At 42.2% G+C, this 54,829-nt stretch carries 47 protein-coding genes and 1 tRNA gene (1 of these 48 only partly in view); 34 read left to right on the plus strand and 14 right to left on the minus strand.

Features of this window, described 5'->3' with window-relative positions:
* From ACOQOA_RS15665 to ACOQOA_RS15675, 3 genes are all read right to left on the minus strand, one after another.
* Positions 1–381 carry the 5' portion of a CaiB/BaiF CoA transferase family protein gene (locus tag ACOQOA_RS15665; protein WP_420549545.1) on the minus strand. Its footprint begins 846 nt before the window's first position, so the window shows 381 of its 1,227 coding nt (coding positions 1–381); the start codon lies at positions 379–381; its stop codon lies off the left edge, out of view.
* Between the two features lie 56 nt (positions 382–437).
* Positions 438–1,616: an acyl-CoA dehydrogenase gene (locus ACOQOA_RS15670; protein ID WP_420549546.1), complete on the minus strand. Its 1,179-nt coding sequence runs from the start codon at positions 1,614–1,616 to the stop codon at positions 438–440.
* Positions 1,617–1,808: 192 nt separating this feature from the next.
* Positions 1,809–2,690, minus strand: a complete 882-nt coding sequence (locus ACOQOA_RS15675) for a LysR substrate-binding domain-containing protein (RefSeq protein WP_420549547.1) — start codon at positions 2,688–2,690, stop codon at positions 1,809–1,811.
* Positions 2,691–2,952: 262 nt separating this feature from the next.
* Between ACOQOA_RS15675 and ACOQOA_RS15680 the strand changes: the two genes are divergently transcribed.
* Entirely contained in the window at positions 2,953–4,092 is a 1,140-nt protein-coding gene (locus ACOQOA_RS15680) for a GGDEF domain-containing protein (RefSeq protein ID WP_420549548.1), read from the plus strand.
* 34 nt (positions 4,093–4,126) lie between these two features.
* On the opposite strand, the gene ACOQOA_RS15685 is transcribed toward ACOQOA_RS15680, so the two are convergent.
* The 3 genes from ACOQOA_RS15685 to rraA form a co-directional block, all read right to left on the minus strand.
* Positions 4,127–5,458 carry a flavin monoamine oxidase family protein gene (locus tag ACOQOA_RS15685; protein WP_420549549.1) on the minus strand — a complete coding sequence of 444 codons (1,332 nt, stop codon included), beginning with the start codon at positions 5,456–5,458 and terminating at the stop codon, positions 4,127–4,129.
* Between the two features lie 110 nt (positions 5,459–5,568).
* A complete protein-coding gene (locus tag ACOQOA_RS15690; RefSeq protein ID WP_420549550.1) occupies positions 5,569–6,324 on the minus strand; it encodes a helix-turn-helix domain-containing protein in 756 nt (251 codons plus the stop codon).
* Between the two features lie 62 nt (positions 6,325–6,386).
* Complete coding sequence (gene rraA, locus ACOQOA_RS15695) at positions 6,387–6,893, minus strand: ribonuclease E activity regulator RraA (protein ID WP_420549551.1); 507 nt, start codon at positions 6,891–6,893, stop codon at positions 6,387–6,389.
* Between the two features lie 183 nt (positions 6,894–7,076).
* Here rraA and ACOQOA_RS15700 point away from each other — a divergent pair, with 183 nt between their 5' ends.
* The 3 genes from ACOQOA_RS15700 to ACOQOA_RS15710 all read left to right on the plus strand — a co-directional run bounded on the left by ACOQOA_RS15700 (position 7,077) and on the right by ACOQOA_RS15710 (position 9,171).
* Positions 7,077–7,778, plus strand: coding sequence for a hypothetical protein (locus ACOQOA_RS15700; RefSeq protein ID WP_420549552.1), 702 nt, complete (start codon positions 7,077–7,079; stop codon positions 7,776–7,778).
* 64 nt (positions 7,779–7,842) lie between these two features.
* Positions 7,843–8,496 carry a hypothetical protein gene (locus ACOQOA_RS15705; protein ID WP_420549553.1) on the plus strand — a complete coding sequence of 218 codons (654 nt, stop codon included), beginning with the start codon at positions 7,843–7,845 and terminating at the stop codon, positions 8,494–8,496.
* 21 nt (positions 8,497–8,517) lie between these two features.
* Positions 8,518–9,171, plus strand: coding sequence for a hypothetical protein (locus tag ACOQOA_RS15710; RefSeq protein ID WP_420549554.1), 654 nt, complete (start codon positions 8,518–8,520; stop codon positions 9,169–9,171).
* A gap of 80 nt (positions 9,172–9,251) precedes the next feature.
* Here ACOQOA_RS15710 and acnB read toward each other — a convergent pair whose 3' ends face one another.
* Entirely contained in the window at positions 9,252–11,834 is a 2,583-nt protein-coding gene (acnB, locus tag ACOQOA_RS15715) for a bifunctional aconitate hydratase 2/2-methylisocitrate dehydratase (protein ID WP_420549555.1), read from the minus strand.
* 440 nt (positions 11,835–12,274) lie between these two features.
* On the opposite strand from acnB, the gene ACOQOA_RS15720 reads away from it, so the two are divergent.
* The 3 genes from ACOQOA_RS15720 (at position 12,275) to fghA (ending at position 14,747) form a co-directional block, all read left to right on the plus strand.
* Complete coding sequence (locus tag ACOQOA_RS15720) at positions 12,275–13,390, plus strand: S-(hydroxymethyl)glutathione dehydrogenase/class III alcohol dehydrogenase (RefSeq protein WP_155154586.1); 1,116 nt, start codon at positions 12,275–12,277, stop codon at positions 13,388–13,390.
* A 98-nt stretch (positions 13,391–13,488) separates the two neighbouring features.
* Positions 13,489–13,857, plus strand: a complete 369-nt coding sequence (locus ACOQOA_RS15725; RefSeq protein ID WP_420549556.1) for a hypothetical protein — start codon at positions 13,489–13,491, stop codon at positions 13,855–13,857.
* 59 nt (positions 13,858–13,916) lie between these two features.
* Entirely contained in the window at positions 13,917–14,747 is an 831-nt protein-coding gene (gene fghA / locus ACOQOA_RS15730; protein ID WP_420550115.1) for an S-formylglutathione hydrolase, read from the plus strand.
* A 57-nt stretch (positions 14,748–14,804) separates the two neighbouring features.
* Here fghA and ACOQOA_RS15735 read toward each other — a convergent pair whose 3' ends face one another.
* Positions 14,805–15,353 carry an NADPH-dependent FMN reductase gene (locus ACOQOA_RS15735; RefSeq protein WP_420549557.1) on the minus strand — a complete coding sequence of 183 codons (549 nt, stop codon included), beginning with the start codon at positions 15,351–15,353 and terminating at the stop codon, positions 14,805–14,807.
* A 166-nt stretch (positions 15,354–15,519) separates the two neighbouring features.
* Positions 15,520–16,437 carry a LysR substrate-binding domain-containing protein gene (locus tag ACOQOA_RS15740; RefSeq protein ID WP_420549558.1) on the minus strand — a complete coding sequence of 306 codons (918 nt, stop codon included), beginning with the start codon at positions 16,435–16,437 and terminating at the stop codon, positions 15,520–15,522.
* A gap of 125 nt (positions 16,438–16,562) precedes the next feature.
* Here ACOQOA_RS15740 and ACOQOA_RS15745 point away from each other — a divergent pair, with 125 nt between their 5' ends.
* The 10 genes from ACOQOA_RS15745 to ureG all read left to right on the plus strand — a co-directional run bounded on the left by ACOQOA_RS15745 (position 16,563) and on the right by ureG (position 26,643).
* Complete coding sequence (locus ACOQOA_RS15745; protein WP_420549559.1) at positions 16,563–18,131, plus strand: trimethylamine methyltransferase family protein; 1,569 nt, start codon at positions 16,563–16,565, stop codon at positions 18,129–18,131.
* A 17-nt stretch (positions 18,132–18,148) separates the two neighbouring features.
* Entirely contained in the window at positions 18,149–19,333 is a 1,185-nt protein-coding gene (locus tag ACOQOA_RS15750; RefSeq protein WP_420549560.1) for a mandelate racemase/muconate lactonizing enzyme family protein, read from the plus strand.
* Between the two features lie 44 nt (positions 19,334–19,377).
* Complete coding sequence (locus ACOQOA_RS15755) at positions 19,378–21,417, plus strand: FAD-dependent oxidoreductase (protein ID WP_420549561.1); 2,040 nt, start codon at positions 19,378–19,380, stop codon at positions 21,415–21,417.
* A gap of 221 nt (positions 21,418–21,638) precedes the next feature.
* Complete coding sequence (locus tag ACOQOA_RS15760) at positions 21,639–22,523, plus strand: urease accessory protein UreD (protein WP_420549562.1); 885 nt, start codon at positions 21,639–21,641, stop codon at positions 22,521–22,523.
* A 15-nt stretch (positions 22,524–22,538) separates the two neighbouring features.
* The gene (locus ACOQOA_RS15765) at positions 22,539–22,841 is read left to right on the plus strand and encodes an urease subunit gamma (protein ID WP_420549563.1); all 303 of its coding nucleotides are present in this window, start codon (positions 22,539–22,541) and stop codon (positions 22,839–22,841) included.
* Between the two features lie 11 nt (positions 22,842–22,852).
* Positions 22,853–23,164 carry an urease subunit beta gene (locus ACOQOA_RS15770; RefSeq protein WP_420549564.1) on the plus strand — a complete coding sequence of 104 codons (312 nt, stop codon included), beginning with the start codon at positions 22,853–22,855 and terminating at the stop codon, positions 23,162–23,164.
* Positions 23,165–23,166: 2 nt separating this feature from the next.
* A complete protein-coding gene (gene ureC, locus ACOQOA_RS15775) occupies positions 23,167–24,876 on the plus strand; it encodes an urease subunit alpha (RefSeq protein ID WP_420549565.1) in 1,710 nt (569 codons plus the stop codon).
* A 9-nt stretch (positions 24,877–24,885) separates the two neighbouring features.
* Positions 24,886–25,350, plus strand: coding sequence for an urease accessory protein UreE (locus ACOQOA_RS15780; protein WP_420549566.1), 465 nt, complete (start codon positions 24,886–24,888; stop codon positions 25,348–25,350).
* Positions 25,340–26,032 carry an urease accessory protein UreF gene (locus ACOQOA_RS15785; RefSeq protein ID WP_420549567.1) on the plus strand — a complete coding sequence of 231 codons (693 nt, stop codon included), beginning with the start codon at positions 25,340–25,342 and terminating at the stop codon, positions 26,030–26,032. The genes ACOQOA_RS15780 and ACOQOA_RS15785 overlap by 11 nt, the downstream gene beginning before the upstream one ends.
* Complete coding sequence (ureG, locus tag ACOQOA_RS15790; RefSeq protein WP_420549568.1) at positions 26,029–26,643, plus strand: urease accessory protein UreG; 615 nt, start codon at positions 26,029–26,031, stop codon at positions 26,641–26,643. The genes ACOQOA_RS15785 and ureG overlap by 4 nt, the downstream gene beginning before the upstream one ends.
* On the opposite strand, the gene ACOQOA_RS15795 is transcribed toward ureG, so the two are convergent.
* Positions 26,640–27,566 (minus strand): PaaX family transcriptional regulator C-terminal domain-containing protein, encoded by a 927-nt coding sequence (locus tag ACOQOA_RS15795; RefSeq protein ID WP_420549569.1) that lies wholly within the window; start codon positions 27,564–27,566, stop codon positions 26,640–26,642. The two genes, ureG and ACOQOA_RS15795, sit on opposite strands and share 4 nt — an antisense overlap.
* A gap of 174 nt (positions 27,567–27,740) precedes the next feature.
* On the minus strand, positions 27,741–28,277 hold the full coding sequence (locus ACOQOA_RS15800) for a peroxiredoxin-like family protein (protein WP_420549570.1): 537 nt from the start codon (positions 28,275–28,277) through the stop codon (positions 27,741–27,743).
* Between the two features lie 102 nt (positions 28,278–28,379).
* On the opposite strand from ACOQOA_RS15800, the gene ACOQOA_RS15805 reads away from it, so the two are divergent.
* From ACOQOA_RS15805 to ACOQOA_RS15835, 7 genes are all read left to right on the plus strand, one after another.
* Positions 28,380–29,165, plus strand: coding sequence for an AraC family transcriptional regulator (locus ACOQOA_RS15805; RefSeq protein WP_420549571.1), 786 nt, complete (start codon positions 28,380–28,382; stop codon positions 29,163–29,165).
* Between the two features lie 106 nt (positions 29,166–29,271).
* Positions 29,272–30,876, plus strand: coding sequence for a GMC family oxidoreductase (locus tag ACOQOA_RS15810; protein ID WP_420549572.1), 1,605 nt, complete (start codon positions 29,272–29,274; stop codon positions 30,874–30,876).
* Between the two features lie 533 nt (positions 30,877–31,409).
* Positions 31,410–31,874, plus strand: a complete 465-nt coding sequence (bfr, locus tag ACOQOA_RS15815; protein WP_420550116.1) for a bacterioferritin — start codon at positions 31,410–31,412, stop codon at positions 31,872–31,874.
* Positions 31,875–31,886: 12 nt separating this feature from the next.
* Positions 31,887–32,357 (plus strand): bacterioferritin, encoded by a 471-nt coding sequence (gene bfr / locus ACOQOA_RS15820; protein WP_420549573.1) that lies wholly within the window; start codon positions 31,887–31,889, stop codon positions 32,355–32,357.
* Between the two features lie 213 nt (positions 32,358–32,570).
* Positions 32,571–36,686, plus strand: coding sequence for a tandem-95 repeat protein (locus tag ACOQOA_RS15825; RefSeq protein ID WP_420549574.1), 4,116 nt, complete (start codon positions 32,571–32,573; stop codon positions 36,684–36,686).
* A gap of 67 nt (positions 36,687–36,753) precedes the next feature.
* Complete coding sequence (locus tag ACOQOA_RS15830) at positions 36,754–38,922, plus strand: type I secretion system permease/ATPase (protein WP_420549575.1); 2,169 nt, start codon at positions 36,754–36,756, stop codon at positions 38,920–38,922.
* Positions 38,919–40,406, plus strand: coding sequence for an HlyD family type I secretion periplasmic adaptor subunit (locus ACOQOA_RS15835; protein ID WP_420549576.1), 1,488 nt, complete (start codon positions 38,919–38,921; stop codon positions 40,404–40,406). The genes ACOQOA_RS15830 and ACOQOA_RS15835 overlap by 4 nt, the downstream gene beginning before the upstream one ends.
* 20 nt (positions 40,407–40,426) lie before the next feature.
* Here the strand turns inward: ACOQOA_RS15835 and ACOQOA_RS15840 are convergent, their stop codons facing one another.
* Positions 40,427–41,026 carry a hypothetical protein gene (locus ACOQOA_RS15840; RefSeq protein WP_420549577.1) on the minus strand — a complete coding sequence of 200 codons (600 nt, stop codon included), beginning with the start codon at positions 41,024–41,026 and terminating at the stop codon, positions 40,427–40,429.
* A 257-nt stretch (positions 41,027–41,283) separates the two neighbouring features.
* Here ACOQOA_RS15840 and ACOQOA_RS15845 point away from each other — a divergent pair, with 257 nt between their 5' ends.
* From ACOQOA_RS15845 to ACOQOA_RS15885, 9 genes are all read left to right on the plus strand, one after another.
* Entirely contained in the window at positions 41,284–41,895 is a 612-nt protein-coding gene (locus ACOQOA_RS15845) for an ImuA family protein (RefSeq protein ID WP_420549578.1), read from the plus strand.
* Complete coding sequence (locus ACOQOA_RS15850) at positions 41,892–43,394, plus strand: Y-family DNA polymerase (RefSeq protein ID WP_420549579.1); 1,503 nt, start codon at positions 41,892–41,894, stop codon at positions 43,392–43,394. The genes ACOQOA_RS15845 and ACOQOA_RS15850 overlap by 4 nt, the downstream gene beginning before the upstream one ends.
* A gap of 9 nt (positions 43,395–43,403) precedes the next feature.
* The gene (locus ACOQOA_RS15855) at positions 43,404–46,619 is read left to right on the plus strand and encodes an error-prone DNA polymerase (RefSeq protein WP_420549580.1); all 3,216 of its coding nucleotides are present in this window, start codon (positions 43,404–43,406) and stop codon (positions 46,617–46,619) included.
* Between the two features lie 260 nt (positions 46,620–46,879).
* On the plus strand, positions 46,880–47,839 hold the full coding sequence (locus ACOQOA_RS15860; RefSeq protein WP_420549581.1) for an HAD-IIA family hydrolase: 960 nt from the start codon (positions 46,880–46,882) through the stop codon (positions 47,837–47,839).
* Between the two features lie 36 nt (positions 47,840–47,875).
* Positions 47,876–48,856: a phosphate/phosphite/phosphonate ABC transporter substrate-binding protein gene (gene phnD / locus ACOQOA_RS15865; protein ID WP_420549582.1), complete on the plus strand. Its 981-nt coding sequence runs from the start codon at positions 47,876–47,878 to the stop codon at positions 48,854–48,856.
* A gap of 79 nt (positions 48,857–48,935) precedes the next feature.
* Entirely contained in the window at positions 48,936–49,742 is an 807-nt protein-coding gene (phnC, locus tag ACOQOA_RS15870) for a phosphonate ABC transporter ATP-binding protein (protein ID WP_420549583.1), read from the plus strand.
* Complete coding sequence (phnE, locus tag ACOQOA_RS15875; protein ID WP_420549584.1) at positions 49,739–50,545, plus strand: phosphonate ABC transporter, permease protein PhnE; 807 nt, start codon at positions 49,739–49,741, stop codon at positions 50,543–50,545. Before phnC ends, phnE (ACOQOA_RS15875) begins: the two co-directional genes overlap by 4 nt.
* Positions 50,545–51,369, plus strand: coding sequence for a phosphonate ABC transporter, permease protein PhnE (phnE, locus tag ACOQOA_RS15880; RefSeq protein ID WP_420549585.1), 825 nt, complete (start codon positions 50,545–50,547; stop codon positions 51,367–51,369). Before phnE (ACOQOA_RS15875) ends, phnE (ACOQOA_RS15880) begins: the two co-directional genes overlap by 1 nt.
* Before the next feature lie 80 nt (positions 51,370–51,449).
* Positions 51,450–52,145, plus strand: coding sequence for an SDR family NAD(P)-dependent oxidoreductase (locus tag ACOQOA_RS15885; RefSeq protein ID WP_420549586.1), 696 nt, complete (start codon positions 51,450–51,452; stop codon positions 52,143–52,145).
* Positions 52,146–52,241: 96 nt separating this feature from the next.
* Here the strand turns inward: ACOQOA_RS15885 and ACOQOA_RS15890 are convergent.
* Positions 52,242–52,318, minus strand: a tRNA-Ile gene (locus ACOQOA_RS15890).
* Between the two features lie 191 nt (positions 52,319–52,509).
* On the opposite strand from ACOQOA_RS15890, the gene ACOQOA_RS15895 reads away from it, so the two are divergent.
* On the plus strand, positions 52,510–52,956 hold the full coding sequence (locus ACOQOA_RS15895) for a YaiI/YqxD family protein (RefSeq protein WP_420549587.1): 447 nt from the start codon (positions 52,510–52,512) through the stop codon (positions 52,954–52,956).
* 68 nt (positions 52,957–53,024) lie between these two features.
* Here ACOQOA_RS15895 and ACOQOA_RS15900 read toward each other — a convergent pair whose 3' ends face one another.
* A complete protein-coding gene (locus ACOQOA_RS15900; protein ID WP_420549588.1) occupies positions 53,025–54,827 on the minus strand; it encodes a methyl-accepting chemotaxis protein in 1,803 nt (600 codons plus the stop codon).
* Between the last annotated feature and the right edge of the window lie 2 nt (positions 54,828–54,829).

The following is a 54,829-nucleotide window of genomic DNA, read 5'->3' on the forward strand; positions in this document are numbered from 1 at the left end:
CACGAGATCAGGTTTGATGGCCTTCAAACTATCGTAATCCAGATTGTATTTTTTCAAGCCACCGACTTTGAAATTTTCGATAACTACATCACATTGTTTTACCAATTCATGTAGTAGCTCTTGACCTTCTGGTTTGGCCATATCAATTGCAACGGATTTTTTGTTACGATTAGCAGACATAAAATAAGCCGCGTCATTCGTATCATTTCCATCGACATCTTTCACATAAGGAGGGCCCCATTGACGTGTGTCGTCGCCGCTGTTCGGGCGTTCGATTTTAATGATCTCAGCGCCCAAATCCCCCAGTGTCTGGCTGGCCCAGGGGCCTGCTAGAATTCGGGATAAATCAAGCACGCGGATATGGGAAAGTGCACCGCTCATGACAGGCTCCTTCTATGAATAACCGGAAGTTCTGATGTTAGGAAGATAGAGCAGGCTTAAAAGAAAGCCTGCAAACCTGTCTGTGCACGTCCCAAAATCAATGTATGAATATCATGTGTACCTTCATAGGTATTCACAGTTTCCAAATTCACCATGTGACGGATAACGTGGAACTCATCAGAAATACCGTTACCACCGTGCATGTCACGCGCCATGCGAGCAATGTCCAAGGATTTGCCAACATTGTTACGCTTGATGATGGAGATATTCTCTACAGCACAGTTGTCATCATCCATCAAACGACCAACACGAAGGGCCGCTTGAAGACCTAATGTGATTTCGGTCATCATTTCGGTCAATTTACGCTGGAATAATTGAGTTTGTGCCAATGGTTTATCAAATTGTTTGCGGTCTAAGCCATATTGACGTGCCGCATGCCAGCAATATTCTGCTGCACCTAGCGCACCCCATGCGATACCATAGCGCGCTTTATTTAAGCAGCTGAATGGTCCACCTAAACCTTTGGCATTTGGAAGCATATTTTCTTCTGGAACGAAAACGTTATCCAAAACGATTTCGCCGGTGATAGAAGCACGAAGGCTCATTTTGCCTTCGATTTTTGGTGTTGAGAAACCTTCAAAACCACGTTCAACGATAAAACCACGAATAACGCCGTCTAGCTTCGCCCAAACAACAGCAATATCTGCGATAGGGGAATTTGTAATCCACATTTTCGCACCGTTAAGCTTGTAACCACCATCCACTTTTTCTGCGCGTGTTTTCATGCCACCGGGATCAGAACCATGATCAGGCTCTGTTAAGCCAAAACAACCAACCCATTCACCAGTTGCCAACTTTGGCAAATATTTCATGCGTTGCTCTTCGGAACCGAATGTATAGATCGGATGCATCACCAAAGAAGATTGTACAGACATTGCAGAACGGTAACCAGAATCAACACGTTCAACTTCGCGTGCCACCAAGCCATAACAAACATGGTTTACATCAGCACAGCCATATTTTTCAGGGATTGTACTACCCAATAGGCCAAGCTCACCAAATTCATTCATGATTTCACGATCGAATTTTTCATGGCGGTTTGCTTCTAAAATCCGTGGCATCAATTTTTCTTGGCAGAAATCACGGGCACTATCACGTACCAAACGTTCTTCATCTGTTAATTGATCATCCAATAGAAACGGATCTTCCCAGTTAAACGCAACTTTTGCGGCCATAATCTTTATCCTCTGACAGGTGTGTTTTTTAATCTAACTTGCATCATATGCATGAAAATCAAAAAATAAAGTGGCGTTTTTTCATGACTTCATGATTTTTATGAATGAATTTCGTGTGAAAAATATGAGCGGGATGTTGTGAAGGTTAAGGTTTTGTTGGGATATAATGTAGGGTGAAGGATGGTGACGGTTTCATATCAGGCTTTTAATCCATGAGGAAAATCTATGAACTTTTTCCAAATCTTTCTTTTTCTGAGATGTCACAAGATAGTAGCCCCGCTGACTTTGGATGGGATTTCCAAAAGGTGCGATTAGTCGATTATCTCGTAATTCTTCTTCTACAAACATCGGTGGAATTATAGCGACGCCAAGGCCTGCTAATGCCGCGCGGATCATATATCCGAATGTCTCAAATTGTGGGCCTATGCTTTTGTGAGGTTGCGGGATGTTATGGGCTTCCAACCATTCCGTCCATGCATATGGGCGAGTTTTTAATCGCAACATGCTATGATCTAGAACGCTTTGTGAGGTGATTTCATCTTTGCCTTCGATCAAAGATGGTGCACATACAGCAACAATGTCTTCTCTAATGAGTTCTTCTGCATGCACATTGGGCCAATTACCATCTCCATGTTGGATCGCGATATCAATATTTTGATGGGCGAAATCAAAAGCTGTAACACTTGTTGTAAAATTAAGCTGTAAATCCGGGTTTTGCTGATTGAAATCTGGCAGACGTGGGATCAGCCAACGTGAGCCAAATGTAGGAAAAGTACCTAAATTCAAGACTTGCTCATCTAATTCACGGGATATGAGCTTGAGGCTTTCTGCTTCCAGTTTATCTAAAATATCAGAAGCAGATTCTGCAAAAGCAATACCTTCCTCGGTAAGGTGTAAACGTTTTTTTATGCGTTTAAATAATGGTGTTTTGAGGAATTCTTCAAGGGATTGCACTTGTCGACTGACGGCACTTTGGGTCAGATTCAATTCTTCAGCTGCGCGGGTGAAGCTAAGATGTCTAGCGGATGCCTCGAAACATAAAACAGATGAAAATGTAGGTATATGCCGACGCATTTCTTGGGGTTCCTAAAGCGCATTTCTAACTTCATTTAAGCATGAAGATTTAAGGGCTTATGTCAAGGATACGAATCATAAGTTGATGAGTGTTATCTATAAAAAGTAGCTACTATTTTATATTTAATATTTGAGATTGTATTTAGAATTAATCTAGATCAATAATATTATAAAAATAAGGGTTATTCTTTTAAAAAGGTTAACTAAATCTTATATATAGCTAGGGGAAAGAAGATAAAATTGCTGTAAGAGGCGACCCAGTATGGATGATGCAATTAGTTTAAAAATGCCAAATAACCATATCAATGTATTCCCATGGAATGACCAATATAATACGGGTATTAACCAGATTGATGAGCAGCATAAAAAGCTGGTTGAATTACTTAATGATTTGGCAGGAACATTAACTCAGGATGATAATGATCAAATTCTTTATGCATTAGATCAACTGGTTGATTATGCTAAATATCATTTTGATTGTGAAGAGAAAATCTGGTCAGAGGTTTTTCAAAATGACAGCTGGTTTAAAGGGCATAAAACTGATCATGTGTCTTTCCTACCAGCCATTTTGAAAATGAAAAAGGATCAAGAACATCTACCTCTTTCTGAAGTTACAGAAAATATGGTTCGCTTTCTTATTCGCTGGCTTATTTTTCATATTATCGACGATGATATGCGAATGGCGTCCGCTTATAGATATTGTCAGGCAGGAAAATCGCTTAGTGAAGCAAAAATGCTCGCAAAGAAAGAAGCATTAGATTCATCCCGTATTCTTATTGATGTGATCTTGGATATGTATGAAAGCATTTCATCACACGCGTTAGATTTAATGCGTGAACGTAGTCAACGGGAAAAGGCGGAAGAAAAACTACAAAAAGCTTATGACGAACTTCAGAAACTTGCAGTGACGGATAAGTTGACTGGTTTATATAACCGCCATCATTTTGAGCAGATATTCGATAAGGAATTGAAACGAGCCATTCGCGATAAAAAGGCTTTGAGCTTTATCATGCTGGATATTGATCATTTTAAATTGCTGAATGATCATTATGGTCACGCAGAAGGGGATGCTGCCTTAGAGAGATTGGGGGCGGAATTGAAACGTCTCTGCCGTCGCCCAACGGATTTTGCATTTCGCATAGGTGGGGAGGAATTTGGTGTTCTTACCGTCGAGGATAATGATCAAGCAAGCCTTCAATTTGCAGAACTTATTAGGAAATCTGTGCAAGAATTAGCGATTCCGAACATTGGTTCAAAAGTAGCAGGCGTCGTGACGATCTCTCTTGGTGTTGTATCAAAAATCCCAACGGCTGAAGATAGTCTGGATGAATTTATGAAGCTAGCCGATGATCGCCTGTATCAAGCGAAGGCGAATGGAAGAAATAAAGTGGTTTCTGCATAAAGAAAGGCTCCGCTATCGGAGCCTTTTTAGTTTGCTATGCCAGTTGTTTACTTACTTTTCTGGCCGTTGTGATACCCGACTTGTGAGCCCCTGCAACTGTTGCCCAGTCATTGGTGCTCATGGCCTCCCCCGCAAACCAAATGCGATTGCCAACGGGCTTTCTTAGTATTTTTCTTGATCCTGCCCCACCTGGTTCTGCTGATGCATATGCGCCCATGGTAAAGCTATTATTTGTCCATTCAGATACATGACCTTTAATCAGTGATTTTTCCATATCACTACCATACATGCGCTTCAGCTCACCGACCACAAAGTCGAGCGTGGCTGCATCACCTTCCATTGCCATTTGACGGGCAAAGTCACCCCCTAAATCACAATAACTGATGCCTGTGCCTGCCGCGTCGACCAATGCTGCAAAACCTTTTGGTGATCCTTGGCTTACTTCATCCACTTTATAGTAGAAGAAGCCGTCTTCGCCGACACCAAAGAAATCTTCTTTTAATTGCAACGCCACATGTGTGTAATGACCCATAGTGATATCATTGAAAGCTTGTTGGGTTCCTACTGGTAGAGGCGGGTCAAACTTAATACCTTCATTGGCCATAACCCCGGTGGATACAGTAACTATGACGCCTTTAGCAGAAATCGTACCGGATGCTGTTTTCACTTTTACACCTTGTTCACCCCATTTGATGGTTTGAACAGGCATATTAAGTCTTACAGGTACGTCTTGGGCATAATGGGTGAAGAGTGCACCAAAACCTTCCTTACAATAGTAATCGGTACCACCTTCTACTCCATACCAATCCTTGCAGGAAAAGTGACTTAGGTCTTTTGCCATTTCAAACGGGCCGGTCGCCAGATGAGCTGTATGTTGCCATGTGCCAACATCAGGTACGATATCGGCTGGCGCAATGTCTCTGCCTGCGGCTCCTGCACGTTCGATGGCTGCAAATGTTTTGCCAACTGCCTGTTGAAATTCAGAATATTCTTCATCCGTTGCATCACGTGTGCCGATACGTAAGACATCTTCGTCTGGGGCTTCATAGATTGTAAAACCATTTGCTTCGCCATAATCGGCAAAGGGGTTTTCTTCTCTGAAATGTAACCAGTGCGCCCCCATATCAAAAGGAACGCCAAAGATAGATGTATCTGTATGAACGCGTCCGCCAATACGGTTTGCGGCTTCTAAAACAGCAAAAGTCAGACCTTGTTTTTGTAATTCTTTGGCGGCGGAAATACCAGCAGCCCCTGCGCCCACAATCACTACATCCACATCTTGGGCAATAGATGTTCCTATAATAAGAGGGGCTGCCATCAGGGCTGTGCCGCCTTTAAGAATATTTCTTCTACTAAATTTCTTCATCACATATCTCGAGTATCATTTTATCTATTATAACTGATCACGGATTTGAGTGTAACAAAAGTAAGGAGGATAAACTTCCTTGCGTGCACGCGAAGAAAAATGATCTGTAACTAGATGTTTTTATTTTGTAGGTATTCTTTAGGTGTTAGGCCTGTTTCCTTCTTGAAAGCTTTATAGAAGGAAGAACTTGAATTGAAGCCGGCTTCGTATGCGATGTCGAGTATGGATGATGAAGCAGACATAGATTTTAGCACTTCACATACCCACATAATGCGTTGTCGATTGAGTAGTTCAAAGAATGTAGTGCCGATATGTTGGTTCAGTACAAAGGAAAGCTTGTTACGTGAAATAGCCGATTGATTTGCAAGTTTCTGTAACGTGAATCCCGAGTCTTTGAAATTGTCAGGATCACTTATTAAAGCAAGGATTTTATCGTTAATCTCTCCTAAAGCATCAAGAGTTAATCCCAATTTCTTCATGGTCGCCAGATTTGTTTCTTCCTGATTATTTTCGTTCTCGAAGAAGGTGTAGTTATCCGTTATGGAAAGAATTTTCCCATCTCTGAATTCAAATAACTCCGTCCCTTCCATAACAGGCAAGCTGTTCGGAGCTTCATGTAAGCTATAGGTTAGAAATGCGTGATCTTCATTAATAACCTTGATGCCTGAAATCTCTTTATGAAGATTGCTTTCAGCTTCCATATCATCGGATAAATAATCGGCTAACTCGTCAAAATTGACTGTAGTTTGCTCTGGCATATCAAAATAGATGGCTTTTGGATCAAGCAATTCCAAAACGCCTGCAAAATCCTTGTTTCGCCAGCGTTGAATGTAAATTTCGATAAGGTCTTTGCGTTTATCTTGCATTAAACTGATTGAGTAAGTTATCCGGCATTATTACTTAGAATAACACCGGATAGAAAATGTCATTAGGTTTCTGGTAATTCAAGCGGGCCTTCGCTTAATAAAACACCGTCTTCATCACAGTAAACATATTGGCCCGGTTCAAATAAAACATTTCCGAAAGCAACAGGTACATCGCTGGCGCCAATACCATTTTTTGTACTTTTGAAGGGCGTAGTACCAAGGGCTTTAACACCGACATCTACATCACGTAAACGTTCCGCATCGCGGATGACACCATTGATGATCATGCCAGCCCAACCATTGGCGTGCATTTTTCCGGCCGTAATGTCGCCAAGCATGGCAGTGCGCATAGATCCGCCCGTATCCACGACTAATACCGCTCCATCTCCTGGACCATGCAGGAAATCTTGTACCTTTTTGTTATCTTCCATCGTGACGACCGTATGGATTTTTCCAGCAAACATTGTTTTTCCACCAAAATCTTTGAAGGGGAGAGTGCAATGTTTGACTTTATCTGGATAGGCGTCTGATAGATCCGTTGTTGGTGCAGCTTTCGCAGCTTTAGACATAGTTTTCTCCAATTTAAAACGTTATGCCCGACCTGTTTTGGGATCAAAGATCCCTTATGTTTTTTAGTTAAGGTTTATTATTAGTATGAGTTTGAAGATTTTCAATGATTTTATGATTGTTTTTTATTGAAGTAACTTATAGTTGGTTGAGGTATCTAATTGAAAATTTTTGTGGGGGATTACATGAATTTACTGAAAGTCTTCGTTTTTTTGACTGCGGGAGTTGGGTTATCTGCATGTCAATCAATCAATTATGAGGTGGGTGAAGCGGAACTCACGGATTCTGAACAATTGAGAGATGCCTATACACAATGTTTATCATATGTGAATTTTAATAATGGAACGCGTAATAGTCAGGGGTTTTATTCAAGGCATTATGAGGCTTTTTTCTATGAACCTTTCACACAGAAAAGCTTTTGCTATGTGGTTGAAGGAAAGCATCGTATGCCCACTTTTGATCTTCAGAAAGATTGTAAATATTGTAAGTTATTCGCTACGCGAGGTCAGGTTGTTTGGAAGGGATTTAAGCAAGCTGATGAGTATAATGCGTATAATAAAGTAATTCAGGAAGCCAAAAACATCGAATTAACCTATTACTTTAATGCTAAGTTTGAGTTAGGGGATAAACAAAAGCTTTATTATAAATCTATTTTTCTTCCAAAAGTTCAGGGTTCAAAGCATAGAGGATATATACTAGCGGTAAGCCCTAATGGTGAAAACTATGGATGGTCGCATTATAGTAGTTACACGAGTACAACTGATCCGAATGGATATTTTAAAGCATGGCGTCAAGAACAAAGGAAAGTTGCATTAGCTATTTGTAATGCGCAGAGTAAAAGAGATGACTGCGTGATATATGCCGATGGGAAAACGGTATTTGATTGATATTTATAAACAAGAATCACGTGCTGTAATGTGTTAGTTAATTTCTTGAGGAAAGGTTGTGTACATGCGTAAAATGCTATTTTTATGCGGTGTAATGGTTCTGTTATCGGGGTGCTTGTCGACATCAGAGTATTATGGGCAAGGGGAGCTAAAAGATAGCTCTCAATTAAAGCAAAAATATCTGAAACAAGTATCATTCACATATTATTGGGGGAAAACCGCGTCGCGATACACTGCGTTTGCAGTTGATCCAAATGGCCAGAAAACTGGAGTAGGACGTGATATGTCTCCTAGCGCTGCAGCAAATTCTGCACTTGTGCAGTGTGGAGAAGAGTGCAAGCTATTTTCCGAAATGCATGAAGTTGTATGGAGGGAGTTTCACAAGGCTGCAGAGTATAACCGATATAAAGAGATTATAGAGGCTTATGAGGATATAGAGCTTCGTTATTTTAAAGATTATGAATTTGTTATCGGCGAAGTACAGCAAGTTGAACTCACAAACAATTATTTTCCTAGCTTGCTAAAACAGAAGAAAGATCGTCGATGGGTAATCGCATTAAGCCCAGATGGTCAAAGTTACTTTAAGTTTCAACATCTTAATTATCTTCGAGATTGGCGATGGAGAAATGCAAAGAAAATTACATTGGCAGCATGCAATGCAATAAGTGGTCGTGACGATTGCGTCATTTATGCAGAAAATGAAAAAATCTATGAGTAATAAAATATGTGGGTAAGCGTGGTGCGTAAATTATTGGTAATGCTTGGTTTAGTGGGCCTATTGCATGGTTGTATTTCAACATCAGAACTTTATGGCAATGGTAGTTTGGTGGATACTCACCAACTTCGTCAGGCTTATATCGAGCATTTAGCCTATACGACATATACCGGAAAGCTAAACGGTTGGCGTTATACCTCATTTGCAGTGAACCCAAATACAGGGAAGACGGGGAGCGGCAAAGATTATGCACCATCGACTTCTGCGGCAAGAGCATTGGAGCGATGCGGTGATGGTTGTTTTCTCTTCGCGGAATTGGGTGAGATTGTTTGGGATGGCTTTGAAAGCAGTGCTGAGTATGTAAAATTTCGAGAGATTATCCATGATTACGAAAACATTGAACCAACATATTATACGAAGGGTAGTTTTGATTTAGGGGAGTTGCAGCTGGCTGAACTGGAGGAAAATTTTTTCCCTGAAGTGGATTTAAGTAAGTCCTTTCGGAGGATTATTGCGGTGAGCCCCAATGGTAAGAATTTTGGGAAAACGTTTCATATTGATGAGTTCGGTGAATGGCGTTTGCGTCGGGCGATCAAGATTGCAATCGCTGCCTGCAATGCGGCAAGTGGACGAGGTGATTGTGTGATCTACGCACAAGATCATAAAGTTTATCAGTAAGGTTTTGCCAGAATTTTAAACAAAAAGCCCCGCCAGATGATCTGGCGGGGCTTTTTTTGTTTCTGACAGTTACTTAGGAATTAAGCGACTGTTGCAGCTTTTTCCACAAAAGCAGGGATTTGGTCGAAGTTCATATAACGATATACATCATCTGCCTGTTCGTTAACGGCCTTCACTTGAGCCAAATATTCTTCTGCTGTCGGGATCTTACCCATCAATGCACATACGGCTGCTAATTCCGCAGAGCCAAGATAGACACTTGTGTCGATACCCAGACGGTTCGGGAAGTTACGTGTGGATGTAGACATCGCAGTAGAGCCTTTACGGATTTGCGCCTGGTTACCCATACATAGAGAGCAACCCGGTGTTTCCATACGTGCGCCTGTTTTACCAAGGATGCTGTAATAGCCTTCTTCGGTCAGGATTGCCGCATCCATTTTGGTTGGCGGCGCCACCCATAGGCGTGCAGGAAGATCAGATTGACCATCCAATACTTTACCAGCCGCACGGAAGTGACCAATATTTGTCATACAAGATCCGATGAAGACTTCATCAATTGTATCGCCGGAAACTTCAGATAACATTTTCACGTCATCCGGGTCATTCGGGCATGCCACGATAGGCTCTTTGATGTCGTTCATGTTGATTTCAATAACAGCTGCATATTCTGCATCTGCATCACGTTTCATCAATTGAGGATTTGCAATGAAGTTTTCCATCGCCTCAATGCGACGACGAAGTGTACGCTCATCATGATATCCTTCCGCGATCATCCATCTCATCAACGTGATGTTGGAACGCATATATTCGATGATTGGTTCAGGGTTTAAGTCAACTGTACAGCCTGCTGCTGAACGTTCCGCAGACGCATCAGATAATTCAAATGCCTGTTCAACTTTCAGATCAGGCAAACCTTCGATTTCAAGAATACGGCCAGAGAAGATATTCTTCTTACCCTTTTTCTCAACAGTCAAAAGGCCTTGTTGGATGGCATAATAAGGAATGGCATTCACCATATCACGTAAAGTGATACCTTCTTGCAATTCGCCTGTGAATTTCACCAAAACAGATTCTGGCATATCCAATGGCATCACACCTGTTGCCGCTGCAAAAGCTACAAGACCAGAACCTGCCGGGAAGGAAATACCCAATGGGAAACGTGTATGGGAATCACCACCTGTACCAACTGTGTCAGGTAACAATAGACGGTTTAACCAGCTGTGGATCACACCATCCAATGGACGAAGTGCTACACCACCACGTGTTTCAATGAAATCTGGTAATGTTTTATGTGTCTCAACATCCACTAGTTTTGGATAAGCAGATGTATGACAGAAAGATTGCATCACCAAATCAGCGGAGAAGCCGAGGCAAGCTAAGTCTTTCAACTCATCACGTGTCATTGGACCTGTTGTATCTTGGGATCCAACAGTGGTCATTTTGGGTTCACAATATGCACCTGGACGTACGCCTTGGCCTTCTGCCAAACCACAAGCTTTACCAACCATTTTCTGTGCAAGAGAGAAGCCTTTACCTGTTTCTTCCGGTGCCGCAGCAATACGGAAGAGATCAGAAGCTGGTAGACCTAATGCTTCGCGGGCACGTGTTGTTAAACCACGACCAATGATCAATGGAATACGACCGCCTGCACGAACTTCGTCAAAGATCACTTCAGACTTCACTTGGAATTCCGCGATCACTTCGCCGTTTTTCAAGGCTTTACCTTCATATGGACGAATTTCAACTTCATCACCCATATGCATATCATCAACTGGAACTTCGATTGGTAACGCACCAGCATCTTCCATGGTGTTATAGAAGATTGGCGCCATTTTGCTACCCAGACAAACACCACCAAAGCGTTTGTTTGGCACGAATGGAATATCTTCACCCATCCACCATAAGACAGAGTTTGTCGCAGATTTACGGGATGAACCTGTACCAACAACGTCACCCACATAAGCCAATGGATTGCCTTTGGCTTTTAAATCTTCGATGAATTTGATTGGGCCGCGTATACCTGCTTCTTCTGGCTCAATTCCGTCACGTGGGTTTTTCAACATTGCAAGGGCGTGCAATGGAATATCTGGGCGGGACCATGCATCAGGTGCAGGCGACAAATCGTCTGTATTTGTTTCGCCTGTCACTTTGAAGATTGTAACCTTCATGCTTTCAGGGACTTCTGGACGACTTGTAAACCATTCTGCATTTGCCCAGCTTTCAATCACAGCTTTTGCATTTGCAGAACCAGCTTTTGCCTTATCATTCACATCATAGAAATAATCAAAAACTAAGAGAGTTTTCTTAAGGCCTTCAGCAATTGTTTCACCAACTTCGGCATCATCAAGCAAGGCGATCATTGGTTCGATGTTGAAGCCACCTAACATGGTGCCAAGCAATTCAGCAGCTTTTACTTTTGATACCAATGGGGAGGATTTTTCACCTCTTGCAACTTCTGCTAGGAAGCCTGCTTTGATGCGTGCCGCATCGTCTACACCCGCAGGTACACGGTTTGTGAGTAGGTCTACTAAAAAGTCTTCTTCACCCGCTGGTGGATTTTGTAATAAGTCAACAAGTGCATTTACTTGTTCAACGGATAGCGGAAGGGCTGGAATTCCAAGCGCAGCGCGTTCCGCTGCGTGTTTGCGATATTCTTCTAGCACTGACAATCTCCGATCAATGTTTGCAAACGTTATTATGAGGCGGCCCTATTCTTCCTTACTTCTATATTTACTAACCGCGAGGCAAGGTGTGGATAGAGGGGGGCCTCCTTTATTTTGTTGTCCACAATACACCATAAAGGGGCCGAAAAGTCCAGTATCTAAACGTAAATATGTTGCTCTGCACAAAAGTGTGTTAACTATCTGTTTTTAATGATTAATAATTAGTCGTAGAGAAGGTTTTGTGATTGCGAGGCTGTCGCATATTTGATGAAAGATGCCCTGTTTTTGTGATTAGTTTTTTCCAAATCAATTGAGGTTGGCAATCGGGTAAAAAGACTGTTAAGGTCCATGCGGGTCAAGAAGGCCGATAAGGCCTCGAACATATTTTTGGAAATATTTACACCCGATTGTGGGCGGGTAAGTTTTCTGGAGGAAAGAAAATGAAAACAAGAGCGGCAGTTGCCTTTGAAGCAGGTAAACCGTTAGAAGTCGTCGAAGTTGATCTTGAAGGTCCAAAAGCAGGCGAAGTTCTTATTGAAATGAAGGCAACAGGCCTTTGTCACACTGATGAATTCACACGTTCCGGTGCTGATCCGGAAGGCTTATTTCCAGCAATCCTGGGCCATGAAGGTGCGGGTGTTGTTGTAGAAGTAGGCGAGGGCGTTACATCTTTGGAAGTGGGTGATCATGTGATCCCGCTCTATACACCAGAATGTCGTGAATGTTCTTACTGTACATCTGGCCGTACTAACTTGTGTCAAGCGATTCGTGAAACACAGGGCCGCGGCGTGATGCCGGACGGTACAAGCCGTTTCTCATATAAAGGTCAACCAATCTATCATTATATGGGATGTTCTACATTCGCGCAGCATTCTGTAATGCCTGAAATCGCCTTGGCGAAAATTCGTACAGATGCGCCATTTGATAAGGTTTGCTATATCGGCTGTGGTGTAACAACAGGTGTTGGTGCGGTTATCAATACTGCGAAAGTACAACCGGGTGACAATGTAGTTGTCTTTGGCCTTGGTGGTATCGGTTTGAACGTGATTCAAGGTGCACGCATGGTTGGCGCTGACATGATCGTTGGTGTGGATTTGAATAATGATCGCCGTGAAATGGGCGAGAAATTCGGGATGACCCATTTCGTTAATCCGAAAGAAATTGATGGTGATGTAGTCTCTCATTTGGTTGAGCTGACAGGTGGCGGTGCAGATCATTCTTTTGAATGTATTGGTAATACAACAACTATGCGTCAAGCGTTGGAATGCTGTCATAAAGGTTGGGGTGAAAGCACAATCATCGGCGTTGCCGGTGCAGGTGAAGAAATTTCCACCCGTCCATTCCAGTTGGTAACAGGTCGTGTATGGCGTGGTACAGCATTTGGTGGTGCCAAGGGGCGTACAGATGTGCCGAAAATCGTTGACTGGTATATGGATGGTAAAATCAACATTGATGATTTGATCACACATGTGATGCCTCTGGATGATATCAATAAAGGTTTTGATTTGATGCATGAAGGTAAGTCTATTCGTGCTGTAATCGACTTCTCCATGTAATCAAGGCGTTTTTGATCGCATGATATGATTTGTGAAAAGCGTCTGGGGATTGCCTCGGGCGCTTTTTACTTTGAATGATAAGAGGAATAAGTGAAGCGATGAAGGGTATACCTTTCAGTATTATCAGTATCTTTGCAGCTACGATGTCATTGCAAAGTGTTGCTGAAAGTGATCTGGATCGTCAGATTGCCTGTGAACAGAAAATCTATGGACAAGGTGTCGATTTTATTACGGGGATTGCCTATTCTGCGGAACAGGCTCAGCAGATTTATTCTATTTATTTTGGGACTTATGTCTTACCGAATATAACAAATGATTTGCCGCCGGAAGAAATCGTGAAGCTTTATAAGTTACCGCCGGATTACCCTCATCATTCAGCAGACATAGATAAGGATAAATATTTTGATATCCAGTTATATCATGACGTACGAAAACAAAGTCTAGAATGTTTAAATGCGAAAGAATGACCTAATCGGATTTCTATCGCATACAAATAAAATCTTCCATTTAAAGTAAGGTATATATGATGGAACAAATCTCTTCAGTTAAAGTATTTGGTGGTGAACAACGTGTTTATAAGCATGCAAGTTCATCCACTTCTACCGATATGGAATTTGCTGTTTTCTTGCCAGAGGGCGCAGAAGGTCAAAAACTATCTTGTCTGTTTTACCTTTCTGGTTTGACCTGCACATGGGAAAATATGATGTCCAAGGCAGGTGCACAGCAATATGCGGCTGCTCATAACATGATCCTTGTTGCACCTGATACATCTCCGCGTGGGGAGGATGTGTCGGATGATGAGATGTATGATTTCGGTAAAGGTGCTGGATTCTATGTGAATGCAACGCAAGAACCTTGGTCCAAGAATTTTCATATGTATGACTATGTGACCAAAGAGTTATACAAAATAATCTGTGATGAATTCCCGGTTGATCCAGATCGTATTGGTATTACAGGGCATTCCATGGGCGGTCATGGGGCTTTGACTGTGGCGATGAAGAACCCAGATTTGTTTAAATCTGTTTCTGCATTCTCCCCAATTGTTGCACCAAGCCAAGTACCATGGGGTGAGAAAGCTTTAGGTGGCTATTTGGGGGCAGATAAATCGGCTTGGTCTGAGTATGATGCTTGTGAATTGGTGAAATCCAAAGGTTGGTCTGGTGATATCTTGGTTGATCAAGGTTTGGCAGATAACTTCCTTGAGGAACAGTTGAAATCCCATTTGTTTGAAGAGGCATGTAAGGATGCAGGCGTCTCTCTAACGCTTCGTATGCAAGACGGGTATGATCATTCCTATTATTTCATTGCAAGCTTTATCGAAGATCACCTTAAATGGCATGCGGAACGTTTGTCTTAAGGCTATTGATCTAGCTAACTGTAAAAGGGGATGGTAATTGCCATCCCCTTTTTATGTTTATGCAGCGGCAATATTTGCTGTATCTGAAAGCTTGCCGACTGCTTCTTTTAACTGTTCATTGACGTCATTGTTGGTGATTTGATCTGTTTCAGCATCATAAATATCGTAAAAACTACCCACAGGAATAGAAGCTAATAGATTGGCACCTTGAAACGGAGCACCGCCAGACGCGGCACCCAAAACAGTTGCGCCACCATTTGGGCCGGGGGATGTGGATAAGAAGATTGTCTTCTTATCTTGATAGACTTTCATATTTTCACGGGATGCCCAGTCAAAAATATTCTTATACGCAACAGAGAAGCTTCCGTTATGTTCGGCAAATGAAATAATTAACGCATCTGCTTCTGCAATTTTCGCCAAGAATTGATGGGCTAGGCTTGGTATACCACCTTCATCTTGTCGGTCTTGACTATAAATGGGTAATTCATACTCGTTCAAATCAAGTGTTTCGACTTCTGCGCCCTCTAACAAACTTGCCGTATATAAAGCTAATTTTTGATTGATTGAATTTTTACTATTGCTTGCACCAAATGCTAAAATTTTCATCGTTTCCATCCTTGATTTATATGTCTGTCTAAACAAAATATAATTTGAAGGGTTTCAAATTTACAGATGGTGAAATGAACTTATACTGTTTCCAAAATAATCCTAATGAAAAAATATAATAATTATTAGTTGTTTATATATGTGTAATTAGATCGGTGCGTTATCCTTATTCCAGTGATGAAGCCATTTCAGCCATCATCCAGTCTCTCGCTTTTTGGGCAATCGGGCTTAATCCTTCTTCCTTAGGCGTGATCATATACATGGCATTTTGGCTTCTATAGGTATAAAGCGGCAATCTGATTAATTCGCCTCTCTTGACCAAGGGGGCGACAATATGGTTCCAGCCCAATCCAATGCCGTGTCCATCTAGGGCTGCTTGTAGACTGATTTCCGCATCATTGAATCTTAGGCCTGCATTATGGCCACGATGATTTGGGATACCTGCATTTCGAAACCATTCATCCCAAGTTAGACGGATGCGAAAAGGCTCATCCGTATAAATTAGGCGATGGTTCATTAAATCTGCGTTCCCCGTGATACTTGGTTTTTCTTTTAGGTAGTTTGGATGGCAGATTGGATAAACGAGTTCTTCGGCGAATAGGGTGACATCATATTCGGACCATTTGCCATCCCCAAGCCGAATGGAAATATCAATACCTTCCGTATGTAGGCTAACATCTCTATCCGTGGAATGAAGGCGTAAGGCCACATTGGGAAAAGCTTCTTCAAATAAGCTTAATCTTGGAAGCATCCAGAATTGTATAAAAAGGGTGGAACCGGAAATCGTTAGATTCTCCGAAGATTGCCCCACATGTAAATCTTGCGCGGAGTAATAGATATGTTGAAGCCCTGCGGTCACATCTTGATAAAATCGCCGGCCTTCCTTGGTGAGCTCGATTTTCCGATGACTGCGACGGAATAATGTTTGCCCAAGGCTCTCTTCTAGAAGTTTTACTGCATGACTGATAGCTGGTTGAGAAACATTAAGTTCTTCAGCTGCTTGCGTGAAGCTTTTATGGCGTGCAGCAGCTTCAAAAGCGAAGAGGGCATTAGCGGATGGAAGTAGGTTTCGTAAATTTTGCATAAATTATATTTATCCTAAATATGAATTTTTTCAACGGTCACAAATCACAAAATCTATGTTTTCTTTATATCAGGTCAGAAAAATGATCATTAACAATAATACAGTTTATGAGTGGGAGCATTTAAATGAGCGTAGCAGAAGAACAATCCACCCGCCGTGGTCGTGGCGGTAGTCGCCGCCAACGCGGTGGCGCCGCCGCAGCTGAACGTCCACATCTAGAGGTGCCGTATATCACCCGTAATATTCCACCTTACGAAATTCTTGATGAAGAAAATCTGATCAAGATTGAAGAAACGGCTGATCGTATCTTGGCGGAAGTTGGTGTCGAGATCCATGGGGATGATGAGGCGATCCGCCTGTTCACCGAAGCAGGTGCCAAGGCTATGCATGTGGCGGATAACAAATATAACCTGACTTTTGAGCCGGGTATGCTACGTGAAATCTTGAAGACCGCGCCGGAAGTTTTTGAACAAGCATCTCGTAATCCCGCAAATACAATCAAAATTGGCGGTCGTCACAGTGTAATGGCGCCAAGCTATGGTTCCCCGTTTGTTATGGATATGGATAAAGGGCGCCGTTATGGCACTTTGGAAGATTTCCAGAATTTCATCAAACTTGCTCAATCCAGTCCGTGGTTTCATCATTCTGGCGGGACAGTATGTGAACCAACAGATATTCCAGTGAATAAACGTCATCTGGATATGGTTTATAGCCATATGAAGTATTCTGATCGCCCTTTCCTTGGTACTGTAATGAAGGCGGAACAGGCACAAGATAACATCGATATGTGTAAAATCTTGTTTGGTGAAGACTTTGTTGACCAAAACACAGTTATTATGGGGAATGTGAATGTAAATTCACCTCTTGTCTGGGATGGTGAGGTTACCAAGGTTATTCGCACTTATGCGGCCGCGGGACAAGGTACAGTGATCGTGCCGTTTATTATGGGCGGCGCAATGGGACCAATGGCGATGCCGGGGGCTGTTGCGCAAACTTTAGCTGAAACCATGGTGGGGTGTGCCTTAACTCAATTGGTGCGTCCGGGCGTACCGACAATCTTTGGTTCTTTCTTATCATCGATGTCTTTAAGAAATGGAAGCCCAACCTTTGGAACACCTGAACCCGCATTGGGAAGTTTGGTGATCGGACAATTGGCGCGCCGATTGAAATTGCCTTTACGTTGCGCGGGGAATTTTTCAACTTCCAAAGAGGCGGACGGACAGGCAATGGTGCAAGGAACAATTTCCTATATGTCAGCGGTGCAATGTGGGGCGAACTTTATGTTGCATTCCGCAGGTTTTCTTGATGGCCTTTTATCTATGTCCTATGAAAAATTTGTGATGGATGCAGATCTATGTGGCGCCATGCATGGATATATGAATGGGATCACAGTGAATGAAAATAGCTTGGCATTTGAGGCTATCAAAGAAGTCGGGCCAGCTCATCACTTCCTTGATTGCCAGCATACGATGCAGAATTACAAAACGGCATATTGGGAAAGTCGTTTAAACGATGACCGACCTTTTGAAACTTGGGATGAAACAGGCCAGGTAAATGCCTTAACCCGTGCAACTGAAAGCTGGAAAAAGACCTTGGGCGAGTATGAAGCACCAACTTTAGATATCGCCAAAGATCAGGAATTACAGGAATTTATAAAGGTAAAGAAAGAATCTATGCCGGATGCATGGCATTAAGACCGGGGGAGCAGATTATGAAAATTACAGATATTAAAGTTACACATGTGAATGTTCCGTTTGACGCGCCATTTTATTGGTCTGCGGGTCTTTATCCCGGTGCATCCAAATCTATCATCGAAGTTTTTACAGATGAAGGTGTTGTTGGTTTAGGCGAAGCACCATGGTGGCATTTTGGTGAAATCATCAAAGAAGAAATTGCCCCAGCTTTGATCGGTGCAGATCCGCTTGATCTGGCGGATTGTGAAGCACGTTGTGTGCCGCCTTATCAAATCACAGCGAATACAGGTGAAAATGCTGCGACGGTTGCTTTCGGGGCGGTGGAACTCGCATTATGGGATATACGCGGTAAGGTTTTTGATATGCCGCTCTATAAACTTCTTGGGGGGGCGGTGCGTAAAGATATTCCTTTTACCGAATATTTTGCCTTTCGTCCTGAACAAAATGGCGCTGGTGGCGAAATGTCACCAGAGGCGATTACAGAATATTGCTTAAAAATGCGAGAGGAACATGGTTCCACCTTCTTTGAGGGCAAGTTGATTTTAGGTGATCCAAATTTGGAAATTAAAACGGTGAAGATGATGCGTGAAGCCCTTGGGGATGAAGCAATGATCCGTCTTGATTCCAATATGCAATGGTCCCTAACCACAGCGCGCTGGGTGTTACGAGAGATCGAACAATATAACATCCGTAACTATGAAGACCCTGTGGCGACCTTTGAAGAAATGGCGGAATTGCGTAAGCATTCCATCATTCCTTTTTCAACCCATATTCCGGATTTACGTCGTGCGGTAGATCTTGGTGCGCCAGATTATTTCGTTTGTAACTTTGCAGCTCTTGGTGGGATTTCCAATACCATGAAATTCATCGCTGCTTGTGAAGCGATGGGGAAGGGTTTTTGGTGTTATTCAAATGATCTAGGGATTATGACGTCGGCCTATCTGCATGTGGTGGCAGCTACGCCATGGATTACGGAGCCTTCCCAATCCTTATTCCGTTGGCAAATAGGTGATGTCATTGAAGAAGGGCCTTTCCGTCAAACCAATAATGTAATCCCTGTGCCGGAAGGGGCAGGGCTTGGTGTGAAATTGTGTGCAGAAAGTATGAAGCGCTGGGCGAAGGATTTTGAGGATAATGGTCCGATGAGCCATTTTTATGATCCGAAAAATCCGGGACGATATCGCAAATTACCATTGAACTAACAGATATAAAAATAAGTAAGAATAAAAGAGATCGGGAGAATTTTATGTCCAGTAAAGACCCATTATTACAGCCGTATCAACTAAAGCATTTAACGCTGAAAAACCGGATCATGACGACGTCTCATGAACCTGCATATCCTGAAGATGGTATGCCGAAGGAACGTTATCGTGCTTATCATGAGGAACGTGCGAAAGGTGGTGTGGCACTGACCATGACCGCAGGGTCAGCGGCCGTTTCACGTGACAGTCCGCCCGTTTTTAACAATATTTTGGCTTATAAAGATGAGGTTGTTCCTTGGTTAAAAGATGTTGTGGATAGCTGTCATGAACATGGGGCAGCTGTGATGATCCAACTCACCCATCTTGGTCGCCGAACCGGTTGGAATAAGGGGGATTGGTTACCTGCCGTTAGTCCGTCTCATCATCGTGAAGCGTCACATAGAGCTTTCCCGAAGAAAATGGAAGATTGGGATATTGCACGCATCATCGAAGATTATGCCGATGCGGCGGAACGCATGCATGCTGCCGGTATGGATGGCATTGAATTGGAAGCCTATGGTCATTTGATGGATCAATTCTGGTCACCTGCAACCAATACACTTGAAAGTGCTTATGGTGGATCACTGGATAACCGGATGCGTTTCACCTTGGATGTCTTGTCTGCGATCCGTAAACGTGTCGGTGAGGAATTTATTATCGGTATTCGCTGTGTGGCGGATGAACAAATGGATGGTGGGCTGACCAAAGAAGAAGGCATGGAAATCTGCACCAAGTTGAAAGATTCCGGCAAGATCGATTTCCTAAATATTATCCGAGGGCATATTGATACTGATCCCGGTCTTACGGACGTGATCCCCGTTCAAGGAATGGCAAATTCACCACATTTGGATTTTGCAGGGGAAGTACGTGAACATACCAAGTTCCCGACTTTCCATGCGGCGAAAATCCCAGATGTGGCAACTGCACGTCATGCAATTGCCGAAGGCAAGCTTGATATGGTTGGGATGACCCGGGCCCATATCGCTGACCCTCATATTGTTCGCAAGATCATCGAAGGGCGTGAAGATGAAATTCGCCCTTGTGTTGGGGCAACCTATTGTCTGGATCGTATCTATCAAGGCGGCGAAGCCCTTTGTATTCACAATGTGGCAACGGGGCGTGAATTATCTGTGCCCCATGTTGCAAAGCCTGCACCGGATAAGAAAAAACTAGTGGTTATTGGTGCTGGTCCTGCTGGTATGGAAGCTGCCCGTGTCGGGGCGGAACGCGGTCATGACGTGACGGTGGTTGAAGCTGCAAATAACGCAGGCGGACAAATTGCTTTAACGGCACTAAGTGATCGTCGTCGTGAAATGATGAATATTATCGATTGGCGCGTGGATCAATGCGAACGCATGGGTGTGAACTTTAAGTTCAATACCTGGGCCGAGGCAGAAGATGTTAAAGCTATGGACCCCGATATGGTTGTCATTGCGACAGGTGGAATGCCAGATACAGAAGTTTTGACGACCGGAAATGATTTGGTTGTTTCTGGTTGGGATATTATTTCAGGTGATGCCAAGCCGGGGCAAAATGTATTGCTTTATGATGATGCTGGGGATCATGTGGCCATGCAGGCCGCAGAGGTCTTGGCAAAATCTGGCGCAAGTGTTGAGATCATGACTCCCGATCGTACATTTGCGCCAGATGTGATGGCGATGAATTTGACCCCTTATATGCGGGAGCTACAAAAACGTGATGTGACTTTTACAGTCACCTATCGCCTGAAAGAAGTGCATCGTGAAGGCAATCAGCTTCGTGCTGTTTATGGGACGGATTACAGTGACTTAACAAAAGAGAAAATGTTCGACCAAGTGGTTGTAAACCATGGAACATTACCGCTGGACGACATTTATTTCGACCTGAAACCGGATAGCATGAATTTAGGGGAATTAGATCATCGAGCTTTACTTGCCCATAAACCACAGCAAGTGAATTCTAATCCTGATGGCAAGTTCCAACTTTTCAGAATCGGCGATGCGGTTTCAGCAAGAAATACCCACGCAGCCATCTATGATGCGATGCGTTTGATGAAAGATAACTAACCCTCACTACCCACTCTTAGTTAGTTATTTTCCATTTGAACTAAGTCATGCCTATAAATTGGGCATGACTTATTTTTTTGATTAAATTTTATTCATGTTTTTATGTGCTGTACTACGTATTTATTATTTAATTATTGTAAATCAATGTGTTAGGTTTGTTTTTATATTGGCATGCTTCTTGAGATATAGGGGAGGATGCAAGCGATAAAAGAAATTAATCCATGAATTATGTTCCTGAAAAACAGGTAATCAAAGAACCAGAAACTTCGGGAAGATCTGAACACGCAATCAAAGTGCATGGTTCGGTTGATTTGTCATTTAAGAAATCTGGTGAAATTACTTCTCTTGATAAACTTTATTATCATGACCCGATGAAGGTCCTTTTTCCACATGCACAAAAACAAGATCCAATTACGGCTGCGATTGTAACTACAGGTGGTGGTTTGTTCGGCGGGGATCGCTATGAGTTGGACATTACATTAGCTGAAAACACTGAAGCCGTCGTTACGGCGCAAGCAGCTGAGAAAATATATAAAACTTCTGGTCCAGATTGTTTAGTGAACATTGATTTAAATGTGGATAACGAAGCGCGGTTGGAATGGTTGCCGCAAGAAACGATTGTTTTTGATAAGGCACGTTTTCGGCGTAAAACATGCCTAAATTTAATGTCAAATAGTCAGGTGCTAGCTGGGGAGTTTTTAGTATTTGGTCGTTTGGCAAGCGGGGAGACGTTGAAAGAAGGTCTTATTCGCGAAGAATGGGATATTTCTGTCGACGGACAACAGGTTTGGGCTGATGCGCTTCACTTGGAGGGCGATTTACAAGAGGTTCTAAACCACCCCGCGGCTTTTAATAATGCAAAGGCAATCGCTACCTGCATCTATTATGACCTAGAGGCGGAAGGATTTGTCGAAGAGGCTCGGGATTTTCTGGATGAAAATGAAAAAGTTAGATCAGCAATAAGCTTTGTTAATGGGATATTGATCTGTCGTTGGTTGGCAGAAGATCCATATGTTTTGAGGAAGGCATATGGTTCCTTCTGGACAAGGATGCGGCAAAAGACCATGGGGCGTGCTGATCGACTTCCACGTCTTTGGTATTGTTAAAATGGGGAAGAGAGAATGAATCTAACACCAAGAGAAAAAGACAAATTACTCATTGCGATGGCTGCGATGGTTGCGCGCCGCCGCCTTGAACGTGGCGTAAAGTTAAATCATCCAGAAGCAATTGCCTTGATTTCTGATTTTGTGGTTGAAGGTGCACGTGATGGAAAGACAGTTGCTGAATTGATGAGAGATGGTGGTGAAGTCTTAACCCGTGAACAGGTTATGGAAGGAATACCAGAGATGATCCATGACATTCAGATAGAGGCAACCTTTCCTGATGGCACTAAGCTTGTCACCGTTCATAACCCAATTCGATAGGGGATAACACAATGATTCCAGGCGAAGTTATCACCAAAGATGAAACATTAATTTTAAATGACGGATTAGAAACTAAAACGCTTAAGGTTGCTAATAGTGGAGATCGTCCGATCCAAGTTGGATCTCACTACCATTTCTATGAAACCAATCCAGCATTGGTATTTGATCGAGAGCAAACAAAAGGATTTCGGCTGGATATCCCTTCAGGTACAGCGGTTCGATTTGAACCCGGACAAAGTCGGGAGGTCACCCTTATTCCCTATCAGGGGACACGAACCGTGTTTGGCTTTAATGCCAAAGTGAATGGAAAGTTGGAGGCATAGATATGGCTTATGAAATTCATCGTTCTGAATATGCGGCTATGTATGGTCCTACTGTCGGAGATAGGGTTCGCTTAGCAGATACTGAATTATTCATTGAGGTGGAAGAAGATCGCACCACTTACGGGGAAGAAGTTAAATTCGGCGGAGGTAAGGTTATCCGCGATGGCATGGGGCAATCTTCTATTACGCATGCAGATGGGGCGGTTGATACAGTTATTACAAATGCCCTAATTTTGGACTATTGGGGTATCATCAAGGCTGACGTAGGTATTCGGGATGGTCGAATTGCTGGCATCGGGAAAGCTGGAAATCCTGATGTGCAGCCAAATGTGAATATAATCGTTGGTCCGGGAACCGAAGTGATTGCCGGAGAAGGGCGCATTCTGACAGCAGGCGGAATTGATGCGCATATTCACTGGATATGTCCGCAGCAGATTGATGAGGCTTTAGCATCTGGTGTGACAACGATGTTAGGTGGCGGGACGGGACCTGCTGAGGGAACAAATGCAACTACATGTACGCCAGGCCCCTTTCATATAGCTCGTATGTTACAGGCAGCTGAAGGATTACCAGTGAATCTGGGTTTCTTTGGTAAAGGGAACGCATCACGTCCTGATAGTTTAATAGAACAAGTGATAGCAGGGGCATGTGGATTAAAGCTTCACGAAGATTGGGGGACCACACCGGCAACGATTGATACTTGTCTATCTGTGGCTGATGATCTGGATGTGCAGGTTCTAATCCATACAGATACCCTGAATGAGTCTGGCTTTGTAGAACATACAAAAGCAGCCTTTAAGGGGCGTACCATTCATACATTTCATACCGAGGGTGCAGGCGGTGGGCATGCGCCTGACATTATTAAGCTTTGTGGTGAAGAAAATGTTCTTCCGTCTTCAACAAATCCGACGCGCCCATTCACCGTAAATACGATCGATGAGCATTTAGACATGTTGATGGTTTGTCATCACTTGGACGCAAACATTCCAGAAGATGTTGCCTTTGCGGAAAGTCGCATTCGACGAGAAACGATTGCTGCTGAAGATATTCTTCATGATTTGGGCGCGTTTTCGATTATTTCATCTGATAGCCAAGCCATGGGCCGGGTTGGCGAAGTTATTTCGCGTACGTGGCAAACTGCGGACAAGATGAAAAAGCAAAGAGGAAGCTTATCTGATGATGGGCTAGGTAACGATAATGGTCGTGCTAAACGCTATGTGGCAAAATACACCATTAATCCGGCGATTGCCCAAGGTATTAGTAAGCATGTTGGTTCCATTGAAGATGGTAAGCTTGCGGACTTGGTTTTATGGAAACCGATGTTTTTTGGGGTGAAGCCTGATGTGATTGTGAAAGCAGGTAGTATTGCTATGGCAGCAATGGGGGATGCAAATGCCTCTATTCCGACGCCTCAACCAGTGCATTATCGTCCAATGTTTGCAAGTATGGGACGTAGTGTTACGAATTCTGCATTTAGCTTTGTTTCTCAAGCAGCTTTAGAAACAGATATTGAACAGCGTTACGGTCTGAGTAAGCAGCTTCTCCCTGTGGAAAATACAAGAAATATTGGTAAGGCCGATATGAAGTTAAATGATTATACACCAGATGTCTCAGTTGATCCTGAAACTTATGAGGTCCGTGCGGATGGGGAATTGTTAACTTGCCAGCCTGTATCCGAAGTTCCCATGGCGCAACGCTATTTCTTGTTTTAAGGGTGAGGCATGCGGCGCGCTAATAGACATCACAGGAAAGAAAATCTTCACAATGTCGATCTTCAAATCATGTCTTCAGTGACGTTGGAATATGATGACCGTCATCGCCGTCGAATTCGTATGATTGATGATATGGGAGAGAATTTTCTATTAGATTTAGCGCATGCCGCCTATTTGCAAGATGGTGATCTTTTGGAGTTTGCAGAAGGGCAGGCTATTTTGGTGAAGGCCGCGAAAGAGGAAGTTCTTGAGGTGACATGTGAGGACTTGGTGCAGCTCGTACGTGTTGCGTGGCATGTTGGTAATCGTCACACACCAGTTGAAGTCTTAGATCAGGGAAAACTGCGTCTTCGATATGATCATGTATTGCATCACATGATTGAAGGTTTAGGAGCATCTTGTGAGAAAATAATAGCTCCTTTCTCTCCTGAACCCGGGGCCTATTCTGGTGGAGGGCACGATCATGCTCACTAATATTGGCTTAATGAAGCTTATGACATGGTTGTCACCAAGTTTTCCAGTGGGGGCTTATACCTATTCGCATGGTTTGGAATATGCGGTGGAAGAAGGATTCGTTAAAGATGGAGATGAGTTAAAAACTTGGGTTGAGGGGATCTTAAAGTTTGGCGCCGGAAAAACAGATGGTATGTTTTTTTGTGAGGCGCACCGATTGGTTCGTATTGGGGAGGTCGAGGGGGTATTCGACTTAAACCAATTCGCAATCGTGTTGCGGCCTACAAAAGAGATGGCGTTGGAAAGTGAAGCACAGGGGCGAGCTTTCCACGCCATCTCAGCTGATTTATCAGACCATCCCATGATGCAGGTTTTATCAGACGGTTTTAAGAAATCTAATTGCCTGCCATCCTATCCGGTTATTGTTGGGGCTGTCAGTGCGATAGAGAATATCGATATGGAGGCTGCGCTTGTTGCCTATCTTCATGCAATGGCTGCTAATATTATTTCCGCAGGTGTGCGATTGATTCCATTAGGTCAAACAGCCGGACAAAAGGCTTTGGTTGGATTAGAGGAAGTTATTCAAGAAACGTTGGAATTAATTCTGGAAGCCGATTTTGACGATATTGGTGCTGCATCCCCCATCATTGATTGGACTTCAATGAAACATGAAACACAATATACGAGGTTATTTAGATCATGACATCTCCATTACGCGTAGGCGTTGGAGGACCCGTTGGGTCCGGTAAAACGGCATTATTGGAAGCACTTTGTAGAACAATGTGGGATACTTATAATATTGCCGCTATTACTAATGATATTTTTACCAAAGAAGATCAGCGCATTTTAACCGAAACTGGCGCTCTGCCGGCAGAGCGAATTAAAGGTGTTGAGACAGGTGGATGTCCCCATACAGCAATTAGAGAAGATGCATCTATTAACCTCGCTGCGATCGAAGATATGTGTGCAACATTTTCGGATTTAGAGGTGATCTTTGTTGAGTCAGGCGGAGATAATTTAGCTGCTACTTTTTCACCGGAACTTGCAGATATCACAATTTATGTAATTGATGTATCTGCAGGCGAAAAAATACCGAGAAAAGGTGGTCCCGGCATCACACGTTCGGATTTACTGTTGATTAATAAAACAGATTTGGCACCTTTGGTTGGCGCGTCTTTAGAAGTGATGGAGGCGGATAGTTCGCGTATGCGCGGCAAGCGACCGTTCTTGTTCTCTAACTTGAAAGCAGGTGATGGTGTTGTGGAAGTTGTGAGTTTTATACTTGAGGCCGGTGGAATTGAGCCTCGTCATTAAGATCGAATTGGCTTTAGCATATTCATACGCAAGTTCATGACAGGTTCATTTGGAGACAAAGTATCTTGCGCGTTTTCAAAGTAATGATTGATATAGTTTTCTGATTTCTGAATCAAAGCTCGATAAAGATCAGCGAAAAGATCATAAGCTTTGTAACCAATCCAGTCATTTGGTAGTAAATAAGCTGGTAAGCGAGGGTCTCTAAAGATGATGCGACGATATTCATGAACCAATATCTGACGAAGGAGTAACTGCTCCAAATCGCTTAAATCGTCTTTAAACGGAAGGCAGGCATGGATCGCGCTGAACTGATCTAAAAAGCTCTGATATTGTTCGGTAAGATCATCCAAATTCCAACCTTTGGTCAGGTTGGATAGGTCATCTAATTGGTCTTTGATCATATCCAGATTTGCAGTAAATGTGACGCCTGCATAATCTTTCAAGCTATCTCCAAATACATAGTAAAGTTCGTTTTGGCAGTCGCCGGGTTTCATGAATAAGCCATGGATAGGATCGCCAAATCCAATGCGTTCCATTTTTCGTTTTAAATCTTCACGATTAACGGTGGATAAATTTAGAACGCATGTCCATAAATCATTTTCAAGCTTCGGTGGTGAATAGATCAAGCCTGCCGCATGATGGAATTCTGTACGGCTACGATCACTTAGTTTGTAATAACTTTTACGACCAATTTTAGAGCCCGTGATACGATTGCTTGAAACCAGCCGGGATACGGCGGTTCGTACTAATGATTCACTGATGCCAACTTCATTACAAAAGGCGATGATATCGCCCATCCAGACTTCGCCATTTCTCGGTAAAATTGCATCCCCATATAAGGTAATAATGAAAGAACCTGCCCGAATGGGGCGTTTCTCAGAGAAGCGTGAAATCAGAGATTGTGTATGCGTTGATGCGTTCATCACGGCGAATCCTGCCAAACCTATAGAAGAGATATTATGACGGGTTTTTCTTTTGAATTCAACCCTGTAGGATGAATGTTGCAGGAATGAGAAAAAAGAATGGCCTTGCGACTCAGGACTTGCACAAGGCCATTAAGGATAACTGCGTTTATTATAGTTCTAGGTTGGGTTTCTTTATACTTCGCCTGTATATTCGCCACGTGCCGGATAATCGTTAGCGATTACAAAATCTAATGCTCCGAGCATTTCTTTAAATACTGGGCGTACGAATGGCATGGTTTGTACAGACGCGTAAAATAAGGTTTGATCAGGTTTTACGAGGAATACACCTGGCTCAGAAAATAGATCCGGTTCCATCAAACCGATGGATGTTTTGCCACGGGATGTAGAAATGGATAGTCCCCATTCTTTTGCTTTGGCGAGTGGCAAGTCATAGGCAATACGTAAATTCTTTGCCCCAATCTTATCAGCCATTTCTTTGGCACGTTCTTCACCATCACTACTAATGGCAACAATATTAACACCTTTACCTGCGAAATCTTCACTTAGGCGTTCTAATTCTTTCAGATATGTTGCACAAATTGGGCAATGAAGGCCACGATAGAAAACGACTAAAGAGAAGTTTTCCGGTGCATCAGTTGATAACTTGTAATCTCCATGTGATACGGTTGGAAGAGCAAGGTCCGGGGTTTCTGTACGCGGTAAAAGCATATCTTTTAATCCTAAAATGAGTCATGAAATATGTAATTAAGTTGACAATATTTTACTTTAAGATACATTTGGTATTTAAAAGTTATCAAAAAGTACATTGTTATGTCAGAAGAAAAATTAGATCGCTTATCAGCTTTAATCGCGCAGTTTCAGATAGAGGCCCATGTTTTAACGAGGCCTGATTATCAACAAGGTAACTTCTTTATTATTCAGGAGAAACAATGTGAGGATTACAACGCTTGTCGTCTGTTTTATTATCCTCATAAAGCCATGGATGAAGTTGTGGAGTTTCCTTTTCCTGAAGAAAAAATGTTGGTTGCTGCATGTATTGATACAGGTGGCAACAGTAATCCAGTAACGTTGGCATTGCCCAATGTGGTGGAAATTTATCTTGGGGATGATAAAGCCTTACAAGATGTGAGTAACATCCTGTTGGAAGAAGCTATGGCCTTACGGTGTGGTGGACAAGCTGTGATTAATCGCCTGTGTGAGGTCGTGATGATCCGCTTGATGCGTCACCTAATTGAGGCTGGCAAAACCGAAGTTGGATTGTTGGCAGGATTGGCCCATCCAGGTCTTTCCCGTGCCATTGTGGCTATGCATGAAAATCCGGAGAAAGAGCTGCAATTGGAAGATTATGCTCATATTGCCGCAATGTCGCGTACGCATTTTGTTAATAACTTTAGGAAACTCGTAGGAGTGACACCGGGACAGTATCTTTCTAACTGGCGCTTAACCTTAGCTCATATGCATTTGAAGCGGGGTATGCCAGTGAAAACTGTTGCCTCAAAAGTTGGGTTTTCAGGCTCGCCGGCTTTCTCTCGTGCTTTTGTTAACCGTTTTGGTATGTCTCCGCGCGAATTTATTCAAAACGGAATACATAACTAATCTTCAAATAATTTTAGATCAAAGGTCGATAAACCTTTGTTTGATTTGTGTTGTGGCTCTGTGAATACTCTGCGCTTGTGGAGATATGATATTCTGGACCAACGATATGGATGAATTTGATTATATAATTGTTGGCGCTGGCTCAGCGGGCTGCGCCTTGGCAGATAGGCTTTCGGAAAACTTAAAATATCGCATTTTGGTTGTTGAGGCTGGTGGTCATGATCTTAGTCCGTGGATCAAAATGCCTATTGGTTATGGTATTAATTTCTATAATGAAAAAGTGAACTGGAAATTCCAGATGCAACCCGATGCAGGGTTGAATGGGCGGCAAGCATATTGCCCACGTGGCAAGGTTGTTGGTGGATCCAGTTCTATCAATGCCATGGTTTATTTCCGTGGCCTTCCGCATGATTTTGAGGATTGGAAACAATCCGGCGCGTTAGGTTGGGGTTGGGATGAAGTTTCTGAAGAATACGAAAAGCTAGAAACGCGCATCATGCTTGACGGTTCTGTGAAGGGAGATGGCTCTTTATTCGTCAGTGATGTTGCAGATCAATGCCATCCGACAACGCGCTATTTCTTTGATGTGGCTAAAGAGTTAGGATTGCCTATTACACAAGATATGCATGCGGATAATGAAGGTGTGGCCAATTATCAATTAAATACGCATAAAGGTCGTCGTTGGTCCGCCGCGGATGCCTTTTTGCGTCCTGCTTTAAAGCGTAAAAATGTGAAGCTTTTAACATCTGCACGTACAAATAAGATTTTATTTGAAGGTAAACGTGCTGTTGGTATTTTATACGAAAAGAATGGTGTTGTTCACAAAGCCAAGGCGCGTAAGGAAGTGATTTTATCGGCAGGGGCCATTCATTCTCCTCAAATTTTACAAGTATCGGGTATCGGGCCTGCAGAGCATCTAAAGAAACTTGGTATCGATGTCATTCATGCGAATGACGGTGTGGGCGGCAATATGCAGGACCATCTGGCAAACAGTTTCTATTTTAAAGCAACAGAACCCACATTAAATAACCAATTAGCCCCATGGTGGGGGAAGGCACTGGCTGGATTGCAATATGTGTTAAGTCGCCGTGGGCCTTTGAGTTTAAGTGTGAACCAATGCGGTGGGTTTGTGCGATCAAGTGAGGATGTCTCAACTCCTGATATGCAGCTTTATTTAAACCCGGTGACGTATACGACATCTGTTGATGATGAAAAAATCATACCTGATAGCTTTCCCGGGTTTATTACATGCTTTCAACCATGCCGCCCTACAAGCCGTGGGCGAGTGGATGCTGCTTCGGCCAATGCGAATGATACACCACTGATTAGGCCTAACTTTCTGTCTACAAATAAAGATATTGAAGATATTCTGGCTGGGACACGCTTGATGAAGAAAGTTGTAAATTCAAAAGCATTACAGCCATTCATTAAGTCCTCTATGTATCAAGATATTAATAGGCTAGAGACTGAAGAACAAATCGTCGAAGATTTTAAGGATCGATGTGGCACTGTTTATCATCCGGTTTCAACCTGTATGATGGGGGGGGATGCGAATAACTCCGTCGTTGATCATCGCCTTAAAGTTAGAGGTGTCGATGGTTTACGTATTGCGGATGCGTCGATTTTCCCAAATGTTACATCAGGTAATACCAATGCGCCTTCTATTATGGTAGGGTCAAGGGCAGGGCGAATTATCCTTGAAGATGCTTAGACTGATAGCGTCAAATTGATTTCGATTTTTAGTGATTCTATGATCTGATTCTTAAATTGACACTTTCTAAGAGTGTTTATCTAAATTATTTTGCCCCTTTAAAAACGCATGTGAAAATCACTCGCAATGAGAGTAATAGGCGCTCTTAATTCCATAATTTATTAAGATGTTGAATTCTTTGAATTTCTGATTTTTTAATATTTTTATTAAGAATAACTTGCAATTTTTTATCTCTAGATAAGAACGATTATTAATTTCAAGCTATTGAAAACATTAACTTTTTACTTGATAAGTAAAATTGTATTTACTATAACTATCTTCACAAGATCGATACCCCAATAATAAACATTCAGGATCGAAGTCTTGGGCTTTTTAGAGTCAAAATCTTAAACGTCTATAACTTCTGGGGATCGGTCTTACCAAATGTGATTAGGACAGAAAAATAACATCAGGATCGAAGTCCAAAATTATAAGATCAATAAAATAAAGATCAGGACGATCAGGATCGAAGTCCCTATTTTAGGAGAGAAATGATGAAAGGTAGTTCAGACGTTATTGCTATCTTGAATTCAGTGTTGGGAAATGAATTGATTTCCATTAACCAGACCTTCTTGCATTCCCGCATGTTTAATGACTGGGGCATGGAAGATATTGGTAAAGCTGAATACAAGAAATCCATTAAGGATATGAAGCAGGCGGATAAGTTAATTGAGCGTATCCTATTCCTTGAAGGCCTTCCAAATCTGCAAAGCCTCGGTAAGTTGCGTATTGGTCAGGACACAGCGGAAATTATCCAATGTGAAATGGACTTTATGACACCACAACTGGATTTGTTACGCGAAGCAATCGCGCTTTGTGAAAAAGAATCCGATTATGTGTCACGTGATATGCTGGATGATATTCTGGAAGATGAAGAAGAATTCCTTGATTGGCTGGAAGTACAGCAATGGCAAATGGAAAAACAAGGAATGCAAAACTACATCCAATCTCAAACTTAAGGAGGCCCAGTTATGAAAGGCAATACTAAAGTAATCGACGCTCTTAACGGGCTTTTGACACATGAGTTAAGCGCAGCAGATCAATATTTCGTTCATTCCCGTATGTACCAAGATTGGGGTATGGAAGAACTTTATGAACGTTTGAAGCATGAACAAGAAGAAGAGCTGGATCATGCTTCCAAATTGATTGAGCGTATCTTATTCCTTGAAGGCGTTCCAAATGTGGCTGCACGTGCTGCCCTTCGTATTGGCGACAATGTGAAGTCCATGTTGGAAAATGACCTGTCTTATGAATTAGAAGTTGGTCAGGCCTTGAAAAAAGTGATTGCACTTTGTGAGGCTGAACAGGATTACGTATCGCGTCAAATTTTGTTGGAGCTTCTGAAAGATACAGAGGATGATCATACTTATTGGTTGGAAAAACAGTTAGGTTTGATCAACAAAATGGGTATCGAAAACTATATCCAGTCCAAATCTTCCTAAAATATTCACTTTATTAAGTGATGCTTAAGCCCCGTTCATTTGAGTGGGGTTTTTTGTTTATCTTTTTAAATAGAACCTGAAAGGGGTTTTATGAAAAGAAGCAGATAAAATTGAATAAAAGTTTAAGTTTTATTTCTTGAACTCATTCGCAAACTACCTCACTTTCCTTATTGGTTGAATTATGTACAAGTAATTATCTTTTTGGGGGAAGTCATGTCCAATAACACGCCGACTATCACAGATTCAGTTGCTGCAGTCACAGATGAGGATGTAGCGATTACAGTTACGCAAGCAGAATTATTAGCCAATGCTTCAGATGTTGACGGTGATGCATTATTTGTGAGTAATCTTATTGTCTCTGGTCCAGACGCAACAATTGTTGATAATGGGGATGGCACCTGGACGATTACACCTACAGAAAATTATCATGGTGATATCTCGTTTAGTTATGATGTAAGCGATGGCACGGAAATTGTTGCAGGGGCTTTGGATCTGACAGTAACGCCTGTGAATGATGCACCAACAGCTGAAGGCGGTAAGATTGTTCTAAATGGTAGTGAGACGGCCAATTGGAAGCTTCATGGTCATGATGTTGACGGAGATAATCTGACTTTTTCTGGTATTGATGAAACAGGAGCTGTTGTTTCTGCCGGAAGTAGTTTTATCACAGAGAATGGCGGAACAGTTACAATTAACTCAGATGGCAGTTATAACTATCAGGCATCATCTAAATATGCAGGTACAGATAGTTTTAATTATCAAGTATTAGATGAACATGGCGCTGTTAGTGAAGCTACCGTTAATGTTATTGTTATGCCTGAAGAAAATTCCACTGTAGGACGTTTTGATGGCAACGATGATTTTTTAACAACTTCTGTCGATACTCTTTCTGACACACCGACTAAATTTACAATGCATACGACATTCAAAGTCGATGACTTTGGCGATCATTATAATTTATTAAACATACGTGGAGATAGCGGATCGCATAGCCGGACTGAGTTAAGGGTTATTGATACCGGTGCACTAGAATTCATATATCATGATGGAACGGGTAAGCAAATAAATGTGAGAACCAGTGATTCAGATCGTGTGGTTGGCATTAATGAATGGGTATCTGTTGCATTTGTTTATGATAGCACAGCGGAAGTTGAGCAGGATCGTCTAAAGATTTATCTAAATGGAAAACAATTGGCTATCGATCCGGCATATAGTGATTATCCATCAGAAAACGAAACCACACATGTGTTGAATGCAATGACTAAAATGCAAATTGGTGCTCGTAAAGCTTATGGGGTGAGTGGCAATACAATGCTCTTTGATGGTGATATGGCGTCGATGACACTTATCGATGGTCGTGCAGCTGATATCAATGAGTTTGGAGGGGTGGATGAAAACGGCGTCTGGTATGATAATGGTGGGGCAGGTGTAGACCTAGGTCCTCTTGGATTTAATACTACAGATCTAGCAACACCTGAGTTTAGATATACTGATGATGCATCTCCTTATACATGGACATCAATTGGTGATATTGGTTCAGGCACAGCCGTTATTGAAAGTGAAGATTTAAAGCAAAACTCAAATGAAGGCACTTCTGGTAACGATGTTCTGGAAGGTGATATCGGAGATAATACTCTATCGGGCCATGCTAATGATGATTTATTAATTGGAAATGCAGGAGGCGATATTCTTCTCGGAGGCTCAGGGGACGATACTCTCTATGGAGATCGTATTAATACTGAAACGGCTCAATCTTCACCTACGACGGTGGATGGTATAACGACAATATACGCGGATGTTAATAACGATGGTAATATTGATGCCATTATGAATGCGGATGATGGTCGTATCTGGACACGCCTCGGTGATGGTCAAGGTGGGTTCGGCGATGCTTCTTTCCAGAATACTGGATATGAATTAGGTATCAGTAAGGTATCTGGCGCTGCTGATTGGGGCCCGACTGCTGATGATGTAGATGCGAGTGCTTATTCAGCTGAGAAATTTGCCGGAGCAGGAGAGGTAACTTTTGAGATACCAAATGAGGATTCATTCCGTGTATTTGGATTATCTACGACTTCAGGTGGTTCCAGCTTCAAGACCATAAATTACGGTTTGAATACTCAGCCGGGTGGTAATTTATATGTGTTGGAAGATACAGTATTCACCTTCGTTGGTACTTATTCGACAAGTGACGATTTAAGTATTGAACGTCTGGATACTGGTACGGTTGTCTATAAGCAGAATGGGACAATTATTCACACAAGTAGCAATATATCTAATTTATCAGATGAGTTATTGGTTGATGTTGCTTTCAATGAAGTTGGAGGTGCGTTGGGTGAAGTTACAATGTCTGTTGATGGTGGTCCATCGAACCCTGTGAGCTGGATTGCAGATGATACAATTGCGTTGGGTCTGAGCGGTGATATCTCAGTTGCTTATGAGGACTTGAATAACGATGGTAATATTGATGCCATTATGAATGCGGATGACGGTCGTATCTGGACACGCCTCGGTGATGGTCAAGGTGGGTTCGGCGATGCTTCTTTCCAGAATACTGGATATGAATTAGGTATCAGTAAGGTATCTGGCGCTGCTGATTGGGGCCCGACTGCTGATGATGTAGATGCGAGTGCTTATTCAGCTGAGAAATTTGCCGGAGCAGGAGAGGTAACTTTTGAGATACCAAATGAGGATTCATTCCGTGTATTTGGATTATCTACGACTTCAGGTGGTTCCAGCTTCAAGACCATAAATTACGGTTTGAATACTCAGCCGGGTGGTAATTTATATGTGTTGGAAGATACAGTATTCACCTTCGTTGGTACTTATTCGACAGGTGACGATTTAAGTATTGAACGTCTGGATACTGGTACGGTTGTCTATAAGCAGAATGGGACAATTATTCATACAAGCAGCAATATATCTAATTTATCAGATGAGTTATTGGTTGATGTTGCCTTCAATGAAGTTGGAGGTGCGTTGGGTGAAGTTACAATGTCTGTTGATGGTGGTCCATCGAACCCTGTGAGCTGGGTTGCAGATGATACAATTGCGTTGGGTCTGAGCGGTGATATCTCAGTTGCTTATGAGGACTTGAATAACGATGGTAATATTGATGCCATTATGAATACGGATGACGGTCGTATCTGGACACGCCTCGGTGATGGTCAAGGTGGGTTCGGCGATGCTTCTTTCCAGAATACTGGATATGAATTAGGCATCAGTAAGGTATCTGGCGCTGCTGATTGGGGCCCGACTGCTGATGATGTAGATGCGAGTGCTTATTCAGCTGAGAAATTTGCCGGAGCAGGAGAGGTAACTTTTGAGATACCAAATGAGGATTCATTCCGTGTATTTGGATTATCTACGACTTCAGGTGGTTCCAGCTTCAAGACCATAAATTACGGTTTGAATACTCAGCCGGGTGGTAATTTATATGTGTTGGAAGATACAGTATTCACCTTCGTTGGTACTTATTCGACAGGTGACGATTTAAGTATTGAACGTCTGGATACAGGTACAGTTGTCTATAAGCAGAATGGGACAATTATTCACACAAGTAGCAATGTATCTAATTTATCAGATGAGTTATTGGTTGATGTTGCCTTCAATGAAGTTGGAGGTGCGTTGGGTGAAGTTACAATGTCTGTTGATGGTGGTCCATCGAACCCTGTGAGCTGGATTGCAGATGATACAATTGCGTTGGGTCTGAGCGGTGATATCTCAGTTGCTTATGAGGACTTGAATAACGATGGTAATATTGATGCCATTATGAATGCGGATGATGGTCGTATCTGGACACGCCTCGGTGATGGTCAAGGTGGGTTTGGCGATGTTGAATTATTAGATGCAGGTGAAAGCCCATATCAGAGTATAACTGGAAATGATGTTCTTGATGGGGGTGCCGGGAATGACACGCTTTCAGGTGGTTTGGGTGATGATATCTATCAGTTCTCGATAGGAGGTGATCAGGATATTATTGATAATGCTGATACAGATGCAGCAAACTCAACTGACAAGATTGTCTTTGGTGCCGATATTGATGAAACCGATATCTGGTTCCGTCAGGACGGGGATGATTTAGTCGCACAGATATTAGGTATGGATGATCAAGTGACGATTTCTGATTGGTTTGATAGTTCCAACGTGAATTATCAGTCGATTGATCAATTTGAAGTTTCTGATGGATCAGTTTTAACAGCATCAAATGTGCAATCTCTTGTGGATGCGATGTCTAGCTTCACAGTAGATCAAATTACTAATGACACCATTGAAAGCAATTCAGATCATGATGATGCACAAAATGTGATTGCTGCAACTTGGAGTTAAGGTTAGTTTAAGGGATAAGATAAAATCGGTCGCATCTTGCGGCCGGTTTTCATTTCTAGAGGGTTTTATGGACGGGGAAATTCATGTCACTGCATCGCAGGAAGATGTAACGCCAAAAGTAGATACAGGCTTGCAAAGCTTAGTCGTGCTTTTACGATTCTTTGAGTTACCTGCAGATGCGGATCAAATACAACATCAATATGGTGAAGCAGGCGAGCTGTTTGATGCCGATGGATTATTGCGTGTTGCTAAGCGTTTGGAGTTAAAGGCGCGGGTGGTGGACACGGAATGGGAGCGCCTTGCTAAGACAGTATTGCCAGCAATTGCTCAAATGAATGATGGTAGCTTTGCTGTACTTGCAAAGATGGATGGAGAAAAAGAACAGGTTCTTCTACATGATGCAGTTGCGAATAAACCATTGGTTATGAGCCGGGCTGATTTTGAAGCTAATTGGTCTGGTAAATTATTACTGGTTGCACGTCGGGCAAAAATGTTGGGCAAAGGGGGCAAGTTTGACATCAGTTGGTTCATACCCGCTTTGCTTCGTTATAAGCATTTATTTTATGAAGTATTGGTTGCCTCCTTCTTTTTGCAACTTTTCGCGTTAATCACGCCTCTCTTTTTTCAAGTCATTATTGATAAAGTTTTAGTGCATCGTGGATTAACCACTTTGGATGTATTGATTATCGGATTGATTATTGTTTCGATTTTTGAAGTCTTCCTAGGGGGGCTCAGAACCTATATTTTTTCACATACGACGAATAGGGTCGATGTGGAACTAGGGGCGAAGTTATTCCGACATTTGCTGGCATTACCACTTAGTTATTTTGAAGCACGACAGGTTGGCCAATCTGTTGCGCGGGTACGCGAGTTAGATAGTATTCGGAACTTCATTACGGGTTCTTCTTTGACACTGGTAATCGACCTTTTCTTCACGATCGTTTTCTTCGCCGTGATGTGGTATTTCAGTCCCTTACTAACCATGATTGTGTTGGGATCTATCCCGTTTTATGTGGTTTTAGCTGTCTTCGTGACACCTGTTTTACGGGCACGTATGGAAGAAAAATTTCAACGTGGTGCTGCGAACCAAGCGTTTTTGGTTGAATCGGTTACAGGGGTGGAGACATTAAAAGCGCTTGCTGTGGAACCACAATCTCATCGCAAATGGGAAGAGCAGCTGGCTGCTTATGTGCATGCAAGTTTTCGTGCCGCGAATTTAGGTAATATTGCGGGCCAATGTACTCAATTAATTAGCAAAATTACCATGGCATTAACCCTGTTTATCGGGGCAAAAGCTGTTATCGATGGAGATGTAACTGTCGGCCAATTAGTTGCCTTCAACATGCTTTCTGGCCGAGTGACAGGGCCAATTTTACGCCTTGCACAATTATGGCAGGATTTCCAACAAGCACGTATTTCGGTAGATCGTCTAGGGGATATTCTGAATAATCCGACGGAGCCCCAATATAATCCAAACCGTGCTACATTAAAGAAAATTGAAGGTAATATTTCTTTTGAACATGTGGTGTTTAAATATCGCCCGGATGCACCGGAGATTTTAAAACGAGTGAGCCTTGATATTCCTGCAGGACAAGTGATTGGGGTTGTTGGACCAAGTGGGTCAGGGAAGAGTACCTTAGCAAAGCTTGTCCAACGCATGTATGTGCCAGAATCCGGTCGTGTGATGGTCGATGGTGTAGATCTTGCCATGGTCGATACCACTTGGTTGCGTCGACAGGTTGGCGTGGTCCTTCAAGAAAACATCTTGTTTAACCGTTCGGTAAGAGAGAACATCGCTTTAGCTGATCCTGGCCTTCCGATGGAAAAGGTTGTGGCTGCAGCCAAGTTATCAGGTGCACATGATTTTATTCTTGAACTGGCGGAAGGTTACGACACCAAAATCGGTGAACGTGGTTCAAACCTTTCAGGTGGTCAACGTCAACGCATCGCGATTGCGCGCGCCTTGATCAATAACCCGCGTATTTTGATTTTTGATGAAGCCACATCAGCACTTGATTATGAATCAGAAAAAATTATTCAGGAAAATATGCGCCGTATTTGTCATGGACGTACCGTGATCATTATTGCTCATCGTCTAGCGACTGTGCGTGATGCAGATCGTATTATTACGATTGAATCAGGTGAAGTTGTCGAAGATGGAACACATGAAGAGTTACTTGCACGTGATGGCCGTTACGCGAAACTCTTCAAGCTCCAATCAGGAGATAAAAGATGATCAAAACTCCTGAAATTAAAGAGGCAATAGGGCGTATTATTCCAAAAAAGGTGAAGGCTGGTCCTGACGGGAAACCTCTTATCGAAGAAGATGTTGATCAACAATCAACAGACGAAAATCAGGTTGAGGCAAGCGCCCCACCAAAAGAAAAAAAGGCAAAATGGGGTAGTGAAGAGAGGCAATTCCTTCCCGCAGCATTGGAAATTATGGAAACACCGGCCCATCCAGTAGGTCGGATGATGGCGATTACATTAGCAGCATTTTTCTCCATTGCTCTGATTTGGGCTTCTATCGGGGAAGTTGATGTGGTAGCCGTTGCGACAGGTAAGATTGTTCCAACTGGCGGTGTGAAGCAAATTCAAGCCTTGGAAATTGGAACTGTGCGCGCCATCCATGTGCGTGATGGCCAATCTGTTAAACAAGGTGATGTTTTGATCGAATTGGATCCAACTGAAAGCGAGGTGGACAAAGGTCAGATGTTACGACAACGTCGTACCGCAATGCTGGATATGGAACGTCTTGAAGCCAATTTACATGGTCTGAAGAATGATGATGTGCAGATAGGTATTCCATCTATTGATGTTGAACAGGACATGTTGGATATGGCACGTCAACGACTTGAAACCGACTTGTTGAGTTATCAATCACAGGTGATGGCTTTGGATGTTGAATATGAACGTCGCGCAGCAGAACAGGAAACGGCGAAGGTTGAAATCGCCAAATTGAAAGAAACATTGCCTCTTATTGAAGAACGTGAAGATGCATTAAGCCAGTTGGTGAAAAAAGGTATTGCCCCGAAACCGAATTGGTTAGAAGTCAAACAGCTACTTATTGAAACACAACATAATGTGCAAATTCAACAAAATCGCCTTGCTGAATCCGAAGCGAATATGAAGGCGTTGCTGATCGAAAAAGATCGCCTTACGTCTGAAACACAACAAACCATTTTGGATGAATTGGTGGAGGCACAAGATCAATTTGAAGCCGCTAATCTGGCCTTGCGTAAAGCAGAGAAGAAAGAAACGCAAAGAAAGCTCTTTAGTCCTGTTGATGGGGTGGTCCAACAACTTTCTGTGCATACTGTTGGTGGAGTGGTCTCCCCGGCAGAGCCGATCATGTTGGTTATTCCGGATGATGCGCCTTTGGAAATACAGGCTCAGGTGTTGAATAAGGATGCAGGATTTGTAGAGCCGGACCAATCGGCAGAGGTTAAGATTGATAGTTTTCCATTTACCAAATACGGCACGATTGATGGCACTGTCAGAACGTTATCACGTGACGCCATCATAGATGAAAATCTGGGGCCTGTTTTTGATGCCCGTATTAGTATGGATAGAACAGACATTATGGCGAATGGTCGTCTTGTTCAACTAACCCCGGGTATGACTGCATCTATCGAAGTCAAAACCGGTAAACGCAGGATTATTGAATTCCTTCTTTCCCCCGTTATGAAGCATGCAAATGAAGCGTTGAGAGAGAGGTAAGTCTGTCTGCCATAAGACATTCAGTCACTTAAACGCTTAAGCTGAAAATAGTGAGGGGAAGTATCTTCCTTGATGACCTCAACCTCAAATATCCCTTTAAAGGGAATCTGTACAACGCCTGTGCCGCCATGTGTAGTCGTGTAAGTGATATCTTGTTCTTGAAGATTAAGATAGTTGAGGTTGCAATTAACGTCTTTGGGCTCTGTAAGGCCTGTTGCACCTTCTTCTAAGATAGCTAAAGGGATATTCATGTTTGAAAAATTAAGATCATATAATTGTTCGAAAGTACCTGGATTATCTGCTTCGCATTTTTCAAGGACGACACTATTTTCCCAAATAGATATATCTGCGTGAATACTTGTATCTATCTGTATTTTTTGACCGTCATGTTCTTTTAAAAAATCAATGAATTCCTGGTTTCGCGCATAAGAAAAGAATATTCCACCTTCATAGAATGTTACTTTATCTTGCGCAAAAATAGGGGGGATTTTTATAAAAAATAACAATGCAATTGAAATAGTTATCAAAAAAAGCACTGTTTTAACTGAATTGGGCTTAGACACTTTTTTCGCTTCCCCACCTGACATGTTAACAAAATATTCTTTGTGTAAATCTATCATATATCTGTCAGAACAAAATAACTCAGTGGTATATATGATCGATAAAATTGGTTCTATTATAGTATAAATTTTTTTCTATATAATATTCAATAAGTTGCCATGTCTTAGTCGGTGATTAGGCGTTGTGATCTCGCGGTCTTCTCTTGACATAAAGTGCATTTGAGAACATAAAGTGAAAAGAGAACATTTGCGGTATATTTATGAGTGTGATGTTGATGCTAATGCAACCCGAACAATATAAAAAAGACATATCCAGTATGGCTACTTTACGTACAAAATTACGTGGGATTGAACGTTTGCATTCACAACAAAGCAAACCTTGGATTCTCTCTAGTAGCTTTCAACAGATTGACTCTTGTCTACCTGAAGCAGGTATTCCCTCACATGCGGTGCATGCGATAAATGGGCCTGCGGCACTATTCTTTCTACTAAGATTGTTATCGGTTCCTTTAACAGGACAGACAATATTATGGTGCCGTTCTGCAAAAGCACGTGAAGTACCTTATGGGCCCGCTTTATTGGAATATGGACTTAATCCCGAAGATATTTTGTTCGTTCAATGCGACAACATGCAAGATTTACTTTGGTCTTATGAGGAAGCTTTAAAATCCAGAGCTATACGTATCGCGGTTTTAGAACCGGAAGCCGTGATCAATTTGATAGAAAGTCGTCGTTTGCAATTAGCAGCAGAAATTGGCGGCAGTATAGGATTTTTACTGTCACAAAACCCTGATTATGTAAGCCGTGCAAATGCGTTATTCAGCCGTTGGTATATTTCGCCTTTACCAACAGCAGGAAACTATCAAATTGACCTACAACGAATGCGTAATACATCCCCTAAAATGTGGCAAGTCACGGAGGGGGAATGACAGAACGCAAGCGATATATAAGTCTTTATTTGCCACAATGGGCGATTGATTGTCGCAATCAACAAAACAAATTGCCGGAACAACCCTATGTGCAGACGACAAAATCAAAAAACAAAGTTGTCATAGAGATCGCCAATGATTTTGCATATCAGCAAGGTATCCAAAAAGGGATGAGTCTGGCGACGGCGAGGGCCATATCAAGTAATTTAATCGTAGAGGATTATGATTCTGAGTTTTTGCAGAAGAAAATAGAGCAATTAGCAGATTGGGCTTATCAATTCACACCTTTCATTTCTTGTGATGGTATGGATTCTTTAATGTTGGATGCAACAGGATGTTCTCATCTTTTCGGTGGGGAAAAGGGCATGTTGCAACAACTATCGACCAAACTCACATCTTTAAAACTCCATCATCGATTAGCTATGGCAGATACGGTAGCTGGAGCTTGGGGATTGGCAAGATATGCAAGTAAAGGTTTTTTGGTTCAGGATGGATCTATAAAGACCATTATTAAGTCGCTTCCAATCGCTGCACTGCGTTTGTCTGATGACTTACTTGTTGATTTGCAACGCATGGGGTTGCGTCGAATAGAAGATTTATTAACTTTACCACGTTCCAATATATCGTGCCGCTACGGATTAGAGCCTGTTTTGCGTTTGGATAAAATGCTTGGCGATGTGGCAGACCCTATCACGCCACGACGTTATAAAACGCCACATATGGTGAGGTTAGGATTTCCTGATGCTATTGGTCTTGCCGAAGATATTGAAGCGGGATTAGATCGCTTGATTGATCAATTATGTATAAGATTGGAGAAGGACGCTTTAGGCGCCAAACAACTTCATTTAATTTGTGAAAAGGTTAATAAAACGCAACAGGTTATAAGTGTAGGTTTAAGCGAAGCCAGCCATAAACCTAAATATTGCAAGCGTTTATTCCTCGAAAAAATCAAAGAAATAGAGCCTGGCTTTGGTATTGATGCAATGCGCCTATTGGCAACAGTCGTGGAAAAAGTGCAGCATCGCCAAAATACTATTCTCATGACTGGTGAACGACAAAGGTTTCAAAAACAAGAACGTTTACGGGAAGATTTAAATATCTTAGTCGATCGTTTACGTAATCGATTAGGGTATCATGCTGTCGGCCATATAAGAGCACGGGATACTCATCTACCAGACCGAATTCAAGCTTGGCAGATGAATTTGGAGAAGAACTGGCCAAAAAATCAAAAACGTCCTGCCTTGTTGCATAATAAACCCATTCCATTTCATCAAGGAAATGTGCCAACTCATCTTTCATATAAAGGGAAAATTGATCAAATTATCCAATGGCAAGGTCCAGAACGTATTAGCCCTAATTGGTGGCAGCGTGATGCAGATTGGCATCATGGAGATCGTGATTACTATATTGCCTGTACAAAATCCGGTAGACGCTATTGGGTGTATCAACATGTTCAACAAACTGAGAAGGTTTGGTATCTGCACGGATATTTCAGTTGAGGTTGGGCAATGGAATATGCAGAACTACAAGTGATCAGCAACTTTACCCTTCTAGAAGGGGCAAGTCATGCAGATGAACTCATTATTCAAGCTAAAATCTTAGGGCTAAAGGCGATTGGTATCGCAGATAGAAACAGTTTGGCTGGTGTTGTACGTGCCCATAAAGCTGCGAAAGCACATCATCAACGTTTATTGATTGGGGCACGCCTTGATTTACAAGATGGGCCAAGTCTTGTTGCTTATCCAGAAAATCGTGCAGCCTATGGGCGACTTTCTCAGCTGATCACCTTGGGGCGTCGCCGTGCAGAGAAAGGGGAATGTGAGCTTTATTTGAAAGATGTTTTGTCTGTGGCAAGTGAGATGCGTTTGATACAGCTCGTAACAGACCCTGCTTCCGTTGAATTAAAAGGGCAACTGGATCAACTTCATAACGCTTTTCCAAATCATATATACTTGTCTGCATCTCATTTATTGCGCGGGGATGATCAACAAAGAATTCAGATGTTAGCCGAATTATCCCAGGCGACGGGTGTAAAACTGCTCGCCACCAACGATGTTATTATGCATGTCACAAGCAGACGTCCGCTAGCAGATATTCTCACTTGTATTAAAGAAAAATGTACGATTGATGAAGCTGGTCGTCGTGTACAAGTTAATGCGGAAAGACATCTCAAATCACCAATACAAATGGAGAAGCTATTTACAGGTCACGAAGAGGCACTCGCGCATTCATTAGAAATTGTAGATGCCTGTACTTTTTCTCTTGATGAACTGTCTTACAGTTATCCTACTGAAATTATGGAGCCGGGGTTAACAGCACAGCAATCACTTGAAAAATTAACGTGGGAGGGCGCGCAAAAGAGATATCCGAGAGGCATTCCTGATAAAGCGCGAGAAGTGATCGAACATGAATTAGAGCTAGTTAAAGGCTTGAATTACGCACCGTATTTTTTAACTGTCTATGATCTAGTCAAATTTGCCAGGAATGGAGGCACGGAACAAAAAAAAGAAATCCTTTGTCAGGGACGTGGATCTGCAGCCAACTCCACTATTTGTTACTGTCTTGGTATCACCAGTATTGATCCGATTCATCTGGATTTACTTTTTGAACGTTTTATTTCGCCAGAACGTAATGAACCACCCGATATCGATGTGGATTTTGAACATGAACGACGTGAAGAAGTCATTCAGTATATTTATGAAAAATACGGCAGGCATCGGGCAGGGATGACAGCGGTCGTATCTTGTTATCGGGCGCGTGGTGCAATTCGTGAAGTCGGAAAAGCCATGGGTTTATCCGAAGATACGGTTGGTTTGCTTTCCTCGCAAATCTTTCATTGGGGGAAAGGGGATGAAATTAAAGATGAAATGTTATCAGGTGTGGGACTTGATCCAAAAGATTATCGTCTACGTTTGACCATAAACTTAATACATGAATTGATCGGTTTTCCACGGCATCTAGGTCAACATGTCGGTGGCTTTGTGATGACCGATGATCGTTTGGATACGATTGTACCGATTGAAAATGCGGCCATGGATGATCGCACTGTCATTCAATGGGATAAGGATGATCTGGATGAATTGGGTATTTTGAAAGTAGATGTGTTATCTCTAGGTATGCTGACTTGTATCCGTAAGTGCTTTGATATGATTAGCAGCCATTATGGTAAGCAGTTTACTTTGGCCACATTGCCTCAAGAAGATTCAGCCACTTATGATATGCTTTGTGTGGCCGATGCAATAGGTGTGTTTCAGGTGGAAAGCCGTGCCCAACTTTCTTTTCTGCCACGCATGAAACCGCGTAATTTTTACGATTTAGTGATTGAAGTGGCAATTGTACGGCCCGGTCCAATTCAGGGGGATATGGTACATCCCTATCTTCGACGAAGAAATGGAGAGGAGCCTGTCAGCTATCCTTCAAAAGAATTAAAACGTGTCTTGGCTAAGACATTGGGCGTACCATTATTTCAGGAACAGGCAATGAAAATTGCGATTGTTGGGGCTGGTTTTACGCCTTCGGAAGCAGATCAATTACGTCGGTCTATGGCAACTTTCAAACATACAGGAACCATCAGTACATTTTATGATAAATTTGTCCAAGGCATGGTGCGGAATGGTTACCAACAAGAATTTGCTGAACGTTGTTTCCGGCAAATTGAAGGTTTCGGGGAATATGGTTTTCCAGAAAGTCACGCAGCTAGTTTTGCTCTCTTGGTTTATGTATCTGCCTGGATAAAGAAACATTATCCTGCGGTCTTTGCTTGTGGATTGATCAATAGTCAGCCTATGGGATTTTATGCCCCGGCACAGATTGTGCGCGATGCTAAGGACCACGGTGTTGAAGTTCGTCCACCTGATGTGAATTATTCCGATTGGGATTGTAGTTTAGAGCCTGCGGGTGCGGGATATGCAATCCGTCTTGGGTTACGTCTGGTAAAAGGGTTGCATCAGGATGATGGGGACTGGATTGCATCGGCCAGAGGTAATGGATATCGTATTCCTCATGATTTGTGGCGGCGTGCCAATATTGGGAAGCGCCCTCTTAATGCGTTGGCGCGGGCTGATGCCTTACAATCAATGGAGTTAAAACGACGAGAAGCTCTATGGGAAGTGAAGGCAATTAATGGTAATCAGCCTTTACCTTTGTTTGAGGCAACGGGGGAACAGGAATATGGAGAAGAAGCAGCCGTTAGCTTACCTGAAATGACATTAGGAGAAGAGGTTGTTTCAGATTATTCTTTTACACGATTATCTCTGAAGGCGCATCCTGTTGGTGTGATTCGTCCTTTCTTACCTGTTACAACGAAAGCAGAAGAACTTAGTCAGATTAAAGATGGTTCTATGGTAACTGCCATGGGGTTAGTTATTGTACGTCAACGACCAGGAAGTGCCAAAGGCGTAATTTTCTTAACCATTGAAGATGAAACCGGTACGGCTAATTTAATTGTTTGGCCCGATATGTTTGATAAATATAGGAAAGAAATTTTCACGTCTCGCTTTATTCGTGTAAAAGCTGAATTACAACGCGAAGGTATCGTGACCCATTTAGTTATAAAACATTTGGAAGATCTGTCTTCCTATATGGATGAATTAGCGTCTGGCCGTTATGATAAAGTAGAGGCTGATAAAGACAATCATCCTATGGTTAAAACAGCACCAAGTAATCTAGGAAAACACCCACGTAATATTGCGCAACAACTTTTCCCAAGTCGTGATTTTCATTAAGTTTCATTGCGAAGTTTAATGGATGTCATATCAATTAAGAGTTGTGGTTATTGAATGTGTTTAACTTTCGTTCATATACTTTTTGTTTTCGTTTTTATTCGTATTCTAAGAAATGTCTCCTAATTGTTTTCTATTGACTTTCGAATGGCGACTAGTTTTACTTTATTGTTACAAAATTGTTACATAGAGATGATGTGGCAAGATTTGATAATGTTTGAGTGATTTATTTCGAAGTTTTGTTACAGAAATTTTATAGCTAGATGACGCCAGAAAACATTTTTTCCCGATATGAAGAGATTCGTAGTCGCTTACCACAAATGAAGACCGCAGTTACATCTGTATCTTTATCGCCTAAGCATGTGGAGAATCTTGGGCAACTTACAGAGGCATTTGATGCTTTTCTGTTTGATGCATTTGGTGTTCTCAATGTTGGTGAGGAGCCTATAGAAAGTTCGGTGGCACGGTTTGCTGAATTACAAGCTTTGGGTAAAGAAATGTATATCCTCACAAATTCTGCCAGTTATCAAAAGCAGGATTTGTTAACAAAATTTCATAGGCTTGGATATAATTTATCAGAAAATAATATCGTAAGTAGCCGCGAAATTTTAATAGAGTTTCTTCGTGAAAAACAGAGTTCTATTCAAGAGGAAATTTCAAATATCGGGGTTATCAGTATATGTGAGCTTTCTGATTTTCCAGAAAATTATAAATATCAAAACTATAAAGATGTTGGGTTTAAACTTTCGCGCCCCGAAGAGGAAGCTTTCTGGAAGGCGGATGCTTATCTGTTTTTGAGTAGTGCTCAATGGACAGAGGAACTGCAAGTAAAGTTATTAGAATGTCTGAAAAAAGATCCAAAACCGATATATGTGGGGAATCCAGATATCGTTGCGCCACGTCCGGGATTCTTTTCATTGGAGCCCGGTTATTATGCACATCAAATATTAGATCAGACTGATGCTGAAGTAGAATTCTTTGGCAAGCCTTATGACAATACATTTAGTTATGCGATCGCAAGGATCAGGGAGGCATATCCTGATCAATCTTCTGACCGCATTTTGATGTTAGGGGATACCTTGCATACCGATATTCTTGGCGGTAGTGCCGCAGGAATTAAAACCGCCTTGATTACGGATCATGGCGCCTTTGCTGGAAGAGATATCCAGCCTTATGTCGCAAAGTCAGGAATACGTCCGGATTTTGTTATTCCAACTATATAATAATAACTAACTAGATGAACCAAAAAGGGGAAAATCATGCGTTTCATTAAAACTATCTTAAAAACAGCGACCGCGATTGGCGTGGCCGCTACATTTTCAAGCTTTGCCAATGCATCTGAATGTAGCAACCAAGGTGCGTTAGATTCACGTTATTGCGATGCGGATAAAGATCTAATTGCTGATGTGCCGACTGACAGCAGCCAATGGGCAGACCCGGATACACTTATCTTTGCTTATACACCTGTTGAAGACCCCGCAGTTTATAAAACAGCTTGGTCTGATTTCTTAACTTATTTAGAAGATAAAACAGGTAAAGATGTGGTTTTCTTCCCTGTTCAGTCAAATGCAGCAGAGATTGAAGCGATGCGTTCTGGACGTTTACATATTGCTGGCTTTAATACAGGTTCAAATCCTTTGGCTGTAAACTGTGCAGGTTTCCGTCCGTTTACAATCATGGCTGGTGCTGATGGTAGCTTTGGTTATGAAATGGAAATCTTAACTTATCCGGGATCCGGCATTGAAACTGTCGAAGATATTAAAGGCAAGAAAATGGCGTTCACATCGCCAACGTCTAACTCTGGTTTCAAGGCGCCATCTGCGATTTTGAAAGCAGATTACAATATGGTACCTGAACGCGATTTTGAACCAACATATTCTGGTAAGCATGATAATTCCATCCTAGGTGTTGCCAATAAAGATTATCCAGCGGCCGCAATCGCCAATTCTGTATTAGCGCGTATGTTATCTCGTGACGTGGTGACCGAAGATCAGATCGTTTCAATTTATAAATCTCAAACCTTCCCAACAACTGGCTTTGGTGTGGCGCATAATTTGAAACCTGAATTACAACAACAAATTCAAGATGCATTTATGAACTTCCCTTGGGAAGGTTCCTCCTTGGAAAAAGAGTTCTCTCGTAATGGCGAGGCGCAATTCATTCCTATCACTTATAAAGAGCATTGGGATGTGATTCGTAAGATTGACGCAGCAAATGGCGTTTCTTACTCCTGCTCCTAATCTCTAAACTGACAAAGGACAGTGTGGTTTTCTGCACTGTCCTTATTTTTATTTAGTTTATTTTTTAAGGATTGATTAAGTGCTTCAGTTAAACAATTTATCAAAAGCTTATGTATCAGGTGATTACGCGTTAAAAGACGTAAGCTTCACAATTGAAAAAGGGCAGGTTGTGGCATTAATTGGCCCTTCCGGCGCTGGTAAATCCACTTTGATTCGGTGTATTAACCGCTTGGTAGAGCCAACATCAGGTTCTGTTAACTTGAATGGTGAAAATATCACAGAATTACCATCGCGTAATTTACGTGAAATTCGTCGCCAAATGGGAATGATTTTCCAGGATTACGCATTGGTAGATCGTCTCTCTGTTATGGAAAATATTCTGTCGGGGCGATTGGGGTATGTTGGTTTCTGGCGCAGTTTGCTTCGCAAGTTCGGCCCGGAAGCTGAAGCGGCTGCTTTTAAATTATTGGAACAAGTCGGGCTGCCGGGCTACGAAGACAAACGCGCTGATGCATTATCTGGAGGCCAACGTCAACGGGTTGGTATTGCCCGGGCACTCATTCAAAATCCGAATTTACTACTTGTTGATGAACCAACGGCATCCCTAGATCCTAAAACGGCCAGACAAGTTATGCGCCTTATTCGTGATCTTTGTCAGGAACGTAATCTTGCCGCCATTATTAATATTCATGATGTTGCTCTTGCTCAGCAATTTGTGGAACGTGTCATTGGCTTGAAAGCCGGGCAGGTGGCGTATGATGGCCCTCCAGACGGATTGACCCCTGAGGTGCTGACAGAAATTTATGGTGAAGAGGATTGGCATGACACGATCCGCGCTGTTGATGATGATGAGAGCGACGATGAAGCTTCTGAGGCTGTGGCATGAGCGAAAAAGTAATTGAGAATAAAAGGTGGAAACGCCCTCCGATGATCAAGCGCACATGGCTTCGTGTGCTTGTATGGGTCGGCATTCCGCTTTACGTATTTTTGTCTTTCGGCAGTATGGAAGTAAATTGGAACCGTGTCATTGAAGGCATTCCAAGAGGACAAGAATTTATTCTGTCTTTTTCTTCTCCTGATTTTGTCACCCGTTGGGATGATATCTCTGCCGGGATTTATGAAAGCTTGGTGATGGCTTTTGCTTCTACAGTGGTTGGTATTTTAATCTCCATCCCAATTGGTCTGGGAGCTGCGAAAAATCTATCTCCGGCACCTATTTATTTCTTTTGTCGTGGTATTATTTCTATTTCTCGTGCGCTTCAGGAAATCATTGTGGCAATTTTGATGGTCGCAATCTTTGGCTTTGGGCCTTTTGCTGGCTTTATTACACTGGCCTTCTCTACGATTGGTTTTCTTGCAAAACTTCTTGCTGAACGTATTGAAGATGTGAGTAAATCGCAATCAGAAGCAATTCGTGCGACAGGTGCAAGTTGGCCTCAATGGATTCTATATGGCATCCACCCACAAGTCCTTCCGCGTTTAATTGGTTTATCTATGTATCGTTTGGATATTAATTTCCGTGAATCTGCAATTCTTGGAATCGTTGGGGCCGGCGGTATTGGTGCTACGTTAAATACCGCTTTTGATAGATATGAATTTGATACAGCTGCAGCGATTCTCCTTATCATTATCGGGCTTGTTTTGATCGCAGAATATACATCAAGCTGGTTGAGAGTGAGGGTCCAATAATGCCTATTAAATTTTTAGATGACGGCTCAAAAGCTTGGAAACGTCACGACCTTAAAACCAGTTTGCGTATCTGGTTTGGGTGGCTTGCTGGTCTTATCTTGTTTGTTTACTGCTGGCAGATCATATCTGAAGCCACCACGTGGTTCTTTGTTTTTGATGCGCCACGTATTGCGCAGGATATTTTTACACGTGCGATGCCACCACGATGGGAATATATCAACCAACTTTGGGAACCACTTTGGGATACGTTTAATATTGCAACAATAGGAACCGGTATTGCTATTATTTTTGGTGTGCCAATGGCGTTCTTAACCGCAAGTAATACAACTCCATCTCGCTACATCATACGGCCAATCTGTATGATATTTATCGTTGCGTCTCGCTCTATCAACTCATTGATTTGGGCCTTGCTGACAGTAGCGATTCTCGGACCTGGTGTGTTGGCAGGTGTTGTTGCGATTTCCTTACGTTCAATCGGCTTCTTTGCCAAGTTAGTTTATGAAGCGATTGAGGAAATTGACGAAACGCCTGTGGAAGCAATTAAAGCAACTGGTGCCTCTCGTTTGCAGATTATGGTGTATGCTGTTTGGCCGCAAGTGAAAGCGATTTTTGTGGGCGTTGCTGTATTTCGTTGGGATGTGAATATTCGTCATTCAACTGTATTAGGGCTTGTTGGTGCAGGTGGTATCGGTTTGCAATTGTCTTCTTCTTTAAACACGTTGGCTTGGCCGCAAGTTTCCTTGATTATTCTTGCGATTTTTATAACCGTTGTGTTTTCCGAAGCAATTTCCGCGAAAATCAGAGCATTTATTACAAATAAATAAGTTGTCTTTTATAGATTGTGGGGAGCTGGTAGAAATATACCAGTTCCCCTTTTTTCATCATCTCATAGATTGGAAAGTTAATGAATAATCCTAGAAACGTCATCGTGACAGGTGCAACAAGTGGCGTTGGTCTCGCTTTAATCCCATTGCTGAAAGAAAAAGGATATCAACCAATTCTTACAGGACGAAATGCAGAGAAAGTTCAGAACTATGCAGCCGAACAACAGGTGCCGGGTTATGTTCTTGATGTTTCAGATACCGGATCTATACCTTCTGTTATCGAAGAAATAGAAAAAGAAAACGGGCCGATTTTTGGATTGATTAATAATGCAGGGATTTGGTTGGAAGGTGAATTTGCTACCAATAAACCTGAAGATATTCATGATGTTGTCAATTGCAATATGATGGGTACCATGATGGCCACACATGCTGTCCTACCTGATCTTGCAGAACGTGGAACTGGATTTATCTTTAACGTTGTTTCAACAGGCGCTCTATATACACGCAAAAATATCAGTGTTTATGCCGCAAGCAAATGGGCGATTCGTGGTTTTACCGGTTGTCTTGAGGCTGAATATGCACCTAAAGGTGTTCGTGTAATGGGGTTTTATCCCGGAAAGATCAGTTCTGAAATGTATACAACCGCTGGAGTTCCAAGAGATTTAGAAATCGCAATGACACCTCATCAAGCAGCTGAAATGATTATCATGATGATTACCCATGAAAATATGGTATGGTCACATGTTTCAGGAAGATCGCTAAGTGACTATGTATAAAACTACGTATTTTAGGGGGAAACTCTCATAAGCGAGAGAGATAGAATGGTTATTTTGCGTTCAACGTTACATGCTATCTAATCGATTAAAAGCTATTGGTAGGCCCGGGCGGACTTGAACCGCCGACCAATCCGTTATGAGCGGACTGCTCTAACCAGCTGAGCTACAGGCCCCCAATCACTGGTTTTCTAATCTCTGATTTCCGGCTTTGCAAGACTGCTTTGTCTAAAAAGTGCTTTTTTTATAATTTGAAGAATTTTATCTCTCTTTTCCTCGGAAATAAATATATTGAGAAAGAAGAGAGGATTGTAATTTTGGGTCAGGTTGTTAAGTGATACGATTAAGGCAAGATAAGGTAACTCATATGGAAATTTATGTTGATGGTGATGCATGTCCGGTAAAACAAGAAGTTATAAAAGTAGCAGAACGTCATAAGCTTAAAGTTTACCTGGTGGCAAATGAATGGTTGCGTCTTGGGATGCATCCATTAGCAGAATCAATCGTGGTATCAGAAGGAGCAGATGCTGCCGATGATTGGATCGTAGATCATCTTCAACCAAATGACATTGTTATAACGAATGATATTCCGTTAGCAGATCGTTGTTTAAAGAAAGGCGGCCATGTATTAGGCGCAAAAGGTAAACCCTTTGATATCAATAATATTGGAATGGCAATGGCTATGAGGGAGTTGAAATCTGATTTGCGTGACATGGGAACAATTAAAGAAGGTGGTCCTGCTTTTTCCAAACAGGACCGTTCTAGTTTCTTAAATGCACTTGAGGTTATGGTGCAAACGGCGAAACGTAGATAACAACGCTGAAAGCCAATATAGTATCCAAGGGCGTATTACTTACATAAGTTGGAATTTGGTAATCATCCCTATGAATTTTTGCCTTTTGCTGTTTCCAAGGTTGTAGACAAATTCGTATGCATATGTCGGATGGACGTTAGAATCGCTTCTGTTGTCTCGCCTAGTTGCTTGGTTACTTCTACGGAATGTTCCGCGGCTTCCATCATATTTTGACCCGCTGAGGATAGATTTTCCGCTGTTGAAAAACTTAAATCTGTTTTCTCATTGATTTGTTGGCTTAAACTCTCCTGAGTTGAAAACTCATTCGTCAATGTTTCCATCGCGGCATGAAGTCCTTCTACATGAGTGTTGATACCATCAATGCCTTCTACCGTTTCTTGTGTGATGCCTTTGATATTTTTTACGCGTTCGGAGATTTCGTTAGCTGAATCAGCGCTATGTCGTGCCAGATTTTTCACTTCATTGGCCACAACAGCAAAACCTGCACCCGCTTCACCTGCACGCGATGCTTCAATAGTTGCGTTAAGGGAAAGCAGGTTTGTTTGGTTTGCAATATCGCTGATGATTTTTACAATATCCTCCACTTCATTTGCAGCTTGATTCAGGGCACTTACCTGTTTCTGAATGTCATGCGTTTGTTCAAGTGTCAGGCGGGTTTGTGCTTTATGCTCTTCGATGACCCCGGCCAATCTGTCCGTTTGCTTTATTAAAGATTGGCTGTAATCGGCAATATTTGAAGATGTCATTGCATTTTGATTGGAATGTTCGCATAGATTACTTGATTGTTTTGTGGTTCTTTCTGCGTCATTTGCAATGTTATTAGCAAGATTCGCTAATCTATCTGTTAAGGTTGTTAATTCTTTAAATGAACTATCCATGCCTTCAGTGAGGTTGTCCGATACTTTTGTTAGGCGCTTTTGAAGTTTACGTCGCCCTTTTTCTTTTTGTGCTTGTTGTGCGTCGCGTAGTTGTTCAGCTTCCAGATTGGCTTCTTTGAAACGTTCGATGGCACGGGCGAGGGACCCGATTTCATCGTGTCGCTTTAAATAAGGAACATTAGTATTGTTATCGACTGCCACAGCACGGGCAGTGTGTTGCAACACAACAAGTGCATTTGTGACGATATATTTTCCTGCCAAGAATAAAGCCGTGACGGTTAGCAATATGGTACCAGCTTCAATTACTAGCATGATTTGTTGGGTGATTTTATTTTGCTTGGCAGCCTCAAGTTCTTTTGCCGCCAATAAGTCTACAAATTCGAGAATAGAATTCCGTGATGTTTCTGCTGCTAAAGCATAATCTGCGATTTGGGACTTAACTTTAAGTATTTTTGCTTTTATGTCATTTGGGTCTGTGTTGATATCACGGGCTTTTTGTACCTCCATCTGAACTGTTTCTATATCTAAACTGTCCAAATAGTGTAATGTAACTTTGTCTATGAAGGCTTCATCTGTGAAGACACCTATACCAATGGTGGGGGTGCCGTTAACTTCCTTTACAACGATGTTTCCAGGTTTGCTGATATCGCGACGTTCTTTTCGTTTGTTATAGATAGTTTTGATTTCTTTACGCCCCTCAAGAACCTCTGTACGAGCGTCTTGTTCTTTAATCCAATCTAAAAGGCTTTCTGCCGGGCTTGTAGTTAGATTGTTTGAAACGGATATTAAATTCCCCTGTAAACGAAAAACTTCCTGACGAAGGTTCTCGTTCATATCTTCTACCATCAGGATGCGGTCATGTTGAATATCTGTTTGCTGTTTTTGCAAGAATAACGTTGTTCCATATAACAGAGACATGATCAGTATAAGTATGATTGTCTGTATGATACCTAGTTGTAGGTCTATTCGGGCTCTTATTTTATTGAGTAGCATCT

Origin of the sequence: Curvivirga sp., from assembly GCF_965219885.1 — a bacterium.
Taxonomy (GTDB): domain Bacteria; phylum Pseudomonadota; class Alphaproteobacteria; order UBA8366; family Aestuariispiraceae; genus Curvivirga.

Excerpts from the sequence above, each read along its gene's own strand:
- ACOQOA_RS15855 (WP_420549580.1), top strand. The coding sequence starts at position 43,404 with ATGGAATATGCAGAACTACAAGTGATCAGCAACTTTACCCTTCTAGAA.
- phnE (WP_420549584.1), top strand. The coding sequence starts at position 49,739 with ATGAGCGAAAAAGTAATTGAGAATAAAAGGTGGAAACGCCCTCCGATG.
- ACOQOA_RS15755 (WP_420549561.1), top strand. The coding sequence starts at position 19,378 with ATGTCCAGTAAAGACCCATTATTACAGCCGTATCAACTAAAGCATTTA.
- ACOQOA_RS15845 (WP_420549578.1), top strand. The coding sequence starts at position 41,284 with ATGGCTACTTTACGTACAAAATTACGTGGGATTGAACGTTTGCATTCA.
- ACOQOA_RS15750 (WP_420549560.1), top strand. The coding sequence starts at position 18,149 with ATGAAAATTACAGATATTAAAGTTACACATGTGAATGTTCCGTTTGAC.
- ACOQOA_RS15770 (WP_420549564.1), top strand. The coding sequence starts at position 22,853 with ATGATTCCAGGCGAAGTTATCACCAAAGATGAAACATTAATTTTAAAT.
- ACOQOA_RS15885 (WP_420549586.1), top strand. The coding sequence starts at position 51,450 with ATGAATAATCCTAGAAACGTCATCGTGACAGGTGCAACAAGTGGCGTT.
- ACOQOA_RS15825 (WP_420549574.1), top strand. The coding sequence starts at position 32,571 with ATGTCCAATAACACGCCGACTATCACAGATTCAGTTGCTGCAGTCACA.
- ACOQOA_RS15670 (WP_420549546.1), bottom strand. The coding sequence starts at position 1,616 with ATGGCCGCAAAAGTTGCGTTTAACTGGGAAGATCCGTTTCTATTGGAT.
- ACOQOA_RS15745 (WP_420549559.1), top strand. The coding sequence starts at position 16,563 with ATGAGCGTAGCAGAAGAACAATCCACCCGCCGTGGTCGTGGCGGTAGT.
- ACOQOA_RS15860 (WP_420549581.1), top strand. The coding sequence starts at position 46,880 with ATGACGCCAGAAAACATTTTTTCCCGATATGAAGAGATTCGTAGTCGC.
- ACOQOA_RS15690 (WP_420549550.1), bottom strand. The coding sequence starts at position 6,324 with ATGCAAGATAAACGCAAAGACCTTATCGAAATTTACATTCAACGCTGG.
- ACOQOA_RS15735 (WP_420549557.1), bottom strand. The coding sequence starts at position 15,353 with ATGAAAATTTTAGCATTTGGTGCAAGCAATAGTAAAAATTCAATCAAT.
- ACOQOA_RS15680 (WP_420549548.1), top strand. The coding sequence starts at position 2,953 with ATGGATGATGCAATTAGTTTAAAAATGCCAAATAACCATATCAATGTA.
- ACOQOA_RS15675 (WP_420549547.1), bottom strand. The coding sequence starts at position 2,690 with ATGCGTCGGCATATACCTACATTTTCATCTGTTTTATGTTTCGAGGCA.
- ACOQOA_RS15765 (WP_420549563.1), top strand. The coding sequence starts at position 22,539 with ATGAATCTAACACCAAGAGAAAAAGACAAATTACTCATTGCGATGGCT.
- ACOQOA_RS15740 (WP_420549558.1), bottom strand. The coding sequence starts at position 16,437 with ATGCAAAATTTACGAAACCTACTTCCATCCGCTAATGCCCTCTTCGCT.
- ACOQOA_RS15685 (WP_420549549.1), bottom strand. The coding sequence starts at position 5,458 with ATGAAGAAATTTAGTAGAAGAAATATTCTTAAAGGCGGCACAGCCCTG.
- ACOQOA_RS15720 (WP_155154586.1), top strand. The coding sequence starts at position 12,275 with ATGAAAACAAGAGCGGCAGTTGCCTTTGAAGCAGGTAAACCGTTAGAA.
- ACOQOA_RS15700 (WP_420549552.1), top strand. The coding sequence starts at position 7,077 with ATGAATTTACTGAAAGTCTTCGTTTTTTTGACTGCGGGAGTTGGGTTA.
- ACOQOA_RS15760 (WP_420549562.1), top strand. The coding sequence starts at position 21,639 with ATGAATTATGTTCCTGAAAAACAGGTAATCAAAGAACCAGAAACTTCG.
- ACOQOA_RS15705 (WP_420549553.1), top strand. The coding sequence starts at position 7,843 with ATGCGTAAAATGCTATTTTTATGCGGTGTAATGGTTCTGTTATCGGGG.
- ureG (WP_420549568.1), top strand. The coding sequence starts at position 26,029 with ATGACATCTCCATTACGCGTAGGCGTTGGAGGACCCGTTGGGTCCGGT.
- fghA (WP_420550115.1), top strand. The coding sequence starts at position 13,917 with ATGGAACAAATCTCTTCAGTTAAAGTATTTGGTGGTGAACAACGTGTT.
- ureC (WP_420549565.1), top strand. The coding sequence starts at position 23,167 with ATGGCTTATGAAATTCATCGTTCTGAATATGCGGCTATGTATGGTCCT.
- ACOQOA_RS15725 (WP_420549556.1), top strand. The coding sequence starts at position 13,489 with ATGAAGGGTATACCTTTCAGTATTATCAGTATCTTTGCAGCTACGATG.
- ACOQOA_RS15810 (WP_420549572.1), top strand. The coding sequence starts at position 29,272 with ATGGATGAATTTGATTATATAATTGTTGGCGCTGGCTCAGCGGGCTGC.
- bfr (WP_420549573.1), top strand. The coding sequence starts at position 31,887 with ATGAAAGGCAATACTAAAGTAATCGACGCTCTTAACGGGCTTTTGACA.
- ACOQOA_RS15785 (WP_420549567.1), top strand. The coding sequence starts at position 25,340 with ATGCTCACTAATATTGGCTTAATGAAGCTTATGACATGGTTGTCACCA.
- ACOQOA_RS15830 (WP_420549575.1), top strand. The coding sequence starts at position 36,754 with ATGGACGGGGAAATTCATGTCACTGCATCGCAGGAAGATGTAACGCCA.
- ACOQOA_RS15850 (WP_420549579.1), top strand. The coding sequence starts at position 41,892 with ATGACAGAACGCAAGCGATATATAAGTCTTTATTTGCCACAATGGGCG.
- ACOQOA_RS15895 (WP_420549587.1), top strand. The coding sequence starts at position 52,510 with ATGGAAATTTATGTTGATGGTGATGCATGTCCGGTAAAACAAGAAGTT.
- phnE (WP_420549585.1), top strand. The coding sequence starts at position 50,545 with ATGCCTATTAAATTTTTAGATGACGGCTCAAAAGCTTGGAAACGTCAC.
- rraA (WP_420549551.1), bottom strand. The coding sequence starts at position 6,893 with ATGTCTAAAGCTGCGAAAGCTGCACCAACAACGGATCTATCAGACGCC.
- ACOQOA_RS15795 (WP_420549569.1), bottom strand. The coding sequence starts at position 27,566 with ATGAACGCATCAACGCATACACAATCTCTGATTTCACGCTTCTCTGAG.
- phnD (WP_420549582.1), top strand. The coding sequence starts at position 47,876 with ATGCGTTTCATTAAAACTATCTTAAAAACAGCGACCGCGATTGGCGTG.
- ACOQOA_RS15835 (WP_420549576.1), top strand. The coding sequence starts at position 38,919 with ATGATCAAAACTCCTGAAATTAAAGAGGCAATAGGGCGTATTATTCCA.
- bfr (WP_420550116.1), top strand. The coding sequence starts at position 31,410 with ATGAAAGGTAGTTCAGACGTTATTGCTATCTTGAATTCAGTGTTGGGA.
- ACOQOA_RS15805 (WP_420549571.1), top strand. The coding sequence starts at position 28,380 with ATGTCAGAAGAAAAATTAGATCGCTTATCAGCTTTAATCGCGCAGTTT.
- ACOQOA_RS15840 (WP_420549577.1), bottom strand. The coding sequence starts at position 41,026 with ATGATAGATTTACACAAAGAATATTTTGTTAACATGTCAGGTGGGGAA.
- ACOQOA_RS15800 (WP_420549570.1), bottom strand. The coding sequence starts at position 28,277 with ATGCTTTTACCGCGTACAGAAACCCCGGACCTTGCTCTTCCAACCGTA.
- ACOQOA_RS15780 (WP_420549566.1), top strand. The coding sequence starts at position 24,886 with ATGCGGCGCGCTAATAGACATCACAGGAAAGAAAATCTTCACAATGTC.
- ACOQOA_RS15900 (WP_420549588.1), bottom strand. The coding sequence starts at position 54,827 with ATGCTACTCAATAAAATAAGAGCCCGAATAGACCTACAACTAGGTATC.